At 61.6% G+C, this 57,671-nt stretch carries 52 protein-coding genes, 1 tRNA gene and 1 pseudogene (2 of these 54 only partly in view); 25 read left to right on the top strand and 29 right to left on the bottom strand.

Annotation, left to right across the window (positions count from 1 at the left end; genetic code table 11):
• A protein-coding gene (locus tag FJW03_RS28535) for an IS481 family transposase (protein WP_140613602.1) crosses the window boundary here: on the top strand, positions 1 to 899 show its 3' portion. It extends 52 nt beyond the left edge of the window; only the last 899 of its 951 coding nucleotides appear in the window; the start codon falls outside the window, past its left edge; the stop codon is at positions 897 to 899.
• 77 nt (positions 900 to 976) lie between these two features.
• Here the strand turns inward: FJW03_RS28535 and FJW03_RS28530 are convergent, their stop codons facing one another.
• Together FJW03_RS28530 and mscL are read right to left on the bottom strand one after the other, a co-directional pair.
• Positions 977 to 2,143 carry a pyridoxal phosphate-dependent aminotransferase gene (locus FJW03_RS28530; protein ID WP_140765398.1) on the bottom strand — a complete coding sequence of 389 codons (1,167 nt, stop codon included), beginning with the start codon at positions 2,141 to 2,143 and terminating at the stop codon, positions 977 to 979.
• Between the two features lie 105 nt (positions 2,144 to 2,248).
• Positions 2,249 to 2,671 (bottom strand): large conductance mechanosensitive channel protein MscL, encoded by a 423-nt coding sequence (mscL, locus tag FJW03_RS28525; RefSeq protein ID WP_140613288.1) that lies wholly within the window; start codon positions 2,669 to 2,671, stop codon positions 2,249 to 2,251.
• 242 nt (positions 2,672 to 2,913) lie between these two features.
• On the opposite strand from mscL, the gene FJW03_RS28520 reads away from it, so the two are divergent.
• Positions 2,914 to 6,399, top strand: coding sequence for a PAS domain-containing hybrid sensor histidine kinase/response regulator (locus FJW03_RS28520; protein ID WP_181173279.1), 3,486 nt, complete (start codon positions 2,914 to 2,916; stop codon positions 6,397 to 6,399).
• A 35-nt stretch (positions 6,400 to 6,434) separates the two neighbouring features.
• On the opposite strand, the gene FJW03_RS28515 is transcribed toward FJW03_RS28520, so the two are convergent.
• Both FJW03_RS28515 and FJW03_RS28510 read right to left on the bottom strand, forming a co-directional pair.
• Positions 6,435 to 7,094, bottom strand: coding sequence for a response regulator transcription factor (locus tag FJW03_RS28515; RefSeq protein ID WP_140613302.1), 660 nt, complete (start codon positions 7,092 to 7,094; stop codon positions 6,435 to 6,437).
• Positions 7,095 to 7,220: 126 nt separating this feature from the next.
• Positions 7,221 to 7,655, bottom strand: coding sequence for a hypothetical protein (locus FJW03_RS28510; protein WP_140765402.1), 435 nt, complete (start codon positions 7,653 to 7,655; stop codon positions 7,221 to 7,223).
• Between the two features lie 108 nt (positions 7,656 to 7,763).
• Here FJW03_RS28510 and FJW03_RS28505 point away from each other — a divergent pair, with 108 nt between their 5' ends.
• Together FJW03_RS28505 and FJW03_RS28500 are read left to right on the top strand one after the other, a co-directional pair.
• A complete protein-coding gene (locus tag FJW03_RS28505; RefSeq protein ID WP_140765404.1) occupies positions 7,764 to 8,114 on the top strand; it encodes a DUF952 domain-containing protein in 351 nt (116 codons plus the stop codon).
• Positions 8,111 to 9,190 carry a quinone-dependent dihydroorotate dehydrogenase gene (locus FJW03_RS28500; RefSeq protein ID WP_140765406.1) on the top strand — a complete coding sequence of 360 codons (1,080 nt, stop codon included), beginning with the start codon at positions 8,111 to 8,113 and terminating at the stop codon, positions 9,188 to 9,190. Before FJW03_RS28505 ends, FJW03_RS28500 begins: the two co-directional genes overlap by 4 nt.
• On the opposite strand, the gene FJW03_RS28495 is transcribed toward FJW03_RS28500, so the two are convergent.
• Entirely contained in the window at positions 9,183 to 10,523 is a 1,341-nt protein-coding gene (locus FJW03_RS28495) for an MATE family efflux transporter (RefSeq protein ID WP_140765408.1), read from the bottom strand. The genes FJW03_RS28500 and FJW03_RS28495 overlap by 8 nt on opposite strands.
• 132 nt (positions 10,524 to 10,655) lie before the next feature.
• Between FJW03_RS28495 and FJW03_RS28490 the strand changes: the two genes are divergently transcribed.
• Positions 10,656 to 11,558, top strand: coding sequence for a histone deacetylase (locus FJW03_RS28490; RefSeq protein WP_140765410.1), 903 nt, complete (start codon positions 10,656 to 10,658; stop codon positions 11,556 to 11,558).
• 9 nt (positions 11,559 to 11,567) lie between these two features.
• Here the strand turns inward: FJW03_RS28490 and FJW03_RS28485 are convergent, their stop codons facing one another.
• Positions 11,568 to 11,831, bottom strand: coding sequence for a DUF6460 domain-containing protein (locus FJW03_RS28485; protein ID WP_140765412.1), 264 nt, complete (start codon positions 11,829 to 11,831; stop codon positions 11,568 to 11,570).
• 546 nt (positions 11,832 to 12,377) lie between these two features.
• Here FJW03_RS28485 and FJW03_RS28480 point away from each other — a divergent pair.
• The 8 genes from FJW03_RS28480 to FJW03_RS28445 all read left to right on the top strand — a co-directional run bounded on the left by FJW03_RS28480 (position 12,378) and on the right by FJW03_RS28445 (position 18,961).
• Positions 12,378 to 12,950 (top strand): outer membrane protein, encoded by a 573-nt coding sequence (locus FJW03_RS28480; RefSeq protein ID WP_140765414.1) that lies wholly within the window; start codon positions 12,378 to 12,380, stop codon positions 12,948 to 12,950.
• Between the two features lie 188 nt (positions 12,951 to 13,138).
• Entirely contained in the window at positions 13,139 to 13,519 is a 381-nt protein-coding gene (locus tag FJW03_RS28475) for a hypothetical protein (protein WP_246678565.1), read from the top strand.
• A 46-nt stretch (positions 13,520 to 13,565) separates the two neighbouring features.
• A complete protein-coding gene (locus FJW03_RS28470) occupies positions 13,566 to 14,168 on the top strand; it encodes a response regulator transcription factor (RefSeq protein ID WP_140765416.1) in 603 nt (200 codons plus the stop codon).
• Positions 14,165 to 15,595, top strand: coding sequence for a sensor histidine kinase (locus FJW03_RS28465; RefSeq protein WP_140613299.1), 1,431 nt, complete (start codon positions 14,165 to 14,167; stop codon positions 15,593 to 15,595). The genes FJW03_RS28470 and FJW03_RS28465 overlap by 4 nt, the downstream gene beginning before the upstream one ends.
• Positions 15,596 to 15,705: 110 nt before the next feature.
• Positions 15,706 to 16,731, top strand: a complete 1,026-nt coding sequence (locus FJW03_RS28460; protein WP_210240602.1) for a glycosyltransferase family 2 protein — start codon at positions 15,706 to 15,708, stop codon at positions 16,729 to 16,731.
• 74 nt (positions 16,732 to 16,805) lie between these two features.
• On the top strand, positions 16,806 to 17,201 hold the full coding sequence (locus FJW03_RS28455) for a GtrA family protein (protein WP_226890487.1): 396 nt from the start codon (positions 16,806 to 16,808) through the stop codon (positions 17,199 to 17,201).
• Positions 17,198 to 18,691 (top strand): hypothetical protein, encoded by a 1,494-nt coding sequence (locus tag FJW03_RS28450; RefSeq protein ID WP_140691524.1) that lies wholly within the window; start codon positions 17,198 to 17,200, stop codon positions 18,689 to 18,691. The genes FJW03_RS28455 and FJW03_RS28450 overlap by 4 nt, the downstream gene beginning before the upstream one ends.
• A gap of 196 nt (positions 18,692 to 18,887) precedes the next feature.
• Positions 18,888 to 18,961 (top strand) — tRNA-Gly (locus FJW03_RS28445).
• 72 nt (positions 18,962 to 19,033) lie between these two features.
• On the opposite strand, the gene FJW03_RS30440 is transcribed toward FJW03_RS28445, so the two are convergent.
• Complete coding sequence (locus FJW03_RS30440) at positions 19,034 to 19,354, bottom strand: tyrosine-type recombinase/integrase (protein WP_246673183.1); 321 nt, start codon at positions 19,352 to 19,354, stop codon at positions 19,034 to 19,036.
• Between the two features lie 25 nt (positions 19,355 to 19,379).
• Here FJW03_RS30440 and FJW03_RS30435 point away from each other — a divergent pair, with 25 nt between their 5' ends.
• Both FJW03_RS30435 and FJW03_RS28430 read left to right on the top strand, forming a co-directional pair.
• Positions 19,380 to 19,817 (top strand): hypothetical protein, encoded by a 438-nt coding sequence (locus FJW03_RS30435; RefSeq protein ID WP_226890485.1) that lies wholly within the window; start codon positions 19,380 to 19,382, stop codon positions 19,815 to 19,817.
• A 14-nt stretch (positions 19,818 to 19,831) separates the two neighbouring features.
• The gene (locus tag FJW03_RS28430; RefSeq protein ID WP_226890484.1) at positions 19,832 to 20,155 is read left to right on the top strand and encodes a hypothetical protein; all 324 of its coding nucleotides are present in this window, start codon (positions 19,832 to 19,834) and stop codon (positions 20,153 to 20,155) included.
• Positions 20,156 to 20,485: 330 nt separating this feature from the next.
• On the opposite strand, the gene FJW03_RS28425 is transcribed toward FJW03_RS28430, so the two are convergent.
• From FJW03_RS28425 to iolG (FJW03_RS28405), 5 genes are all read right to left on the bottom strand, one after another.
• Positions 20,486 to 21,448, bottom strand: a complete 963-nt coding sequence (locus FJW03_RS28425) for an aldo/keto reductase (protein WP_140765420.1) — start codon at positions 21,446 to 21,448, stop codon at positions 20,486 to 20,488.
• Positions 21,449 to 21,546: 98 nt separating this feature from the next.
• Positions 21,547 to 22,593, bottom strand: a complete 1,047-nt coding sequence (locus tag FJW03_RS28420) for an ABC transporter permease (RefSeq protein ID WP_140691515.1) — start codon at positions 22,591 to 22,593, stop codon at positions 21,547 to 21,549.
• Positions 22,590 to 24,089 carry a sugar ABC transporter ATP-binding protein gene (locus FJW03_RS28415; protein WP_181173276.1) on the bottom strand — a complete coding sequence of 500 codons (1,500 nt, stop codon included), beginning with the start codon at positions 24,087 to 24,089 and terminating at the stop codon, positions 22,590 to 22,592. Before FJW03_RS28415 ends, FJW03_RS28420 begins: the two co-directional genes overlap by 4 nt.
• A 19-nt stretch (positions 24,090 to 24,108) precedes the next feature.
• Positions 24,109 to 25,173, bottom strand: coding sequence for a sugar ABC transporter substrate-binding protein (locus tag FJW03_RS28410; protein ID WP_140765424.1), 1,065 nt, complete (start codon positions 25,171 to 25,173; stop codon positions 24,109 to 24,111).
• Between the two features lie 379 nt (positions 25,174 to 25,552).
• On the bottom strand, positions 25,553 to 26,566 hold the full coding sequence (gene iolG / locus FJW03_RS28405) for an inositol 2-dehydrogenase (protein WP_210240603.1): 1,014 nt from the start codon (positions 26,564 to 26,566) through the stop codon (positions 25,553 to 25,555).
• A gap of 147 nt (positions 26,567 to 26,713) precedes the next feature.
• Here iolG (FJW03_RS28405) and FJW03_RS28400 point away from each other — a divergent pair.
• Positions 26,714 to 27,531: pseudogene (locus FJW03_RS28400) on the top strand (SDR family oxidoreductase).
• A gap of 78 nt (positions 27,532 to 27,609) precedes the next feature.
• On the opposite strand, the gene FJW03_RS28395 reads toward FJW03_RS28400, so the two are convergent.
• From FJW03_RS28395 to iolG (FJW03_RS28360), 8 genes are all read right to left on the bottom strand, one after another.
• Positions 27,610 to 28,773, bottom strand: coding sequence for a substrate-binding domain-containing protein (locus FJW03_RS28395; RefSeq protein WP_140607646.1), 1,164 nt, complete (start codon positions 28,771 to 28,773; stop codon positions 27,610 to 27,612).
• Between the two features lie 232 nt (positions 28,774 to 29,005).
• The gene (locus FJW03_RS28390; protein WP_140765428.1) at positions 29,006 to 29,869 is read right to left on the bottom strand and encodes a TIM barrel protein; all 864 of its coding nucleotides are present in this window, start codon (positions 29,867 to 29,869) and stop codon (positions 29,006 to 29,008) included.
• On the bottom strand, positions 29,842 to 31,029 hold the full coding sequence (locus tag FJW03_RS28385; RefSeq protein WP_140765430.1) for a Gfo/Idh/MocA family protein: 1,188 nt from the start codon (positions 31,027 to 31,029) through the stop codon (positions 29,842 to 29,844). Before FJW03_RS28385 ends, FJW03_RS28390 begins: the two co-directional genes overlap by 28 nt.
• Positions 31,030 to 31,098: 69 nt before the next feature.
• Entirely contained in the window at positions 31,099 to 31,878 is a 780-nt protein-coding gene (locus tag FJW03_RS28380; RefSeq protein ID WP_140607649.1) for an ATP-binding cassette domain-containing protein, read from the bottom strand.
• Positions 31,878 to 32,975, bottom strand: a complete 1,098-nt coding sequence (locus FJW03_RS28375) for an ABC transporter permease (RefSeq protein ID WP_140691494.1) — start codon at positions 32,973 to 32,975, stop codon at positions 31,878 to 31,880. The genes FJW03_RS28380 and FJW03_RS28375 overlap by 1 nt, the downstream gene beginning before the upstream one ends.
• 64 nt (positions 32,976 to 33,039) lie before the next feature.
• The gene (locus tag FJW03_RS28370; protein WP_140691491.1) at positions 33,040 to 33,981 is read right to left on the bottom strand and encodes a sugar ABC transporter substrate-binding protein; all 942 of its coding nucleotides are present in this window, start codon (positions 33,979 to 33,981) and stop codon (positions 33,040 to 33,042) included.
• A 64-nt stretch (positions 33,982 to 34,045) separates the two neighbouring features.
• Positions 34,046 to 35,167, bottom strand: a complete 1,122-nt coding sequence (locus tag FJW03_RS28365) for a phytanoyl-CoA dioxygenase family protein (protein ID WP_140765432.1) — start codon at positions 35,165 to 35,167, stop codon at positions 34,046 to 34,048.
• A gap of 187 nt (positions 35,168 to 35,354) precedes the next feature.
• Entirely contained in the window at positions 35,355 to 36,365 is a 1,011-nt protein-coding gene (gene iolG, locus FJW03_RS28360) for an inositol 2-dehydrogenase (protein WP_210240605.1), read from the bottom strand.
• A gap of 295 nt (positions 36,366 to 36,660) precedes the next feature.
• Here iolG (FJW03_RS28360) and iolE point away from each other — a divergent pair, with 295 nt between their 5' ends.
• Positions 36,661 to 37,560, top strand: a complete 900-nt coding sequence (iolE, locus tag FJW03_RS28355; protein WP_140765434.1) for a myo-inosose-2 dehydratase — start codon at positions 36,661 to 36,663, stop codon at positions 37,558 to 37,560.
• Between the two features lie 333 nt (positions 37,561 to 37,893).
• Here the strand turns inward: iolE and FJW03_RS28350 are convergent, their stop codons facing one another.
• From FJW03_RS28350 to FJW03_RS28330, 5 genes are all read right to left on the bottom strand, one after another.
• Complete coding sequence (locus tag FJW03_RS28350; protein ID WP_140765436.1) at positions 37,894 to 39,030, bottom strand: Gfo/Idh/MocA family protein; 1,137 nt, start codon at positions 39,028 to 39,030, stop codon at positions 37,894 to 37,896.
• Positions 39,020 to 39,985, bottom strand: coding sequence for a hydroxyacid dehydrogenase (locus tag FJW03_RS28345; protein WP_140765438.1), 966 nt, complete (start codon positions 39,983 to 39,985; stop codon positions 39,020 to 39,022). Before FJW03_RS28345 ends, FJW03_RS28350 begins: the two co-directional genes overlap by 11 nt.
• Entirely contained in the window at positions 39,985 to 40,800 is an 816-nt protein-coding gene (locus FJW03_RS28340; RefSeq protein WP_140765440.1) for an HpcH/HpaI aldolase family protein, read from the bottom strand. The genes FJW03_RS28345 and FJW03_RS28340 overlap by 1 nt, the downstream gene beginning before the upstream one ends.
• Positions 40,801 to 40,810: 10 nt before the next feature.
• Positions 40,811 to 42,247, bottom strand: coding sequence for an NAD-dependent succinate-semialdehyde dehydrogenase (locus tag FJW03_RS28335; RefSeq protein WP_140765442.1), 1,437 nt, complete (start codon positions 42,245 to 42,247; stop codon positions 40,811 to 40,813).
• Between the two features lie 340 nt (positions 42,248 to 42,587).
• Positions 42,588 to 43,463, bottom strand: coding sequence for a MurR/RpiR family transcriptional regulator (locus tag FJW03_RS28330; RefSeq protein WP_226890483.1), 876 nt, complete (start codon positions 43,461 to 43,463; stop codon positions 42,588 to 42,590).
• A gap of 198 nt (positions 43,464 to 43,661) precedes the next feature.
• Here FJW03_RS28330 and iolD point away from each other — a divergent pair, with 198 nt between their 5' ends.
• From iolD to FJW03_RS28310, 4 genes are read left to right on the top strand one after another with little or no spacing between them, the layout of a single operon-like run.
• Entirely contained in the window at positions 43,662 to 45,503 is a 1,842-nt protein-coding gene (gene iolD, locus FJW03_RS28325) for a 3D-(3,5/4)-trihydroxycyclohexane-1,2-dione acylhydrolase (decyclizing) (RefSeq protein WP_140765444.1), read from the top strand.
• 28 nt (positions 45,504 to 45,531) lie between these two features.
• On the top strand, positions 45,532 to 47,028 hold the full coding sequence (locus FJW03_RS28320; protein ID WP_140765446.1) for a sugar ABC transporter ATP-binding protein: 1,497 nt from the start codon (positions 45,532 to 45,534) through the stop codon (positions 47,026 to 47,028).
• A gap of 1 nt (position 47,029) precedes the next feature.
• Complete coding sequence (locus tag FJW03_RS28315) at positions 47,030 to 48,043, top strand: ABC transporter permease (protein ID WP_226890482.1); 1,014 nt, start codon at positions 47,030 to 47,032, stop codon at positions 48,041 to 48,043.
• A 26-nt stretch (positions 48,044 to 48,069) separates the two neighbouring features.
• Positions 48,070 to 49,029, top strand: a complete 960-nt coding sequence (locus FJW03_RS28310) for a substrate-binding domain-containing protein (RefSeq protein ID WP_210240604.1) — start codon at positions 48,070 to 48,072, stop codon at positions 49,027 to 49,029.
• A 275-nt stretch (positions 49,030 to 49,304) separates the two neighbouring features.
• Here FJW03_RS28310 and FJW03_RS28305 read toward each other — a convergent pair whose 3' ends face one another.
• From FJW03_RS28305 to FJW03_RS28295, 3 genes are all read right to left on the bottom strand, one after another.
• Entirely contained in the window at positions 49,305 to 50,063 is a 759-nt protein-coding gene (locus FJW03_RS28305; protein ID WP_140765448.1) for a Stf0 family sulfotransferase, read from the bottom strand.
• Positions 50,064 to 50,330: 267 nt separating this feature from the next.
• Positions 50,331 to 50,705, bottom strand: coding sequence for a protamine-2 (modular protein) (locus FJW03_RS28300; protein ID WP_226890481.1), 375 nt, complete (start codon positions 50,703 to 50,705; stop codon positions 50,331 to 50,333).
• An 81-nt stretch (positions 50,706 to 50,786) separates the two neighbouring features.
• A complete protein-coding gene (locus tag FJW03_RS28295; protein WP_140765450.1) occupies positions 50,787 to 51,776 on the bottom strand; it encodes a LysR family transcriptional regulator in 990 nt (329 codons plus the stop codon).
• Between the two features lie 312 nt (positions 51,777 to 52,088).
• On the opposite strand from FJW03_RS28295, the gene chvE reads away from it, so the two are divergent.
• From chvE to araD1, 4 genes are all read left to right on the top strand, one after another.
• Positions 52,089 to 53,162, top strand: coding sequence for a multiple monosaccharide ABC transporter substrate-binding protein (gene chvE, locus FJW03_RS28290; RefSeq protein ID WP_140765452.1), 1,074 nt, complete (start codon positions 52,089 to 52,091; stop codon positions 53,160 to 53,162).
• Between the two features lie 99 nt (positions 53,163 to 53,261).
• Positions 53,262 to 54,794: a multiple monosaccharide ABC transporter ATP-binding protein gene (gene mmsA, locus FJW03_RS28285; RefSeq protein ID WP_140765454.1), complete on the top strand. Its 1,533-nt coding sequence runs from the start codon at positions 53,262 to 53,264 to the stop codon at positions 54,792 to 54,794.
• Positions 54,791 to 56,083 (top strand): multiple monosaccharide ABC transporter permease, encoded by a 1,293-nt coding sequence (gene mmsB / locus FJW03_RS28280; RefSeq protein WP_140607663.1) that lies wholly within the window; start codon positions 54,791 to 54,793, stop codon positions 56,081 to 56,083. Before mmsA ends, mmsB begins: the two co-directional genes overlap by 4 nt.
• Before the next feature lie 197 nt (positions 56,084 to 56,280).
• Positions 56,281 to 57,273 carry an AraD1 family protein gene (araD1, locus tag FJW03_RS28275; protein WP_140765456.1) on the top strand — a complete coding sequence of 331 codons (993 nt, stop codon included), beginning with the start codon at positions 56,281 to 56,283 and terminating at the stop codon, positions 57,271 to 57,273.
• Positions 57,274 to 57,473: 200 nt separating this feature from the next.
• On the opposite strand, the gene FJW03_RS28270 is transcribed toward araD1, so the two are convergent.
• Positions 57,474 to 57,671 carry the end of a 2'-deoxycytidine 5'-triphosphate deaminase gene (locus FJW03_RS28270; RefSeq protein ID WP_140765458.1) on the bottom strand. Its footprint extends 897 nt past the window's final position, so the window shows 198 of its 1,095 coding nt (coding positions 898–1,095); its start codon lies beyond the right edge, outside the window; it ends in the stop codon at positions 57,474 to 57,476.

The raw sequence follows: 57,671 nt of genomic DNA, 5'->3' as shown, positions 1-57,671 counted from the left end.
CAATACAAAATAGTCAAGAGAGCCTGAGGGCGCTGGCCAGGCGCTACGGGATCGATCAGAAGACGGTTCGAAAGTGGAAGAACCGAACCTCGACCGCCGATCTTCCGACAGGCCCCAAGGACCCGAAGTCGACGGTGTTGTCTGTGGAGGAAGAGGCGGCCATCGTCGCCTTTCGCAAGCACACGCTGCTGCCACTGGATGATTGTCTCTATGCCCTTCAGCCGACGATCCCGCATCTGACACGCTCGTCCTTGCATCGTTGCCTTCAACGCCATGGTATTTCGCGATTGCCGCAGGTGGATGGTGACAAGCCGGCCAAGAAAAAGTTTCAGGCCTATCCGATCGGCTATTTCCATATCGATATCGCCGATGTGCAGACCGCCGAGGGCAAGCTGCGTCTCTTCGTTGCCGTCGACCGGACGTCCAAGTTCGCCTATGCGCAGCTACACGCGACGGCGGACAAGATGACGATGGTCCAGTTCCTGCGAGATCTGATCGCGGCCGTGCCCTATGCCATCCACACCATTTTGACCGACAACGGCATCCAGTTCACCAACCGAAGCTGCGACCGCCATGCCCCCCGGCATATCTTCGATGATGTCTGCGCCGACCATGGCATCGAGCACCGGCTCACCAAGATCAACCATCCCTGGACCAACGGCCAGGTCGAGCGGATGAACCGAACCATCAAGGACGCGACCGTCAAGTGCTTCCACTATGACGATCACGATCAGCTGCGCCGACACCTCGCCGACTTCATCTCAGCCTACAATTTCGCACGCAGGCTCAAGACCCTCAAAGGCCTCACGCCTTATGAGTTCATCTGCAAAATCTGGAAAAAAGAGCCCGAACGGTTCAGACTCGACCCGGTCCATCAAATGCCGGGACTAAACACCTAGGATCCATGCCGGGACATCAACTGGAGAATGTCACGGTCCAAGCTGCTGGCGCACGCTGACCGGCCATCCCAACCGACTCAGCCTATTTTCATCCATTTCGCCAGCCGGTGCGCCGCTTCCTCGACCTGGTCGAGGCGGCGGTGGAAGCATAGGCGCAGGAACGCTTCCCCGCCGGGACCGAAAGCCGTGCCAGGCGCCAGGCCGACATTGGCCTTGTCGACGATTTCGAAAGCCGCACTGCGCGAATCCGTGATGCCGTCGACCGTGAAGAACAGGTAGAAAGCGCCTTGCGGCACGGTAAACCGGGCTCGGCCGGTAACGCCGAGGATGCCGCAGACCAGATCGCGCGCCTTCCTCGCCCGCTCGACCTGTTCGGCAACGAAATCATCGCCCTCGTCGAGCGCGGCGATCGCGCCGCGCTGCATGAACTGGGCAACGCCCGAGTTCGAATACTGGATCAGGTTCTCGAACACTTGCTGCAGGCTCGGATGCGTCTTGATCCAGCCGACGCGCCAGCCGGTCATCGCCCAATTCTTGGAGAAGGAATTGACGAACAGGATGCGGTCCTCCGCCGTCGCGATGTCGAGGAAGGACGGCGCGCGGCCGGGGCCGTAGTGGAACAGTGAATAGATCTCGTCGGCGATGATCCACACGTTCTTCGCACGGGCGAGATCGAGGATCGCCCGCAAGGTCTCGTGATCAGCGGTCCAGCCGGTCGGGTTCGACGGCGTGTTGATGAAAAGCGCCTTGGTGCGCGGCGTGATCGCCGCTGCCACCTTCTCGACGTCGCAGGACCAGCCATTGCCGGAATGATCGAGCGTGACCGCCACCGGAACGGCTCCCGATATTGCCGCGGCGGCGTCGAAATTCGGCCAGGCCGGCGACAGATAGATCACCTCGTCGCCGGCGCCGGCGAGTGCCGCGAGCGCCAGCTGGATGGCATGCATGCCGGAGCCGGTGACGATGAATTGCTCCTCGGGGAACGTCTTGGCGAAATGCCTGGCGTAGTACCGGGCAAGCGCTTGCCTGAGATCGGGAATGCCCCTCTGCCAGGTGTAGAACGTCTCGCCGCCGGCCAGTGCCTTCGACGCGGCATCGGTGATGAAGGCCGGCGTCGGCAGGTCGCCCTCACCGGCCCAAAGCGGAATCAGGCCGTCGCGCAGCCGGCCGTAGTTGACGACGGCGACAATACCGCTTTCCGGCGCCGCACGGGCTTCGGCGCGCAAGGTCTCGATCAGGCTCATAACAGGTCCGCTTTCTCTCCGGGTCTGCCGCTCTTTACCAGATGCGAAAACAGAAAACCCCGGCCGCGAGCGACCGGGGTTTTGGTCCAGAACGAACTGACCCGTTTATCGCCTGGCGAGCAGGTCTCGGATTTCGATCAGAAGCTGCACATCGGCGGGTGGAGGCGCTGCCGCGGGCGCGGGCTTCTCGGCCTCAAGCCGCCTGCGCAGATTGTTCACCGCCTTGACCATCAGGAAGATGATGAAGGCGAGGATGATGAAGTTCAGCACCACCGTAATGAAGCTGCCATACGCAAAAACGGCGCCCTGCTTTTTGGCGTCCGCCAGTGAGGTGGCGTTGACGGCCGAGGAAAGCCCGATGAAATAGTTGTTGAAGTCCAGTCCGCCGAAAATCGCTCCGACGATCGGCATGATGATGTCGTTGACGAGAGAATCGACGATCTTGCCAAAGGCCGCGCCGATGATGACGCCGACGGCCAAGTCCATCACGTTACCCTTGGAGATGAATTCCTGGAATTCTTTCAGCATTCGACCCTCCTTGTCATGACCGGCCGCGCTGCCGCCTCACCAATGTCCTTCGGCGCCGGCCCGAGCTCACAATAACAAAAACCCCCGGTTGCAAAACCGGAAAAGGGGTGAAAGCACCGCTTTGTTTTTACCCAACGTCACCAGATACCGATGCGCCGAAAGCCGCGATGGACTCGGCTTCCAAGCTGTGGTTGCGTGCAGGAGGGCCGGGCGTCAAACCGGCCAGGGAGGAATTGCGAGCCGTGCAGGGCTTGTTCATCGTCATCATCGCGATCGCCTATGTGACGCTGCTGTTTGCCATCGCCAGCCTGGGCGACCGGCGCTCGGCCATCTCCGGGCCGGGGCGGGCGCGGCCTTTCATCTACGCGCTCAGCCTCGCCATCTACTGCACATCCTGGACCTTCTTCGGCTCGGTCGGCCTTTCCTCCGAGCGCGGCCTCGAATTCCTCGGCATCTACACCGGCCCGGTGCTGGTGTTCGTGTTCGGTTTCCCGTTGCTCAATCGCATCGTGCGGCTGGCCAAGACCGAGAAGATCACCTCGATCGCCGACTTCCTCGGCGCGCGCTACGGCAAGAGTTTTGCCGTAGCTGCGATCGCCACGCTGATCGCCACCATAGGCGCGGTGCCGTACATCGCCCTGCAGCTGAAGGCGATCTCCGGCACGGTCAGCCTGATGGTCGAGCACTATACGGGCTCGCCGCCCTCCTTCGATCCGTTCGTCAGCGACATCTCGCTGGTCGTCGCCATGCTCCTGGCGCTGTTTGCGGTGCTGTTCGGCACCCGCCATGCCGACGCCACGGAACACCAGGACGGGCTGGTGCTGGCGGTGGCGGTCGAAACCGTGGTCAAGCTCGCCGCCTTCCTGGCGATCGGCCTCATGGTCACCTTCCTGATCTTCGGCGGCCCGGGCGACATGTTCGCAAAGCTCGCTGAGAACGCACATGTCCGCCAGGCCATGGGCTACAACACCTCGCTCGCCACCTGGCTGGTGCTGACGGGGCTGAGCGGCTTCGCCATCATTCTCTTGCCACGGCAGTTCTACGTCACCATTGTCGAGAACCGCGGTGAGGCCGAATTGCGCACCGCGACCTGGGTGTTTCCGCTCTACCTCGTGGCGATCAACCTGTTCGTGCTGCCGATCGCCTTCACCGGCCTGTCGCTGGTCGGCACCGGCACCAGCAGCGATCTCTACGTGCTGTCGCTGCCCCTGTTCAGCGGCCATGACGTGCTCGCCATGGCGGCCTTTATCGGCGGGCTGTCGGCGGCAACCGCCATGGTGATCGTCGAAAGCGTGGCGCTGTCGATCATGATCTCCAACGACCTCGTCATTCCGCTGTTCGTGCGCCGCCTGCTTAAGAGCTCGACCTCGGAGAACGAAGACTGGTCGACGCTGATCCTCAACGTGCGGCGCGGAGCGATCTTCATCCTCCTGTTCATCGCCTTCCTCTACTACCGCGAGAGCACCAACAGCGCGCGCCTGTCGTCGATCGGCCTGATGTCGTTCGCGGCCATCGCGCAATTCGCGCCGGCGTTGATCGGCGGGCTGGCCTGGCGCGGCGCCAATGGCCGCGGCGCGGCGCTCGGCATGGTCGCCGGCATCCTCGTCTGGGGCTATACGCTGCTTTTGCCTTCGTTCGCCGCGCCCGATGCCGACATTATCATGCATGGGTTGTTCGGCTTCGATGCGCTGCGGCCACAGGCCCTGTTCGGCACCATCGCTGAGCCGCTGAACCATGGAGTCTTGTGGAGCCTGTCGATCAACGCGCTGTTCTTCGTGCTCGGCTCGCTGTCACGGGCGTCGGTGCCGCTGGAGCGCATCCAGGCCTCCATCTTCGTGCCGAGGGATGCCGGCCCGATGCCCAGCCTGCGCCGCTTCCGCACCGCCATAACCGTCAACGACCTCAAGGACACGATCGCGCGCTATCTCGGCGTCGAGCGCACCGAGCGCTCCTTCCAGTCGTTCGAGAAGAACACCGGCACCTCGCTGCACGGCAAGGAGCAAGCGAGCATGGACGTCATCCGCTTTTCGGAGCAGCTTTTGGCCAGTGCCGTCGGCTCCTCCTCGGCGCGGCTGATCCTGTCGCTGCTCTTCCGCCGCCACGATCGCGAATCCCGCGATGCCTTCCGCCTGCTCGACGACGCGACCGAAGCGCTGCAGCACAACCGCGACCTGTTGCAGATCGCGCTCGACCAGATGGAACAAGGCATCACCGTCTTCGACCGGGATTTCCGGCTCATCTGCTGGAATCGCCAGTACCGGGCGCTGTTCGACCTGCCCGACGAGATGGGGCAGGTCGGCGTCTCGCTCGACCAGATCCTGCGCCATTTGGCCGAGCGCGGCGATATTCCCGCCGACCAGCGTGTGACGATGCTCAACCGGCTGACCAGTTTCGTCAGCCCCTGGCAGATGGAGCTGAAGACCAGCGGCCGCATCTTGGAACTGCGGTCCAACCCGATGCCGGATGGCGGCATCGTCGCCACCTATGCCGACATTTCCGGACGCGTCGAGCAAGACCTGGCGCTGAAGCGCGCCAATGAATCGCTGGAACAGCGGGTGAAGACCCGCACCATCGAACTGACCCGCGTCAACGAGGAACTGGCGCAGGCGCAGATGCTGGCCGAGGAGGCCAATCTCGGCAAGACGCGCTTCCTCGCCGCCGCCGGTCACGACATTCTGCAGCCGCTGAACGCCGCCCGGCTCTATTGTTCATCGCTGATCGAGAAGGCCGGCAAGGGGCCGGCCGGCAAGGCGGCGGTCAACATCGAATCCTCGCTGGAATCGGTCGAGACTATTTTGGGTGCCGTGCTCGACATCTCGCGTCTCGACGCCGGCGCGATGAAGCCGGATGACACCGCCTTCAGCCTCGATGGATTGCTGCGCCAGATCGGCAATGATTTTCGGCCAATGGCGGCCGAGAAAAAGCTCGGGCTGACGATCATGCCGTCGTCTCTGACGGTGATGACCGATCGCAACCTGTTGCGCCGCCTGATCCAGAATCTCGTCTCCAATGCGATAAAGTACACGCGCCACGGCCGCATCCTGGTCGGCGTGCGGCGGCGCGGCGAGCTGGCCGAGATCCAGGTGATCGACACCGGCATCGGCATCGCCGGCGACAAGCTGAACACTGTCTTCCATGAGTTCACGCGGTTGGACGAAGGGGCGCGCGAAGCCGAAGGCCTTGGCCTCGGCCTCTCCATTGTCGACCGCATCGCCCGGGTGCTCAGGCTCGAAATCCGCATTTTCTCCAACCCGGGCAAAGGCACGCGTTTTTCCGTCATCCTGCCGGTGGCGGCTTTGGCGGCGCCCAGGCGGGAGACCGAGAAAGCACCAGCGCGCACGGCGTCCTCGCTTGCCGGGCTCGCAGTGCTTTGCATCGACAACGACGCGCGTATCCTCGACGGCATGCGGTTGCTGCTCGAAGGCTGGGGGTGCAGCGTCGATACCGCCTCCGGGTCTGGGGATCTCCTGCGGCCTGGCGCGCGCAGGCCCGACATCGTGCTTGCCGACTATCATCTGGACGGTGCGACCGGGCTCGACGCGATCAGGACCCTGCGCGCGGCTTACGGCCAGGATCTGGCGTGCGTGCTGGTCACCGCCGACCGTTCCAACGAGGTGCGCGCCGCGGCAAGCGAGCTCGACGTGCCGGTGATCAACAAGCCTCTGAAGCCGGCGGTGCTGCGCTCGATGATGGCCAGGGTCAGGCCGCTGGCGCCGGCTGCCGAATAAGGCATCGTGTCTCTTGATGCGACGACAAGAGCGGATCAGCCGCTCGCCTGCAGCGGGTCGCTGCCGATCTTGGACAGGAGGATCACCGCCTGGGTGCGGCTGTCGACACCGAGCTTCTGCAGGATGGCCGAGACATGCGCCTTGATGGTGGCCTCGGAGACGCCGAGTTCGTAGGCGATCTGCTTGTTGAGCAGGCCTTCCGCCAGCATCCCAAGCACGCGTGTCTGCTGCGGCGTCAGCGCCTGCAGCCGCTTGATCAGGTCCGATATTTCGGGATCGCGCTCGACGCCGAGATCGACGCCAACCGGCGCGGCGATGTCGCCGGCAAGCACCGTCTGCACAGCGCCGCGGATCTCCTCCATGCTGGCCGACTTGGAGATGAAACCGGACGCGCCAAGATCGAGCGCGCGCCTGATGGTCGCCGGATCGTCATGCGCCGACACCACCACCAACGGTACCCCTGGATGCACGCCGCGCAGCGAAATCAGGCCGGAGAGGCCGCTGGCGCCGGGCATCGAAAGGTCGAGCAGCACCAGATCGACATCTTCATTGGCCACGACCAGCGCCTTGGCGCTTTCGAAATCGCCAGCCTCGTGGATGGCGGCGACATTGCCGATGCCGGCAAGCGCCTCGCGCAGCGCACCGCGAAACAGCGGGTGATCGTCGGCGATGACGAACGTGTAGCCTGACGGCAAATATTCCTCCCCGAATCCCATCGATCATTTCAAGGCTTTTCGGGATCAGTCGGACGATTATGAGGGGCCGCGCGCCGTTTTCAAGCGGCAAAACCAGCGCGCCGCACTTTCTCTTGCCTTTGGCGCTCAGGTCTTCTGCGAGTTGGGCTGGACGCCGTCGCCGCTGTCCTTGTCCATATCCTTGACGATACCCATGAAGCCCTTCAGGAAGCGCTCCATGTAGCTCATCGTCTTGTTGAAATCTTCCTCGCTGGGCAATTTCGATTCGAGACGGGCGGAGAGCGAATTCTCCAGCTTGGTGACGCGCTCGTCCATTGACTTCATCGATGTTTGCAGGCGGTCGACCTCGTCCTGGAAAGCGGCGCGTTCGTCGGCCGCCATCTTGCAGACGAGCTGGCCGGAGCGCTCCTCGCAGAGCGACATCGCACCGGTCTGCGTATCCATGCGGACATAGCCGTTGTCAGACTTCTCCAGCCGGTAGCGGTCGGTTTCTTCCGAATAAGCTGAGGCCGCGACCAGTGAAGCGAGCGCGGCGGGGATCAAGATGTGCTGCAGACGCATGTTGTCCTCCATGGCCAAAGCCTGAAATATCGCATGTTTGCGCCGGAAATGGGGAAGACCCCTTGGCGTGGTCTTCCCCGCATGACTGGTTCAGACTATAGCGCAACCATGTCACAGATTATCTACAAGATAATTCCGGAAGCGCCCTGGCGCGAGGCCGAAGCCAATGGCCGCTTCACCGGAGCGCCGATCGACATCGCGGACGGCTTCATCCACTTTTCGACGGCAGCGCAAGCCAGGGAAACGGCGGCCAAGCATTTCTCGGGCCAGACCGACCTTCTGCTGGTCGCCATCGACGGCTCCAGCCTGGGCGACGCCTTGAAATACGAGGTGTCGCGCGGCGGCGCCCTGTTTCCGCATCTCTATGGCGTGCTGGAACTGAGCGCCGTGCTGTGGGTCAAGCCGCTGCCGCTTGGTGCCGACGGCACCCACCAGTTCCCGGCGCTGGAGGAGCAATGAGCGTGCTCGACCGGTTTGGCCAGAAGCTGCTGTTCACCTTCGATCCGGAAACCGCGCATGGCCTGTCGATCGCGGCGCTGCGCTGCGGCCTGCCGGTCGCCGGGCGGCCGATACAAGACGAGCGGCTGAAGGTCGGGCTTTGCGGTCTCGATTTCCCGAACCCGCTCGGTATGGCCGCCGGCTACGACAAGAACGCCGAGGTGCCCGACGCGCTGCTTGGGCTCGGCTTCGGCTTCGCCGAGGTCGGCACGGTCACGCCTTTGCCGCAGGCCGGCAACCCGAAGCCGCGCATCTTCCGGCTGACGGCGGATGAAGCCGTGATCAATCGGCTGGGCTTCAACAATGAAGGCCATGCGGCGGCCGAGAAGCGCCTTGCCGCGCGCAAGGGGCGCCCTGGCATCGTCGGCGTCAACATCGGCGCCAACAAGGACAGTAGCGACCGTATCGGCGATTATGAGCGCGGCGTTTCCCGCTTCGCTGCCTATGCCAGCTATCTCACGGTCAACATCTCGTCGCCGAACACGCCGGGCCTGCGCAACATGCAGGCGCGCGAGCAACTGGGCGAGTTGCTGTCCCGGGTCATGGCCGCGCGTGCCGCGGCATCCGCGCAGCCACCCGTTTTCCTGAAAATCGCGCCGGATCTGATCGAGGCCGAACTGGAGGATATCGCCGCCGAAGTCGCCGGGAATCGGGTCGACGGCGTCATCGTCTCCAACACCACCATTTCGCGGCCGCCGCTGCGCAGCCGCGACACTGCACGCGAGACCGGTGGGCTTTCGGGCAGGCCATTGTTCGATCGATCGACCATCGCGCTGGCAAAAATGCGCAAATTGCTCGGGCCGGACATGGCCATTATCGGCGTTGGCGGCATCGATTCCGCCGATACGGCACTGGAAAAAATCCGCGCAGGGGCCGATCTCGTCCAGCTCTACACTGGCATGATCTATGCCGGACCGGCGCTGCCGGGCCGGATCGTCGCCGGGATGGCGCGATTTGCCGAGACCGAGCGGCTGAAGTGCATTCGCGACTTGCGCGACAGCCATCTCGATCAATGGGCATCGAAGCCGCTCAGCTGAAGGCCGTCCGCACCCGGAGCCGCAGAATTGTCAGCAGGCTGAAGCCGCGCGCCAGCAGAAACACGTGCAATGCCGCCCAAAGGCCGTGATTGCCGAAGGCAGGCGCCAGCGTGAGCAGCGCGACGGCAAAAACGAGGAACGACAGCAGCATCATATTGCGCATGTCGCGTGACCAGGTCGCGCCAATGAAAACGCCGTCCATCTGGAACGCCAGCACACCGCTCAGAGCGGTGAACGCCGCCCAGGGCAGATAGATGTCGGCCACGGCGCGGACCTCCTGCGACGTCGTGACGATGGCGACCAGCTTGGTGCCGGCCAGGAGCAGCACCAGCGTCGCGGCACCGGCCAACCCAAGGCCCCAGAGCAAGGTCAGCCGCACCGCCTGCCGGAAGGGCCGTTCGGCACGCGCGCCGACGGCTCGGCCGGCGAGCTGTTCGGCGGCGGTGGCGAAGCCGTCGAGGAAATAGCCGGCGACGAGGAAGAAATTCATCAGGACCGCATTGGCGGCGAGCGTCACCGTGCCGAACTGCGCGCCCTGGCGGGTGAACAGCGCAAAAGCCGCAAGCAGAGAGAAGGAGCGGATCATGATGTCGCGGTTGAGCGACATCATGCGCAGGAAGGCGGCCATGTCGAGCAGCCGATGGCGTGGCAGGGGCGGCGTGGCGCGGAAGCGTCTGACAACGATGACAAGACCCAGCAGCATGGCCAGGAATTCGCCGGTGACGGTCGCCCAGGCGACACCGGCGACGCCCCAGCCAAGCTCCAGGCCGAGCAGGAAGCAGAGTATGATGTTGATGCCGTTCAGCACCAGTTGCAGCACCAGCCCCAGCCCGCCCTCGCCGCGCCCCAGGACATAGCCGAGGATGGCGTAGTTGATCAGCGAGAAGGGGGCGGCGAGGAGCCTGATCCTGATGTAGATGCCCATCGCCTCGCTGACGCGCGGCCCGGCATCCATGAACCGCTGACCGCCGACGGCGAGCACTGGCGAAAGTGCCGCCAGCACGATACCGGCGACGACCGCGATGAGAACGGCGCGCCAGAACACCGCCTGCTCCTCGAGCGCATCGCCACGCCCGAACGCCTGAGCGACGAGGCCGGTGGTGCCGGAGCGCAGGAAGTTGAAGGAGGTGAAGACGACGTCGAAGACCAGCGCGCCCGCCGCAAGGCCGCCGAGCAAGGCGGCGTCGCCGAACTGGCCGACCACGGCCGTGTCGACCAGGCCGAGCATTGGCGTCGTCAGGTAGGCAAGCGTCATCGGCACCGCGATGGCGAGCACGGAACGGTTGGTGACGACAAAATATCTGGCGTCGGCCGGGGTTGCACCCTTGTCCAAGGGATCGCTGCCTTGCTGATTGCTGCTTGATCGGAGAGCCGATGTGCCCCATTTTCCGGCCACCGCGCAATCATTCTTCACGCGGCGGCCAACCGAAATCCCGCTCTGGCGCGAAGCCGCCGGTTCCCGTTCATGCCCCTGCAGATCGTCCACCACCCCGACTATGACGCCGGCTTTGCCGTCAATCATCGCTTTCCGATGAGCAAGTATCCCTTGCTGATGGAGGCCTTGCGGACCCGCGGTCTGGCCGGACCCAATGCGCTCAACACGGCGGAACCCGCGCCAGCGTCATGGCTGAAGCTTGCCCACGCGGCGGATTATGTCGACCAGGTCATCACCTGCTCTGTCCCGGAGAAGATCGAGCGCGAGATCGGCTTTCCGGTCGGCCCGCGCGTTTCGCTGCGCGCACAGCTTGCCACGGGCGGCACAGCACTTGCGGCGCGACTTGCCTTGCGCCACGGCATTGCCTGCAACACCGCCGGCGGCAGCCATCACGCACGGCGCGCGCAGGGCGCCGGCTTCTGCACCTTCAACGACGTCGCGGTCGCTTCGCTGATGCTGCTCGCAGAGGGTGCGGCACACAACATATTGGTCGTCGATCTCGACGTGCATCAAGGCGACGGCACGGCGGATATTCTGAGCGACGAGCCGCGCGTGTTCACCTTTTCCATGCATGGTGAGCGCAACTACCCCGCGCGCAAGATCGCTTCCGACCTCGACATCGCACTGCCCGACGGCACGGGCGATGCCGCCTATCTTGAAAGGCTGGCCACGATCCTGCCGGAGCTGTCGGCCAGAGCGCACTGGGACATCGTTTTCTACAACGCCGGCGTCGACGTCCATGCCGAGGACCGGCTTGGCCGGCTGGCACTTTCCAATGACGGACTTCGCGCCCGCGACGAGACCGTCATCAGTCATTTCCGCGCGCGCCGCATTCCGGTCTGCGGGGTGATCGGTGGCGGCTATTCCACGGATGTGCCGGCACTTGCCGCCCGCCACGCCCTCCTGTTCGAGGTCGCGTCGGGCTACGCCTGATCAGGAAAGCTATTTCCGGTAGTTGGCGATCCTGAGCAGGACGAAGGCCGGCACGACGATCGCGGCGCCGAGCATGATGTAGCCAAGGAAACGGTCCATGGCGTGGAAACCCAGATTCCACAGATCGATGAAGAACTTCTGGATGCCATAGAAGACATCCATCGGCGACCAGCCGAAGGCATTCATGACCAGTCCGACGAGAAACGACACCACCAGCAGCTTCAGGATCACCCTGAGCGGCGAGTCGCCGAGAATGCGTGTCAGTGCCGACAAGGCCGTCTCCCGATTGAGATGCCCGGACTCACGGGCACGGCCCAGAGATACGTGCTTGGCGGCCATCCATCAAGCTAGAGCGGTCCGTACGCGGGAAACGTGCCGCGGGAAGCCGTCACCGCTCGAGCATCCGAGCGGCGAACGAGCCGGAACGGTGCGGCCCTTCATCCGGATGATCGAGACTCAGGATTCAGAGGCTCCGCATTTCTTAAACATAGGTAAACAAGATTATTTTAATTTATTGAAAATAAAGCGCAAAATCATCATTTTCGAATGTGGCGCAATGTGCGTGCAATTTTCGCCTGCGAGATATCAGGCGTCTTTCAGGTGATGGACCGCGCGGCGCCCTGCCCCCCTACAACAGCCGGCGAAAGCCGGTCCCCAGAACCGCACGACCATCCCTGAAAGACACCAATCGGAGCATGGCCGCCCAACGGGCAGGCTCCCGGGAATTAACCTGCGTATCGATTTGTCGGATGCGCGTCTGTGTTGGAGTAATGCAGTGTCCTCTCGATCAAAGATCGTCCTGACGGCGGAACCCTCGCCTTGTGCCTTCTCGGACCGGCGATAGCCGCCGACCTCTCGCCTACCTACAACGATCCCCCCGCCTTCCAGTGGAGCGGCGCCTATGTCGGTGTCCATGGCGGTACGGCATTCACCAAGATGCCCAATCCGTTCGCCGACCGAAACGGCTTCAGCGGCGGCGTTCAGGCCGGCTACAACCAGCAGATGGGCCCCGCCGTTCTCGGCGCCGAGATCGAAGGCTCTTATCTCGGCGGTGCCGAACACAACGTCCAGGGCGGCAAGATCAAGGAGAAATGGCGTGGTGCGGCCAAGGCCAAGGCCGGCCTGAGCTTCGACCAGACGCTGCTGTTCGGAACCGGAGGCGTTGCGCTGACCAAATTCGACAAGGCTGACAATCTGAGCAGCAGCGACGGATGGAAGGTCGGCTATCTCGTCGGCGCCGGTATCGAGCAGGGCTTCGCCGGCGGCCTGTCGGCCAAGGTCGAGTACGACTATGTCCGCACTCCCGGCGTCGAGACGACATCGGCCCTTGGTGCGGCCAAGACCACGATCGGCAGTCATGAGTTGAAGGCCGGCATCAATTATCGGTTCTAGGAGGGTGCACATCGGATCGCGCGAAGCCCGCCGGGCGTCGCGCGATCGCGTGTTTCGATATGCGCCCGAGCCTTTGGACGACGGCTTTTCCGCAATAGACCCCGATCCGGCACTTCGCTGCAATGTCGATGTAATCTTCGCGATCTAGGTCCCGCGCGTGAAATTCACGATGGGAATCTGTTATGTCCATGCATGGAGCCGGCTACTTCCTACGAGCCCTGAAGATAGTGTCCATCGCAATCGCGCTCGCGGGCTGCGCCTCCGACATCATGAAGAACTATGTCGGGCAACCGGTCGAATCGGTCATTCTGGACTATGGTCCGCCAATAGCGGTCGTCGACCTCGGCCAGGGCGAGCGCGCCTATCAATGGCGCAAGGTGTCGACGAACGCGGTTTCCGGGACATCGAGCGGCGAGGTTCGCCACACAAAACACGGAACCGTCTATGAAGAGACCGAAACGCCCGGCTATATCGAGCGCCAGGAATGCTTCTACACATTCTACGCACGCGCTTCGGGCGGCCGCTGGTTCGTCACCAATTTCCGCCAGCCAAAGCTGGAATGCGAATGAATTGCCGCGGCGGATCCCGACCGGCCGTGGGTGAAGGAGAATACGTATGCGCGTCCTGCTGATCGAGGACGAACCGGAAATGGCCTCCGTGCTGAAGACCGCTCTCGAGCGTCTGGATATCATCGTCGACCATGCCGCGACATTGGCCGACGGCGAGGCGGTGGCTCGTCTTGGCTATCACGATGCGGTGGTGCTGGACCGCCGGCTGCCGGATGGCGACGGTCTCGGCCTGATCCCGCGTCTGCGTGCCTTGCACCTGGACGTGCCGGTGATCGCGCTGACGGCGATGAGCGGGCTGGACGACCGCGTCGCCGGGCTCGATGCCGGTGCCGACGATTACATGGTCAAGCCCTTCGCCACGGTGGAACTCGTTGCGCGGCTCCATGCGCTGCACCGGCGCTCGTTCACTTCGCGCGCCAACCAGACGATGGTCGGCCGCCTCATCTATGATTTCCGCCATCGCGAGGCGGGCCGAACCATCATGCGCGGCGCGCTCGAAGAGGCCGTCTACGCCCTGGACGACGAGATCGGCTCCAATGCGCTGGACGCGCATATTTCCCGGCTGCGCCGCAAGCTCGACGATGTCGCCGCCGGCATCGAGATCCGGGCGATCCGCAATCTCGGCTATCTCTTGCGGGCGGCCTCGTGAAGAAGGCGCGCGCGCGTTCGCTGCAATGGATCCTGGTCCGCCGGCTGATCCTGCTGCAGGCAGCGACGCTGCTTATCTTCATCGTGCTTTGCGCGGCAGCACTGTGGATCGCCAATCCGCGCCTGCTGATCGACAACGAGGCTGCCGTCGCGGCCGTCAAGGATGCCGTCGACCGGGACAAGAACGGCAGGCTGATCGTGCGTGAAACGGAAGAACTCACAGCGTTTCGCGAGAGTTTTCCAAATGTCTGGTACATCGTTCGCGGCGGCAGCGGCGAAAGCGTCCGCTCCGGCACCATACCGGACGTCTACACCCAGAACTTGGGCGATCTGCTTGGCGAGGCCGACCACGCCACGATCGGATTCTCCGACAAGGACATGCAGCCGGAAGCCTATTTGGAAAACGCTTCGACCAAGGCCGGCACGGTGCAGATCGTCGCCGCGACGCAGTCGTCGCGCCAGCAGACAGACGGCCTCGAAATCAACATCTCGGCCACCGTCGAAGTCGCGCGCAATCCGGATGGCAGCAGGAATTGGGAGCGCGCCCTGCCGGCGCTCGCGGTCGTCATCGCAATCCTGCTGTTGCCCGTCATCCTCGTCATGGGCGCGACGACACTGGTGACGACGCCGACCGTCGTGCGCCGCTCCTTTGCCGGCCTTGTCGACACCGTGCGCCAGGCCGCGCGCATCGATATCGGCACCCGGGCCATGCAACTTCCGGTCAAGCAGGTGCCGCAGGAGATCGCGCCGCTGGTGAACGCCTTCAACGAGGCTTTGGCCCGGCTCGCGCAGGGCTATGACCGGCACAACCGTTTCCTGACCGACGCCGCGCACGAATTGCGCACGCCGATCGCCATCCTGCGCACACGCGCCGAATTGCTGAAGCAGGAACCACAAAGCGTGCGCCTGCTGCATGACATCGAGCGCTTGTCGCACCTTGCTCAGCAACTGCTCGATCATCAATCGCTGGACCGCCCGTCCGACCAGCGCCAGATCGTCGATCTCGACGATCTCGTCAGCCGGGTCGCCGCCGATTTCGCCCCGCTCGCCATCGAGGCCGGCTATGACCTCGCCTTCGAGCCGTCGCCGAACAAGGCGCACGTCGAGGTCAACGTGCTGCAGATCGAGCGGGCGCTCGCCAACCTGGTGCGCAACGCCATCGAGCATGGCGGCGGTCGAGGCACGATCACGATAGCCATCGACGGGACCGGAGGCATCGAAGTGCGCGACGAGGGCCCGGGCATTCCCGACGAAGAACGCGAGAATGTCTTCGAGCCTTTTTATCGCTTGCAGCCGCAGTCGCGTGGGGCGGGGCTGGGACTGAACCTCGCCCGGCAGATCGCGCTGCTGCATGATGGAACGATCCGGATCCTGACGGGCTCATGGCGCGGCGCCCGCATCCGCATGGAGTTACCCGTCCGTTCGTAATGGCAGCCACGGACGGCGCAAGACGCGCAGTGTCGGTGGCCCATGTCGGGCTTATCTGTTTTCTAACCAATTGCCGTTATTGCCATTGCCATAGCGGGAGCCAGGCTTTGGTGGGAACGGGAAAAATCGGCGCGCGCCGCCCAGTCATGCTGTCGGTCGTCGTGCCATGTTACAACGAGCGCGACGGCGTGGCCGAGCTTCACCGGCGCGTCAGCGCCGTGTGTCTTGAGCATAGCCCTTCCTACGAGATCGTCCTTGTCATCGACGGGGCGACCGACGGCACCCGCGAGGCCATTTTCGAACTGGCCGAAAAGGACGACCATGTGGTTGCCATCGACCTGGCCCGCAACTACGGCCACCAGATCGCGCTCAGCGCGGGGCTTGAGTTCTGCCGCGGCCAGCGCATCCTCATTCTCGACGCCGACCTCCAGGATCCGCCTGAACTGCTCGGCGCGATGATGGCGAAGATGGATGAAGGCTTCGACGTCGTCTACGGCCAAAGGGTGAAGCGCGACGGCGAAAGCTGGTTCAAACTGGCTTCCGCCTCCATGTTCTATCGCCTGCTTGGTCGGATAGTCGATGTCGACATCGCACCGGACTCCGGCGACTTCCGGCTGATGAGCCGGCGTGCGCTCGACCATCTGAACGCGATGCCCGAACGTTACAGGTTCATTCGCGGCATGGTGAGTTGGATCGGGCTGAGGCAGGTCGCCTTCCCCTACGAACGGCACCGGCGCTTTGCCGGCACCACCCACTATCCGCTCAAGAAGATGGTTCTTCTGGCGGTCGACGCGATGACCAGCTTTTCGATCCTGCCTTTGCGGTTTGCCTCGCTGCTGGGGATGATGTTCGGCCTGCTCGGCCTCGTCGTGCTTGGCTATACGCTGCTGGAATGGTCCGTCGGCAATGTGCTGCCCGGCTGGACGAGCCTTGCCGCGATCATGCTGATCCTGGGCAGCGTCCAGCTCCTGGTGCTCGGCATCTTCGGCGAGTATCTCGGCCGCATGTACATGGAGACGAAGCGGCGGCCGCTCTACTTCGTCAACGAAATCGTTTCGCGCGACCAGCCGGCCAAGAACAGCGAACTGCCCGTCCACCGCCTGCAGGAGATGGCGAAACGAGCCGCGCGTGGCTGAGGCGAAGGTTCACCGGATGCAACGGGAACGGCATGGGCAGGATGCGGTCGGCTCTTCCGTCTGATCTCTCGCGGATGCTGCGCTTTGGCGCCGTCGGGCTTCTCAACACCGCGCTTGGATATACGCTCATCCTGACCGCGTTGGCGCTGGGGCTCGGCGACATCGTCTCCAATGCCACAGGCTATGCCGCGGGCCTCACCCTTGGCTTCTTCCTCAACCGTCGATGGACGTTCGGACGTGCCGGCGGTTTTCGCTCCGGCGCGGTCGTTCGGTACGCGATCACCTTCATTGTCGCCTATGGCGCCAATCTGGGAATCGTGATCGCCGCCATGTCCGCCGGTTTCATCGAAAACCCGTTCGTCCATCTGGCTGGCAACTGCCTCTACTCGGTCATCTGCTATCTCGGCTCGGCCCGTTTCGTCTTCGTCGCCGATGACCGGGACGCCCTGGCCGGAACGAATGCGACATGAACCGGGCCGCCACAATCATCACGGCCACTCCGTCGCTCGGGGACGAGCAACGCATCAGGCTGGTATTCTGTCTTCTCTGCGCCTGTGTCGTGGCCTATGTGCTGGCGGACTTTGCCGGCGCGATCCTGCAGGATCCAGATAATTGGTGGCACGTGAAGGTCGGCCTGGACTTCCTGGCGAGCCTGACGTTTCCGGCCGTCGACCCCTATTCCTATACTTTTGCAGGCCAGCCCTGGATCGCCAAGGAATGGCTGGGGCAGGTTCTTCTGGCCCTTGCCTACAGCGCGGGCGGTTGGAACGGCGTCGTCGCACTGATCATCGCCACGGTCGGCCTGACTGTCTTCCTGATGGGATGGTTCCTCAGCGCATGGCTGAAGCCGATACTGGCGGTAGCGCTGGCCTTCGTCGCGGCCTTCCTGATCGCCCCGATCTACACGGCACGCCCACACGTCTTCACCTTGCCGATCATCGTCGTCTGGGCGGCAATGCTGTTTCGTGCCGCGCAGGAAGAGCGAGCCCCGCCCCTGTGGTTGCTCGTGCTTGTCGTGTTGTGGGCTAACCTGCATGCCACGTTCACCCTGAGCTTCGTCATCGCCGCCTTTGCCGGGCTCGATCTCCTGGCACGCTCGGGCCTGTCGAAACCCGCCCTGCTGGCGAAATGGGCGGCTTTCGGCCTGCTCTGCCCGTTGGTCAGCCTGATGCATCCCTATGGCGTGAAGGCCATCCTGGCCACACTCACCGTGGCCTATGGCAACGAGGCGGTACCACTCATCCTGGAATGGCGGCCGTTCAACGCCCAAGAACAGCTCTTCCAGGAAGCGGTAATGCTGTTGGCGTTTTTCGGACTTCTGGTATCGAGGTTCCGGATCGGCTGGGCCAGGGCGCTGTTCATTATCTTCACCCTGCACGTCTATCTCGCCCATCTGCGATTTGTATATTTGCCCTTCCTGTTAATTCCGTTGGTAATCTCGGCCGAGATCGCACGGCAATATCCTGCGCTCTCGGCCACCACATGGCTGACGGAAAAGCGTGATGGGCTGGAGAAGATCTTCGCCGGCCGGTTCTATGCAATCTGCGGCGCGATGGCTGTCCTGGCGGTCGGCATCGTCTCGGTTCTCGGCAGCACATACCAGGTCGCGCCAAGCCCGACGACAGCGGCGAACGGCGCCCTCGCATTCGCCAGAGATCATCGCCTGTCGGGCAACGTATTGAATTCGTACAATTTCGGCGGCACGCTGATCTTCCACGGCATCAAGACCTACATTGACGGCAGGACGGACCAGCTGTTCCTCAACGGGTTCACGAAAACCGACGAGGCGACGGGGCACAGCGACGGAAAACCACTGCTCGAGACCCAGCTGAAGAAATACGCCATCGGCTGGGCGCTCCTCACAGCCGACGACACCCGCATCCCCTTCTTCGCGGAGTTGGGCTGGAAGCGCGCCTATGCGGACGACTATGCCGTGATCTACCTGCCTCCCGGCGCCTGATTTTACCGCGCCCGCGCGAACCTGTCCGGCGCGACGCTCGCCATTTCGAAATACCGGCCAAGCTTTGCCGCCAGCAACAAGGTCGCGAAGATAAAATAGGAATCGCAGGCCAGCGCCGACGAAACATGGGAGCATGCGTTTTGACGGCAGCTTTGCGATTGCCCGAAGGCCGAACCTCATGGTAACGAGGGCACGCGCGGGTATGATGTAATGGTAGCTTGTCAGCTTCCCAAGCTGAACGCGCGGGTTCGATTCCCGCTACCCGCTCCACCTTGCGCACAAAGATTTGAGCCTCTTGTCTGTCCGTGATCGAGGTGGCGGTTTTACAGGTAGTTTTACAGCCTATGTTCTCGATCTGGCCTCATTGAGCCTGCGGATCTTCTCCTTGAGCGCAGCGCCATGGCCAATGTAGCGACGAATGATCCGCTCAACGGTGTTCTCCTCCCATGCCATGATCTCGGCGATCTCGCGCGCGGTGAGACCGGCAAGGTAGAACTTTGTCGCGGCAGTGCCGCGCAAATCGTGGAAGTGCAGATTGCCGCCTTTCGGCCAGGCCTCCTCCTTGGCTCTGTCGAACGCGTTGGTGAGACTGCCCGGCGCCCAAGGCTCTTTCTTGCTGTGCGTCAGGATGACGGGAGTGCGCTTCGGTATGCGCGCGAGCACGTCACGCAATGCCTGGTAAAGCGGGATGATCGCCTCGCGGCGGCGGCCGCTCTTGCCGGCGGGGAATCACAATCGCATCCTCGCCGATGTGGGACCAGGACAGGCGCAGGAGATCCCCAGCGCGCAGGCCGGTATGGGCAGCCAGGTCGACGGCGTGCGCAATCTCGACCGAGCAGGTCTTCTTCAGATGCGCAATGTCGCCATCCGTCCAGATGATCTCGGAGCGATCATTGTCCGAATGGTTGTAAATCTGCTTGATCCCTTCGCATGGGTTGGAAGCGATCTTACCCAGCGGATTGACAGCGTAGGAGAGCAAGCGGGACAATACCTGCATGCCATAGTCCGCCGTCCGCGACTTCTCGGCATATTTGGCTCGCCATTGCCGAATGATCGGCCTGATCCTCTCAGGCCGATCGAACTGCGCGATCCGCAACTCGCCGAAATGGTCGGCGATGCGGTCTAGCCAGGGTCCGTGATTTGTATGAGCATTTTGCGAGGATCCATGAGGACGACAATCCGCAGTTTGCGGGGCGCCTCCTCGAGTCCGCCTCCCACTGGCCTCATATCGATGATTGCCCTCATATGCCGTTCGAACGTGATGGGAGCGGCAATATCCTCCCTGAATTCGATGACTGGGACGAACTGACCGACGAGGAAAAGCTCGTTCGCGGCAATGGGCTTGCCGCCATTGCGATCCTGGACCGATTGAGGTTCGATCTTGAAACGATGGACGACAAGTCGGCCGATGCTGACCGCATCACGTCGATCCGTCGCCTGCTTGCAGACCTGGCATTGGGATAACGTGCTCCGGGAAGCCCGCCTCAAAGCGGGCTTCCTGCTCAAGGCATCAGATCCTTCACGGCGCGGTGAACCTGCTCACACGCTCGGCCAAACCGGCGCCGGCGGCCGGATCGTCGCGGAGCCCAACTAGGGTCGGCAGGCTTGCACTATCGCCAATGCCGTTGCGCGCGTTGAAGCTTCGACGCACTTTAGCCGTACTGTCGTCTTCTTCGGGCCGCAAGCGGAACGGCAGCTTCTAGTGCGCGAAGAGCGATAGTGGACCTTCAGTCCTTGGGAGCGACCGTCATATCGCGAGCCGCAAGGACGTTTGGACCGAGTTAGTCCACGGAGCTAGCCTGGTTTGTAAATTCGCTCAGCTTCTGGATCATTCACGGAATAGCCTACCTCCCCCAGCTCAGCCCAAGCCTGGTCCGGCACCGTCGCGGTCGCCCAGTCGAGGGTCTGAGCGACTCTTTCGGGCTTGGAAACACCTACAACGGTCGAGGTTATCCTCGGGTCATTCAGCGAGAACTGAATTGCCACCGCTCCGGGAGCCACGGCATGCTTTTTGCATACAGCCTCGACCTGACGCACAGGCGTCAGTCTAATTTCGTCAATCTCTTGATATGTAATCCGAGAAACAGCGGAACTTCCCTTTGCCAAAACGCCACCCGCATAAGGAGCCGCATTGAGCACAGCCACTCCTCTTTCGCTGGCAAGGTCAAAGAGGTCACTTGCCGACCTGTTCAAAAGCGTGAAGCGATTATGATTCAGCAGGACATCGAACGGCCAGTCTCTGACCATCGGCAGCATGATATCGAGACGGCCCATTGCCAGCCCGACGGCGGTCGCCAGACCTTCCTCCTTCATTCGAATCAATTCATCGAGCGCCCCGCCTGGCCTCGTGATCTCGTCGAGATCGGCGGAATGCTCAGGGTCGTGAAGGTGCAGTATGTGAACGCGATCGAGACCGAGCGCCAGAAGACTCTCCTCAAGCGACTGTCTGGCGCGACCGGCGTCGAAGCGGCCCGTACCCATGTCCCGGTCTAATTTCGTCGAAAGCACAAATCCCGGAGGTAAACCTCCGCGCTCTCTGATGACCGATCCAATCCGTTCCTCGCTGCGGCCAAAACCGTAGTTGCGGGACGTGTCCATGAAGGTGACCGGGCCGTCGAAAATCGCTCGGATGGTCGCAAGTGCGGTGGCTTCGTCGACGTTGTAGCCATAAGTGTCCGGCATCCCGCCGAGGGGAGCTGTTCCGAAACAGATCTCCGTAACTTCCAATCCGGTCTGTCCGATTGGATGCCGTTTCATCACCACCTCCACCCAGGGCTGGCAAAAAGAGCGAACTACGCGGCCCGTCAGCGAGCCGGAATTGACGCCGGCAGAGCCAAGTCGGCCGGAATACTACCTCAGGTTCGAGTCCGCACACCGCTTGAGCGTCGGCTGGCAATCGTCGTCAGCACCGCGGCCACTATGATGACGGCGCCGGTCGATGCTTGCACGTAAAAGGACGGAACCTGCGCCAACGTCAGCAAGTTGTTGATGACGCCGATCAACAGCACACCGCTAATAACTCCGACGATTGTCCCTCGACCGCCGCCAAGGCTTACGCCACCGATTACCGCAGCCGCGAAAGCGGAGAAAATTATCCCCTGCCCTTGGGTTGTCACCGCGGAATCGAGGCGCCCGGTCATCAGAACGCCGGCCAGGCCCGCCAAGAGAGCCGCAAAGACAAACGCCGACCAAATGACCCCGTCCACGTTGATGCCAGCTGCTCTCGCGGCGTCTTCATTGCCGCCGATCGCATATAAGGCACGGCCATAGCGGTGGTAGTGGAAGACAAGGCCGACCATAACCGCGACAACAATGAACATAACCACCGACACAGGAACACCGAACCAGCTCTCGGAACCGAGATAGGTCAGCGCCTTGCCGGGAGAGTAGATCGAACGCCCGTTGGAAACGATCAGCACTCCGCCCCGAAGCAGCACAAGCAGCCCGAGCGTCGAAATGAACGGGTTGAGACCGACCCTGACGACCATGAAACCGTTGAAAAAGCCAATTAGCCCCGCAGTGCCCAGCGCAATGAATAGGCCAGCCCAGCTCGGCAGCTCTAATCCAAGCCCGCCGGCCGCCACAGGCACCAAGGTGACGGCTGCCAACATCGGAGCGAAACCGACAATTCCCTCGAGCGAGAGATCCAGTCGCCCTATCAGAACGACGAAAGTCAGTCCGATCGTCGTCAAACCCAGAACGCTTACCTGGTCGAGGATATTTAGCAGATTGGCCGCCGTGGCGAACCGCGGAGCAATGATGGCGCCAACGATCACCAGTATGAGAAGGACCGGGTACATCGTAAATCCGCCGGCCACGAAAGCGCTTCCGAAAGAAGATAGTCGTGACGGCCCGGAATTTTCCTTCTGTGGCGATGATTTGCTCACGATATCGGTGCTCATACGACACCCTCCATCCGCAGGATTAGATCTTTGATTGTGTATCCACCCACCAGTTCATCGACGACGTGCCCCTCGAACACGATCACGACCCGGTTGGCCAGTTGATCAATTTCGTCTTCCTCGTCCGAGACAACCACCACCCCCAGCCCCTTGCCGGCAAGATCCCGCAACAGCGAGTAGAGCTGTTCCTTGGCGCCCACATCGACACCGCGGGTTGGGCTAAGGGCGACGATGACCTCGGGAGCTCGGCAAAGCGCGCGCGCGAAAACGACCTTCTGCTGATTGCCACCGCTGAGCTGGCTCACCGCTTGCTCCAGAGACGAAGCGATTACGTTCGTCTGTTGGGCAAGGTGCCCGACATGCCTGGCTTCCTTGCCTTTGTTGATAAAACCCAGTTTGCCGGACAGGACGTCAAGGCCGCCGATCGCTACATTCTCACGCACACCCAGGATGCCGACATAGCCGCTGGCATGCCTGTCGGTGGGAACCAGGCCGATGGTAGGCAGCTTTCCACGCGGGCTGATCACCTCACCTTTTTCAGGCCTTTGCTGGCCAGCAAGGACCATTGCGAGGGCTTCCTTCCCGCCACCCACCGGGCCTGCCAAGGCCACGATCTCGCCCGCCCTTACCTCAAAGTCGATATCCTTTTCCGAAAAGCTGTCGAGCCGAATTCCCTTGGCCTGAAGCAGAACAGGGGCTTCATCCGTCACGAAGTCCTGTCGCGTGCTTCGAACCGTCTTTTCACCCATCATAAGGTCGGCGATGGTCTCCACGTCGAGACGCCCCACGGGCTCGCGTTCCTTTACGACCTTGCCATCCCTCAGGATCGTCACTGTATCGGCAATCTCGAAAACCTCATCCAGGTGGTGCGAGATATAGACGAACGAGACCCCCTTGGCTTTGAGCGCCCTCACATGCTCGAACAGAATGCGTTTTTCCGCATTGCTCAGCGCCGCGGTTGGCTCGTCCAGGATCATGACGGGCACGCCCCGGCTAAGAGCCTTCATGATCTCGAGCAGCTGTCTCGTCCCGGCGCCCAGCTCCCCTGCAAGCGAGCGGGGTTGGATGTCCATATTCCATTCGCTCAGCAGGTCCGTCGCGCGCTCCAACATCAGCTTGTGGCTCACCACGCCGAAGCCTCTGCGCACGAGAGGATTCTCGACAAAAAGGTTCTCCGCCACGGTGAGCAGGTTGAACAGCTGAGGCGTTTGTTGAACGTGGGCGATCAACTTGCGAATGCTAGGCGCATAGTGTTGGCCGACCGCTTCTACCTCGACCTCTCCAATTCTGATCGATCCAGTATCGGCCGAAACGTATCCGCTCAAGGTGGAAACGAGCGTGCTCTTTCCCGCGCCATTGCGGCCCAACAGGGCGTGAACCTCACCGGGCATGACGGTGAAATTCACGCCGCGAAGAGCCCGGGTCGAGCCAAAGGTCTTGGCGATGTCACGCATCTCGACGATGGGTCGCGCCTTGTCCATGATCTTCGGCTCCACGGCTTGGTTCCTCCTGAACTTATTTGCCGACCTTGTTGGCCCACAGATCAGGGGAGTCCACATTGTCGGTTGTCACCAGCGTCGCTTTGAGCTGGTACTGCGGTCCGACGGGAGTATCGATAACCTGGCCGTCGTCACGCGGTCCGATCTCGATCTTGCCACCCTTGGAGACGAGTTCGATCAGGTCGGCCGTCTTGCTCGCATAGGCGCTCAGGGGCTGCGACACCGTCGCGTCGAGGGCCTTGCCGCGGATCAGCTGCAGTCCTTGAGGCGTTCCATCGATTGCGATGCGGATCACCGAGTTCGGGTCCCCCACCGGAGCGCCCTTGCCGGCGTTGGTGAGCTGGGCGTTCACGGCCGATGCCATGAGTTCGGATGCCATGAAGATGCCGCTCAATGAAGGATTCTGGGTGAGGACGTTCTGCGCAGCGTCGGCCGCCATGTCGGCAGTCCATTCGGTCGGGCGCTGTATCAGATTCACCTTGGGCGCGAGCTCGTGCAAGGTTTTGGAAAAACCGTCGGAGCGATCGCGGCCGTTGGGGGTGGTCAGGGCGCCCTGCAGCTCAAGCACGATGCAGCTGTTGTCGGTCCAGCACGGCTTGGCTTGCAGGCGCTTGACCATCTCCTTGGCACCCTGAACACCTGCGTCGACATTGTCCGCGCGCACCGTCGCCGTCACTTTGCCGCCCGCGGGAGCATCATCGATCGAGAAGACGAGGACGTTGGCGTCGTTCGCCTTTTTGACCGCCGGAACGATTCCCGCGGCGTCAATGGGCGCGAAGACCAGGACATTTGCGCCGTTGGCAATCATGTTCTGGAGCGCATCGACTTCGGCGGCGATATCGCCATTCGGATCAGGAGCACCGACCAGGGTGAAACCCTTTGCATCGAAGGCCTTCTTTGAGAGATCCAGCATCAGGGTCTGGAAATCATCCTTGAGAAACTTCGGGGTGAAACCGATCCTCACGTCCGCGGCTTTGTATTCGGCAAGCGCGGTCCCAGCGGCTATTGCAAGGAACAGCGCGCCGAAAGCAACCGTGCTGGCGGCTCTGCGGCGAGAAATGGGGAGAGTTGGAAATTTCATTGAATCCTCCTTTTGTTGCGCGGTCCGACCGCCCGTTGAGCCGGGCTTGACGCCGCTTGGGCCTTCTGTGCTCACCACAGAAAGGTTCGACCTTGCGATAAGACATCGTTCGCGATGTCGTCACCCGCAAATGCAATTGCAGTGCTTGCCTGGCCGCATTAAAAGAGCCCTGCGGAGAAATCGGCAGTGAGGGCACGCTTTCGCGGTTCTCCTTCGATCGTGATCGCAAGGAAGGCACAGCCAAGATGCCCGGCGCCATTGCGGGACCGGTCTCGGTCATGTCCCGACACAGCGATCCGTGCGAGCCCAGACTTCACCAAACGCCACTCCTCCCACTGCGCGGATCTTTCTTCCTCCTGCGGATCCGCCGCCGAATGCTTTATGCAGCCACCTCGGAGACACGCACCAAGCGTGCCTCTTTCATGGATTTGTAAGCCGCTTCCGCCAGGATGAGCGCACGGCGCCCATCTTCGAAACTCGCCAGCGGAACGGCGCCTTTCTCCACACAGTCCACGAACCCATCGATCTCCGCCATGAAGGCTTCCTGGTAGCGCTCGAGAAAGAAGAACTGATACGGCTGGCTCGCCTCGGCGGCCGTGCTTGTAAAGCGGCGCAATTCGTGAGGTTTGCGGTTGTCGGAAAGAAGCATGCCCGCGCTCCCGATGAGCTCAACGCGCTGATCGTAGCCGTAGACCGCCGTGCGCGAGTTGTTGATGTGGCATTGCTTGCCCGACGCGGTCCTCAGGATGAACATTGCACTGTCGACTTCATCGAGTTCCTTTCCAAGTGCCGGATCGATGAGTGCATTGGCTAGCGCGAAGACCTCGGTCGGCTCTTCGCCGAGCATGAAGCGAGCCAAATCGAAGTCGTGGATCGTCATGTCCCGGAACAGTCCGCCCGCCGCCTCCAGATAGGCTCGCGGCGGCAGCGCCGGATCGCGTGACGTGATAATGACCTGGTGCAATTCGCCTATATCGCCAGCCAGCATCGCCGTTCGCGCTGCACTATGCCCGGGATCATAACGACGGTTGAAGCCGAGCTGGATCGGGATTTTGGTATCGCCGATGTTGGCGGCGCAAGCCTCGACGCGGGCCAGGCTAAGGTCGATCGGCTTCTCGCACAGAACCGCTTTACCCGCAGCGACGGCCATTTCTATGTAGTCGGCGTGGGTGGGAGTTGCCGTGGCGATCAGAACGGCGTCCACCGTGTCCGACGCGAAAATCTCCTCTGCGCTGGCCGCGGCCTTAACGCCCTGAGCCGCCGCGACCTTTTCGGCCGCCTCTGAATTGACATCAAATACCGCCGCCAACTTGGATCGCGGATGCCGCGCGACATTGGCAGCATGCATCTGACCAATCCGGCCACAGCCGAGCACGGCGATACGCAACATCAATTTCCTCCCTGCGGCCTGTCATGCAAGCCGGGCACTATTCTTTGCGTGCATTGTGCAAAGCATCTTGCATTTTTGCATGCGTGTCAATACAAATTCCGCATTGATTTCTTCTGCAAATTTCATTGCAGATCTGAGGAGCATTGAAAAATGAACAGAGTCGATAGGAAATTCGCGGTGATCACCGGCGGGACACAGGGATTGGGTGCTGCGATCGCCATGCATTTCGCAGACGCGGGCGCCGCCGGAATTATCACCTGCGGGCGCAACGCCGACAAGGGCGGCGCCGTCGCCGAGGCGATTGAGGCTAAGACAGGCTGCGTCGTTCGCTTCGTCCAAGCCGATCTGGCGAGCGTAGCCGATTGTAGGACGGTGATTGAGGCCGCGGATACGGCCTTTGGGCGCGTCGATGTTCTAGTGAATGCCGCCGGTCTCACAGACCGAGGCGACATCCTCAATACGAGCGAAGAGCTGTTCGACCGGATGTTTGCGATCAATACGCGCGCTCCCTTCTTTTTGATGCAGGAAGCAATTCGCCGGATGATTCGGGACAACGTCGAAGGAGCGATCGTGAACATTGGCTCGACCTCGGCGCTTGCCGGGCAACCGTTCATCGCGTCCTATTGCGCTTCCAAAGGTGCTCTTGCCACGCTTACCCGCAACACCGCGTTTGCAACGATGCGGAACAAGATCCGCGTCAATCAGCTGAACATCGGCTGGATGGCTTCCGACGGCGAGGATCGCATCCAGCGCGAGTATCATGGCGCGGACGCAAACTGGCTCGAAAAGGCTGCGGCCGAACAACTTTCGAGCGCCTGCTGGCTCCCACGGAAGTGGCCAAGGCCGTCACATTTTTGGCTTCGGAGGATGCCGGGATGATGACGGGCTCTGTAATCAATTTCGACCAGTCAGTCTGGGGCGCCTACCCCTTCGCCCCTCCGACCCCGGTCTCGAAGCTGGCGATCTAGAGGGACTGACGGGCGACTGAAGCGCGGAACCATTTCAGTCGCCAATGATCCTCCCTCACCGCAGAATGCTTCAGGCAATCAGAAGATAGCGCAATTGAAGCGAGTGAATACCTGACTTTGCGTTATGCGATTGACGGGTTGAACCCCCTGCCGCGCCATCCTTATGCACTCTACCGACAGCGCGATTTCGCGATCGAAGTCATGACCGATCGTCACATCCATGATGCCCCGCTCGAGCAACGACCGCGAGTTCGTGTTTAACTCATGGCCAATAAACACGATCGAATGACTAAGACCTTCAGCTTCGAGCGCGCGCCCTACTCCCAGGTTGGCGCCTGAAACATTGTAGATAGCCGCCGGCGGGCCGTTCTTTCCCATGTATCGCCGGACAGCCTCATAGATGACCTCAATGCTCTCGTTGGAACTTACCCTTTCATCGATGGCCAAGGATGAGAATTCTGTTCGCAGGACGTGTCTGAACCCCTGCTCGCGGTCTTGCTGGCAGCGAAATGGCACGCTGCAAACAAATAGGACTTTGCCGGTTGTCCCGCGCGGAAGCATTCGCCCACAAAGCCAGGCTGCCGTAGCCCCCGAGACATATTGGTCCGAACCGACGTAAGCTGCCCTTCCCGACAAGGGAAGATCGGTGGTCAGGCAGATCACCGGGAGGCCCCGTCCCGTGGCTGCCCTCACTGCGTCGTTGACTGCCGGATGCTCTCTGGCGACCAGGATAATGCCATCGGACTTTTCGGCCGCGCTCCTAATCCGGCCCGCGAAGTCCTCAGGTTCGACAGCGTATGAGACATGGGACTCTGTTTCAATTTCGACCGACGGGTTTTGCGCGCTGAAGTTCTTCGCGGCGGCTTCCGCGGCCTCGTTGAACGATCGCCCGGAATCGGCGAGAAGATAAAGACGCAGCGGCTTCGAAATCTCGGGCAACGAAATCCCGCCGACGCCTGAGTGCCTGGCGTCGACCATCGACTTGGACAAATGTTGTTGCAGAATCGATTGGAATTCCCGGTAGCCGGAAAATCCCAAAGCCTGGACGAATCGCACAACACTGGATGCGTTCACGCCGCAGCGGGTCGCGACCTCGGAACTTGATAGAAGGGCAGTCTCTCCAAGGTTCGCGATGAAAAAATTTGCAACGCGCCGTCCGCCCTTGCCCATATTGTCCTGAGCCGAATTCAAAGTAGTCATCAGCTCGCTGGCAGAGTGAGGCTTTGATCGCGAAAACTGCATGGTCGATCCTTTTCGATGACGACCATACTGGAACTTTGCGATTACGCAATATTCCTTGCACAATCGCACGGACTCGTCGATTGTGACCTAGTGGCTATTGCTCGATGAGGTACTGGCAGGTCAAGCGGCCATCGCGCAGGCACTGCTCCGATGCCGCCCTGGTCGGTAGCCTCGGAAGGCAGCAAGCGCGCTGCCATTTAGCAACACGTTCGCTCCCCTTCTGGATATCGCGTTATTCCGACCTTGAACCACCGGCCTCCAAATTGAGGAAATCGAAGCTCTGCTTCAGGCGCCGAGCAATGGCGGGATCGTCGTGAACGCATGGGTCGAAGGGCTCCATCGATACCACGCCGTCATAGCCGTGATCTCGGAGGTCCCGGATCTGTGCGCGGTTGCGCGCCCTGTCGCCGGCAAACACGAAACCACGATCCGGCTCGCGCAGGTCGGAATGGTCCTTGGTTCCGGGCGCGATACCCGAAACATGAACCAAGCCGATGCGGTCATAGTGGATGACCGTGTCCGCCGCGCGCCAGAACTGGAATGTGTCGTGCAGGATGGCAAAGTTTTGCCAACCGTTCACGTCCTCGATTGCATCGACGGCCGCAGTTTGGCTATGGAGGGTGCTGGTCGGCATGCCGAGCGGCTCCACCAGCCCAACGACGTCATGGTCGGAAAGTATGGGGGCCAGGGATTTCAGGCCGCGCCTCAGATTGCGCGCCGCCTCCGCTTCGCTCCAGCCATGGCCTTCCAAAAAGAGTGGGCACAACACCAGGAACGGCGCGCCCAACTCAGCCGTGCTAGTGATCAACTTCTCGGCATGGCTCAAGTCAACAAGCGCATTGAAATCCTCTAGACAATTGACGGAGGCAATCGCCAAACCGCTCTGCTGCACCAAATCCCTGACCTCGCTAAGAGGGCGGTCATCGGCGATCTCGAGCCCTGGCAGATCGTTGCGAAGTTCAACGGCTTCCGCTCCGACCTCGACCGCCAGATCGAGGAACTCAGAGAGCGGTCTATGCGGCAGACACATCCGGTTGAGCCCAAAACGGATCGCGCTTTGCATGTCGATCACTCGTCGTGTTGAAGCTTGATCCATGCGCCGCCGGCCTCATAGCTGTCCGCGCAGCCGTCTATGAAGCGCATACCGGCCAATCCCTCTGCCGCTCCAGCAAGCCGCACGCCTGCAGGGGCCTGACGTCCTGCGCGACGCGCCGCGATCACGAGAGCCGCTTCAGCGTAGAGATTGGCCCAGGCGTCGGTCAGCGCCTCGCCATGGCCTCGGGGCAGATGAACAAGCCGCTCGGCTTCGCCAAGAACGCCATTGCCGACGCCGCGAACGAAGGTCTGCTCCTGCTGCTCCAAAGGCGTAAACTTCAGGTATTCGGGCCGCTCCTGATCCCATTCCACAGCTCCCCCGCTGCCCCAGACGCGAATGCGCAGGCCGCAATATTGCCCAGGCGTAGCGTTGGATAGGTGCATCAACCCCGGGGCGCTGTTGGACAGTCGCAGGTTGATGTGTGCCGTGTCGGGCTGTGGTTTCCTGCCACCACAAACGAACATGTCAGCCCTCACGTCGGAAACGTCCAGGCCGGTCATCGTCTTGAGCAGGTGATGGGCATGCGTTCCGATATCGCCAACAATCGAGGACCGCCCGACCTTCGACGGATCCTGACGCCACACAGCCGTATCGACCGGCTGGGCCCCGCAATTCCACTCCTGCAGATATTCGAGGTGGACTTGATTGATGGTCCCCAGAAGACCACTGTCGACGATCGCGCGCGCCTGTCGAACCATGGCGTGGTGCGCGTAGGGATAGGTCATCGTGAGCGACACCCCTGTCTGGCGCTGAAGCGCAACAAGCATCTTGGCGTCGGCCATCGTTGTCGTCATCGGCTTGTCGAGAATGACGTCGATTCCCGCCTTGAGGAAACACGCGGCGATCTCGGCGTGGTTCCAGTTTGGCGTGCAGATCGCAACCGCCTCGATGCCGTCGGCGCGCGCGGCTTCTACTTGCGCCATTTGGCGAAAGTCGGAATAGGAGCGTTGCGGTGGGATCATCCAGTCGCGGGCGGAAGCCACAGCGTTGTCGGGTCGCGAAGACAAGGCGCCGGCGACGACGTCCCAGTGGTTTGACAAACGCGCTCCGGCGAAATGCCAATCTCCTACAAGGCCACCCCGACCGCCTCCCACAAAGCCAAGGCGCTGACGCCGCGCAAGCGGCGGGGTTCGCAGACAACTTTTGTCGGTGAAGCTCATGCTAGTCCCTTCGCTCTGCTGGCGAGATCGAGACGCGGTACCCAAGCTGCGAGTGAAATGTTTGCGCTGTCAGATCGTACCGCCGAGTGAGGCTTCGAGCGCCGCCAGTTCCCCGCCGCCAGCCATCATCTCCTGGAGTTCCTCCGCACGGACCTTTCCGCGCTCGGCCGTTCCCAAGGTCTGTCCTCTATTCAAAACGGTAAACCTGTCACCCACGGCCAAGGCATGGCGAACGTTGTGTGTAATGAAGACAACACCGATGCCGTGCTTGCGCACCCGATCGACGGTGGAAAGCACGTTGGCCGTCTGCCGGACGCCAAGAGCCGATGTCGGCTCGTCCAGAATAAGGATCTTGGCTCCGAAATAGACGGCACGCGCGATTGCCACAGTCTGACGCTCGCCGCCCGACAACGTGCCGACCGCCTGATCCGGACCGCGTAGGTTGATGCCCATCTTACGCATCTCCTGCAGGGTGACCGTATTTGCCTTTTCGAAATCCATATTGCGAAATGGCCATATGCCTCGTTGAGGTTCGCGGCCCATCCAGAAATTGCGGGTGACGCTCATCAACGGGATCATCGCCAAGTCTTGGTAGACGGTTGCGATGCCAGCGCCCATCGCGTCACGGGGCGTGGCAAAACCGACCATCTGCCCGGCGACGCGAATTTCACCCCCGCTTGGTTTGAACACGCCCGACATGATCTTGATGAAAGTCGATTTTCCGGCGCCGTTGTCGCCGAGAAGGCAATGGCATTCGCCTGGCCTGACGTCGAAGGAAACGCCGTTCAGCGCGATGACGGAACCGAAGTGCTTCTTAATGTCGATCATCTCGACGATAGGGGCGGTCATTATCGCTCTCCTGTAATCGCACGACGGATGTAGGTGTTCATGATCACGGCCACGAGCAGTATGCCGCCCAGGAACACGCGGAAGAGAGAACTCTCGGCGTTGGCGAAGAACAGCCCCTGCTGAACCACGCCAAAGATGATCGCGCCCAGAGCAGCGCCGATGATCGAGCCATACCCACCGGTTAGCAACGCACCTCCGATAACGACGCAGATGATCGCCTCGAATTCCTTCAAGAGGCCGCGGTCGGCTGAGGCGGAGTTGAATTCAAGCACCTGCGACGTGGCAAAAAGGCATGCGCAGAAAGCGGAGAAGACGAACATCAGCAGCTTAACGCGATTGGCTGGCACGCCCATGTTGCGTGCCGCCTGCTGGTCGCCGCCCGCGGCGAAAACCCAATTGCCAAAACGCGTTCGCGTCAACAACCATTGCGCAAAGATAACCAATGCGATCGCCCAAATGATTAACATAGGTATTCCATCGACAACGGGCTGGCCCGCCCTGTTGCCGGCCGTGAAGGTTCTCAGCCAGCCCACATGGCCGAGCCAGACGAAAAAACCCGAGAGGATCTTTCCGCTGAAAAGGGGGGCGAGCCAATCGTTCTGCGTGTAGGGCTCAAGCCCCGCTATGGTTGTTTTGCGCGTGTAAAAAACGGTAGTGGCGATCGTCATTCCGCGCAGGATGTAGAGAAAAGCCAGCGTGACAATGAAGGAGGGCAACCCAGTCCTGATGACCAGCAAGCCATTCACCGCGCCGAGCGCCATCGACAACGCGAAGGTTATCAGAATCGCAGCCCAGCATGGTACGCCGCCGACCGTCATCAGCAGCGCCAGTATCATTCCGGAGAAGCCGATCATCGAGCCGACGGAAAGATCGAATTCGCCTGCGATCATGAGCATGCAGGCGCCAACGGCAATGATCATGAACTGCGCCGAAACGATCGACCAGTTTAAGATACCCTCCGGCGCGAACATGCCGCTGCCGCCCGCAATGACGAGAAAGAAACCGAGGACAAGGATTGTCCCCACCATCGCTCCAAGTTCAGGCCGGATGAGAGCCTGACGAAGTGGCGACACATTCTTGATGCGTTCGTCGGTCATGTCTGCCTTCCCATTTGATGATCCAAGGAGAGCGAGGGCGCTCACACGCCCTCGCTGACCGTGCTCAGCGATATTCGCCGGCGAGTTTCTCGACCTTCTCCACATTGTCCTTGGTCACGAAGGACGGTCCCGACTTCACCGAGTTGGCAGGCGAGATGCCGTATCGGATGAAGTTCGTCAGGACGAAGACGGGAACGGCTCCTTGGAGGTAAGGCTGCTGGTCGATGGCGTAGTTGATGGTGCCGTCTTTGATGCCGGCAGTGATTTCGGGCGACAGGTCGAATGTACCGAAGTTGATCTTGCCGGCGATGCCCATCTCCTTCACCGCCTCGACCGTGGGAGCCGCCGAGTTGGGACCCAAGGTGATAATTGCGCCGGTGTCCGCGTGCTTGGTCAGGTATGCCATTACCTTGCCCTTCACCTCGCCGGGATCAATGCCCGAATCTATCATCTGATCACCCAGCGCGACGCCCATGCCATCGGCAAACCCTTGGCAGCGCTCGACTGAAGATGGGTTCTGGATATAGTGGTTGACGCAAAGGAACGTCTTGGCGCCGGTTGCCTTCGCACGCTCGCCGGCGGCATGCCCGGCATCGTATTCCGCCTGCCCCACATGCATCAGAGCGCCGAGTTCCTTTGACTGCTCGGGCGTACCGGAGTTCGCGGTGACAACTGGGATGCCGGCCGAGATCGCCGCCTCAAGCGGCGCCTTGAGCGTCTGGTAGTCGGCCAACGCAACGATCATGCCGTCGACATGCGCGGCGGTCGCCTGTTGGATGAGGCGAACCATATCCGCAAGGTCACCCGTCGGAGGGTTCTGGTACGTGGTCTGCACCCCCATTTCGTCGCCGGTCTCCTTCAGCGCATTCTTGATCACATTCCACCAGGTGTCGCTGTCGGGCGCGAAGCTGATGAAGACGATTTTCTCGCCTTTCGCATAGGCCATTGAGATCGCCGACGTGGCGATCATCGCGCCAAGCATGATTGATTTCAGGATCTTCTTCACTTTGCTATCCTCCCTTAGGGGCGCTTCCAGTTTGCAACCGCCGGAAGCAGGCGCGGTATGCCGGTCAGGCGCGGCGTCTTTGCGCTTGTTGGTCAGCCGCAGCTTCAAAACGCGGGTAGTCCCATCCCTCGGCGATGGCCCGTGCGAGCAGCGCCTTCTGGCTTTCGGGCGCCAGGCCGCCGACCGGGGGAGTGGTGTCGAGATTGGTGGGAAAAGGGTAGGCATCCGCGGTTGCCGCGATAACCCCCGCCCTTTCCTGCGCCGAGAGACTGCCAAGATATGGGAAAATAGCCTTCACCATCGCTAGGCGGTCGATGTTCTCCATATGCTTGGCGAACGCCGAGGCAACCTGCAGCAGGTTCACCATTCGAACGAAATCGGTCGTTTTGTTCTCGCCCGCGGCGTGGAACAGCGCCGGGCTGAAGAAGATCGCATCGCCCTTGGCCATCGGGAGCTGGACGCAGTTCGCTTCGAAATAGTCGCGGAATTCTGGAAGCTGTGCAGCGACATAGCCCTGAGGATACTTTTGCGAGTGAGGAAGCAGCTTCGTGGTGCCGCTCGCAGCAGGCATGTCGACATGAGCTACCCCGCCTTGGAGGATCAGCGTTGGGCCCATGAGGTGAATGTGCGGCGGGTAAAGTGCCATCTGGTCAGGCGTCATAAAGCCCAGATGATAGTCACGGTGCGGGGCCTGCGCCTTGCCACCCGGACGCACCTGATTAACCTGCGTTGCCAGCTGGTAGTCCGGACCCAGCCAGGCGCGACAAGCCAGATCGACAATTGGGTTGCCCATGTATCGCACGTAGACTTCAGGAGCGCGCAGGCACAGCTTTTGCAGGCTGTTCCAGATGCGGTCGTTGGCCCCGGCCTTCGCGAAGTGGTCGCCGCCCGAGATACCGGCAGCTCGTTCATCCGCGATAATCTCCCGAAAGATCTCGGTCGCCGCATCGACGGCGGAAAGGTCCCTGAACGCACTGCGGACGACGAAAACACCAGGCCCCTTTCCAATTACATTGGCCCATTCCCGCTTGATGCCCTCGTCCACCTCGCGGCCGTCGTAGATCGGGATGTTGGATGTGATTTCGGCCGCTCGAGGATAGTCGGCTGTGGCCACCTCTACCTGGGATCGAAAGTCATCCAGCTGTATCGCGCCAAGGAATTCATCGGATCCATTCATCACAAACATCCCTAATCACTCCTGTTGTGGACCCCTGTGACGTCCAACTGCGCAACCGACAGGCACACAGGCGCCTAGTAATCGGGGGCGAAGACCTTTTCGCGCTCTCGATGGCGCGAACGTTTTTCTGCGGTGAGCCGCAGCCCAGACCTCGCGTGACCCCGCATCACCCGATCGGCCAGTTCGTCTGTACTCGTCAGCCGATCTCTTTGACCGCAACGACCCGGTGTTCGGTCACGGATTTTGCCGCGGCCTCGGCCAGGACGAGCGCGAGCCTCCCATCCTCGAACCCGACCTCGACAGGCTTTTTGGCCTCGATGGAATTTACAAAGGCGCTGATCTCGGCATTGAACGCTTCGGAATAGCGCTCGATGAAGAAATTCAGCAGCGGCGCGGAGACGTTCGTCGCGTCGCGGACATGCTTGGTGACATGGTTGTTGCGACGATTTTCCGAAATTAGCATGCCCTTGTTGCCAAGTAGTTCGACCCGCTGGTCGTATCCGTAGGCTGCCTGTCGCGAGTTCGTGATTATTGCCTGCTTGCCTGAAGCAGTGGATAGGACAGCCGCGATGGTGTCGTAGTCGTTGCAGCGTTCCATCAGCGGAGGATCCACCAGTCGCGATCCACTGGCCGAGACCGCAACCACCTCCTCGCCCAGGAGGTAGCGGGCGAGGTCGAAGTCGTGGATGGTCATGTCGCGGAAGATGCCGCCGGAGACTTCGATGTAAGCGGAAGATGCCATGCCGGGGTCGCGCGAGGTGATGATCACCTGGTGCAGGTCGCCGATCTCGCCAGCCAGCATCGCCTCGCGCGCGGCCCGGTGACCGGGGTCGAAGCGACGCACGAAGCCCAGCATGATCGGCACATCGCTAGCGCCGATGCGGCGCTTGCAGAGTTCGACCCGCTTCAAATCCAGATCTATCGGCTTTTCGCAGAGGATTGGCTTTCCGGCCCTGACCGCGGCTTCGATCAGATCTGAGTGGGTGCTGGTAGAAGTAGCGATCAGCACGGCATCGACGTCGTCCGCTGCAAACACGGCGTCGGAAGACTGAAATACCGGCACGCCGTACCTGGCGCCGCAGGCGGAGGCCGCGTCTAGGTTCACATCGTAGACGCCGGCCAGTCTTGCTCCTGAATGCGCCGCAACGTTTGCGGCATGCATCACTCCAATTCGGCCACAGCCGAGCACAGCGATTCGTTGCAACAATTCCTCCCAGAAATCGATCGCAACAAATTTCGTTGCAAAAGCCTGCAATGTTTGTTGCGCTTCAGCCAAATTGTCAATAGGAATTGTCGTTGCCAACGGGAGAAAGCGCCGGAGGGAGAATTGGCGACGTACGGGGGCAAGACCCGTTCACCTGCTGATACGATGCTCAAGGCCCTGTGCGATTGCAGGGGAGCAGCACGTATTTGATGCGCCATGATAGTCCAGAATGGACAGCCGGCCTCTCGCTCATTTCGGCAAACACTGAATGCTCGTCCAACGTGCTCGGGAGTTGTAGATGAAAGCAAGGCTCGGAATCGCGCCCATCGCCTGGTGGAACGACGATCTGGAAGAATTATCCGACGATGTCAGTCTCGATGAATGCCTGAGGCAAGCCTCTGTGGCAGGCTTCACTGGCATGGAGACCGGCAGACGGTTCCCGCTCGACCCCGCTGAGCTCGGTCCGATCCTGGATAAGTTTGGCATCTCGATATGCGGGGGCTGGTTTTCCGGGGCACTTCTCGACGGCGATATTGAGCGCGAGAAAGACCGGATCGCGCCGCAGATGGAGCTGTTCAAGGTTATGAACGCTCCTTGCATCGTCTATGGCGAGGTGGCGCGCTCTATCCAGGGCGACCGCGCCAAACCGTTGGCAACCAAGCCAAAGCTGAGCGAGGAGGACATTCGGACATACGGCGCGAAAATGACCGACTTTGCCGAATGGTGCGCCGAACAAGGAATGCCTATCGCCTACCACCACCACATGGCCGCCGCGATCGAGTCCGAGGCGGAAGTCGATCTCCTGATGAAGCACTCAGGCGAGGCCCTGCCGCTGTTGTTTGACGCTGGGCACATGGCTTTCGCCGGTGGCGACGCCTTGGGCGTCATCGACAGGCACAGCGCGCGCATCTCCCATGTACACACCAAGGATGTCAGGTTCGACGTGATTAAGGCGATTGATCGCGACAGGGAAAGCTTCCTCGACGCCGTCGTCAAAGGCGCCTTCACGGTGCCTGGCGACGGCGACCTCGACTTCGGGGCGATCGTTAAGCGCTTGGCGCGATATGGCTATGAAGGATGGTTCGTGGTCGAAGCCGAGCAGGATCCAAAGGTTTCTCCCCCAATAGCGATGGCGATCAAGGGACATGCTGAACTGATGAGGGTCATGGCCGCCGCCGGATATGAGGTCGTGCAATGAACCGTGTGGATGGAAGGTCTGCGTCGTAGCCGGAACACTCTCCGGCCTGGGAGCCGCGGGGTCGCTCTCCGCCTGCCCGAAGCGGGTGCATACGGCCTCGCCAGCCTCCGAATACGTGCACGGCGCGATTTTGCCGGTCGATGGCGGCTGGCTAGCGCGTCAGCCTGCAATAGTGCCGGGGCGGTCGTCCAAACGCGGCTTATAGCGCGCCGTTACCTTCGGGATAACCCAAGAGTTTAGTTGCTCGCTAAAGCATGCCTCCCGAAAGTGTGCAGCGGTTTCGGGAGGCATGCTTTAAATCAAAGACCTGAAGCAGGTTGCGTGAATCCTCTTTCACGCGACATGCTTTAGGGTGGAGACCCAGCGAGTCTCAACCGCCGACGTGTGAACGGCCTCAACGAGTTCCTGAACGCGCTGCCCGGACTTGAAGCCGAACGGCTCGGAGCGCTGGCCCGCGATGGCCTCAAGAAACAGCGCTATCTCGATCGCCTTGAGATCGTTGAAGCCAAGTTGATGGCCTGGGGCGACGCAGAACAGTCCGTAGGGCGGATGATCAGGCCCTGCTTCAATCCGACGGAAACCACGGACACGGCCAGCATCCGCCGCGACGTAGAAATGAAGCTCGTTGAAGCGCTCTTGGCTGAACGTCAACGCGCCCTTGGAACCGTAGATCTCGAAGTCATGCTGCATCTTGCGGCCGGTCGCCACCCAACTCGCCTCGATGCTGCCCGTGGCGCCGTTGGCGAAGCGCAAGAATGCGCGGCCGATGTCGTCGACCTCGACGGCGGTACGGCCGCCCTTGGCGTCCGGGCGACTGTTGATGACGGTGACCTCGTCGCCAAGAACGCGTTCGATAGGGCCGATCAGGAACTCGGCGGTCGCCAAGGCATGACTGCCGAGATCGGCCAGCGCACCGCCACCCACCGGGTCGAGGCGGAAGGTGAAGGGACCGTTCGCGTCGCCCATGTAGTCTTCGGCGTGAATCCCGCGATAGCTACGGATTTCGCCAAGCTCGCCGGATGCGATGAGTTCACGGGCCAGCGCCATCATCGGATTGCATAGATAGTTGAACCCGACCTGTGTGCTTACGCCGGCAGACACGGCAGCGTTTGCCATCTCGGCGGCCTCTGCTGCGCGCGGTGCAAGCGGCTTCTCGCAATAGACATGCTTGCCGGCGGCGATCGCGGCCAGCGCCATCTCGTGGTGGAACGCGTTTGGCGCGGTGATGTCGACAAGATCGATATCCGGATCGCTGACAAGTCGGCGCCAATCGCCGGTAGCGTTCTTGAAGCCGAGCCCACGCGCAGCTGCGCGGGCAAGTTCTTCGGTGCGGTCCGCGACGGTATGAAGCTCGAGCTCGAAAGGCAGATCGAAAACACGTTCCGCCGCGGCGAACCCGAACGAATGGGTCTTGCCCATGAAGCCGGTCCCGATCAGCCCGACCCGTAGCTTGGGTTTCTCATTTCCCATTGATTTCTGATCCATTGACGACGAGCGTAGGGTCGATCTTGCCTTCGAAGAAATCGAGGACGTTCCTGACCGAGGACACCGCCATGCGTTCCCCGCATTCGGCGGTGAGACCGGCGATGTGCGGCGTCAGGATCACCTGATTCATAGCCAGCAGCGGATTATCCGGGTCAGGGGGCTCGTAGTCGAAAACATCTAGTCCCGCGGCCGCCACCGCGCCACCGCGCAGCGCCTCGATCAGGGCGGACTCGTCGACCACGCCGCCGCGTGCGGTGTTGATCAGTATGACGCCGCGTTTCATGAGCGCGAATTCACGAGCGCCGATCAACGGCCTCTCACCCTTGGGCGCGTGCACGGAAATCGCGTCGGCACGACCGACCGCCGCGTCGAGGTCGCCGGCCGACCTTACCTGGCCATCCGGCCAGCCAACCTTCTCAAGAAAAGGATCGTAGGCTTCGACCTCCATGGAAAAGCCAGCGGCCATACGGGCCAGATGCCGGCCAATCCGGCCGTAACCCATGATGAGCAGCCGCTTGCCCGCTAGTTCCGACGCCTCGAGCTTGTTGCGCCAGTTCCAGCCTTTTTCGCGAACGGCCCGATCGGCGCGCAGCGTGCGCTTGGCGGCTGCCAGCAGCAGCATGATGGCGTGCTCGGCCACGGAGACGGAATTGACATCGCCGACGACGGCCAGCGCGATACCACGCTTGTTGAGCGCCGGCAGGTCGACCGAGTCGTAGCCGACCCCATGCCGCGAGACGATGCGGAGGTTGCGTGCATTGTCGATAGTCGGAGCCGACAGCGGCTGGGTGCGAATGACCAGCCCATCGGCCTTGCCGATCAGCGAGGCATAGCTTGGTTCGGAAACCTCCTCGACATAGTCGTAAGTTACACCCGGAGCCCGATCGAGGAGGGCGACGCCGCTAGGATGCAGTTTACCTGCGACAAGCACGTGCGGCATCAGTAGCCTCCCCTGGCGTCGGCACTCTTGGCGGGCGCTGCTGCCGTTAGCGCTCGGAACCGCCTCACGGCGGCGTCAGCTGCGCCGGCGAGCAGGCGCACGTCGTTGGAGACGGTGGTCATGTCGAAGCCCCACCCCACGGCGCGGCCGGCATATTCCGGAGTGCCGCAATGCAGCGCGGCGCGAATGCCATGATTGCGGCATGCCCGCACAATCGTTTGCAACGCCTCGATCATTTCCGGCTCTTCGCGGTCGAAGGCCGGAGGCAGGCGACCGCCGTGCAGGCTGAAGGTCAGGTCGGCCGGCCCGACATAGATGCCGTCGAGCCCTGGCGTGGCCGCGATCGCATCGAGATTAGCCATCGCGTCGGCGGTCTCGACCATCGCGAAGGCGAGGATTTCGCCATTGGCTTCCGCCGCATAGTTGGCGCCGACCGCGAAATTGGCGCGGGTTGGCCCGAAGGAGCGCTGACCCACCGGCGGATAGCGCACACAGGAGACAAATCTTGCGGCTTCCTCCGCGGTGTTGATCATCGGGCAGATGATCCCGTAGGCGCCGGCGTCCAGTGCCTTCATGATGATGCCCGGCTCGAGCCAGGGGACACGCACCAGCGGGGTGACGCCCGAGGCGCGCATGGCCTGCAGCATGGGCAGCATGGCGTTGTAGTCGAGCGCGCCGTGCTGCAGGTCGATGCCGATGCTGTCATAGCCCTGCGCGGCCATGATCTCGGCGGTGAACGAATTGCCTATCGAGAGCCAGCCATTGATGGTCGGACGGCCATCGGCCCAGAGCTTCCTGAGGATGTTGGGGATCATGGCGGCAGCCCTAGAACACGACTTGGGCAAGCTTGGTGTCGAGGTAGTCCCTGATCGACTCGATACCCCCTTCCCTGCCCATACCCGAAAAATTGGTGCCGCCGAACGGCGCCTCCGAGGCTGCAAGAGCGAAGCTGTTGATGCCGACCATTCCAGCCTTCAGTTCGGCAACCGCCCGGCGTGCACGCTTCGGGCTTTGTGTGAACGCGTAGGCCGAAAGCCCCATGTCGGAGGTGTTGGCGCGTTGCAGCGCCTCGTCGTCGCTGGAGAACGAGCCGATCGCCGCCACCGGCCCAAAATTCTCCTCGGCGAAGACCGCCATGTCGTCGCTGACATTGGTCAGCACCGTGGGCTCGAAGAAATGCCCGGCATTGAACGCCGCCGCACGGCGGCCGCCGGCGGCGACCGTGGCTCCTTGCCGTTCGGCCTCCGCGACCACGGCCTCGATGTCTGAGAGCCGCTTGCCGTTGATCAGCGGCCCCATCTGCACCGAGGGGTCGAGACCATCGCCAAGCTTTAGCGACTTCGCCCGGGAGACGAAGCCCTCGACGAATTTGTCATGCAGGCTTTCATGGATGAAGAAGCGGTCGGGCGTAACGCAGACCTGGCCGGCGTTGGCATATTTGGTCGGCACCGCCACACCGAGCGCGGTCTCGAGATCGGCATCATCGAAGACGATCAGCGGCGCGTTGCCGCCCAGTTCCATCGAGACCTTCTTGACCGTATCGGCGGCATCGCGGATCATCTGCTGACCGACCCGCGTTGAGCCGGTCAGGGACACTTTCCGGACTACTTTCGACGCCATGATCGGCGTGTAGGTGGCTTCCGTGGGGCCGACCAGCAGGCTGACCGCGCCCGCAGGCAACAGGCCCGCTCGCATGCAGTCAATCATGACCATGGCCGTGCCCGGGGTCTGGCTCGAGGGACGCACCACGATCGAACAGCCGGCGGCCAGCGCTGGCGCGACCTTGCGGGCCACCAGTGCTGCGGGGAAATTCCAGGCCGTGAAGGCCGCGGCGACGCCGACAGGCTCATGCAGGACCTCGAAACGCCCGCCCGGGACACGGCTCTCGATGACACGTCCGTAGATGCGACGCGCCTCCTCGGCATGCCAGCGGAATTGATCGACCGCGAGAGCCCATTCCCGCTCCGACTGCGCCAGCGGCTTGCCGGTCTCGCTGGAGATCATCCGTGCCCCTTCGTCCTTGCGGCGCAGCATTTCGTCGGCTATCCGATGCAGGGCGTCGGCCCGCTCGAAGGCGGACTTGGCTCTCCAGGAACGAAATCCGCGATCAGCGCTCTCAAGCGCGGCGCGAGTGTCCTCCCCACTCGCGTTCGGTACCTCGCCAAGCGCCCGTTCGGTGACCGGACTGAGGACCGGCGTGAAGCCTCCTCCGCCCGTTGAGTGCCAGGCTCCATCAATGAAAAGTCCGTAGTCGCTATACATCTGAGCACCCCAAATGCAGTACGAGACACGCCACGCGGCAGCGCAACGGTCACAAGATTCCGGCATGGTGGGATGAGCGTTCCGCTCCCTGCGGAGCAACCTCCGGCTGCGCTGATCCTCGGCATGGCCGATGGATCGCGAGCCCTGCGCAGGCTGGCGCAATCCTCCCTAAAACCGTATTGCAACAATCATTGCAAGATCTATTGGTTTGTCAATAGACATTTCATGGCAGATCGCAACCATTCGATTTTCGCTTCAATACGGAGCAGCACAAGACTGCGCCGCTCCCCCCTTCATCGCCACCCGCAGCATGGTGCTCACCGCCCGCGGCACAGAAGAGCTATTGCCCTGTGACTGTCGGGATGCGCGGGTCAACGCCATTGTTCTGCAAGCGCGCTGCCAGCGCTACTGTTAGCGCCTGCGCAAGACACATCGGGGCCGCAAGCGATCTTGAGAACGTGTATTCGTGCTCGGGCACCGCAAAAAGCACGCGTGCGCTCTTGGTCAGCGGCGACAAGGTGCTGTCCGAAATCGCCACGATGGGGACGCCCCTGCTGGCAACCTCTTCCACGACATTCACGACCTCGTTTGCATAGAACCGGAACGATACCGCGAAAAGCACATCCTGTGGGCGGATCACGCGAGCCATATGCGTGGCGAGCCCGCCGCCAGGGTCCAGCAACGTGCATCGCTTGCCCAGCATCGTCAGTATGTAACGCAGGAGTTCGACCACTGGCGCCGAGCGCAATTGCCCGATCAGATAGATGACGTCGGCCTTCTCGAGCAGGTTGACGGCTTCGGCCAAATCTGCCGGCGGGATAGCTGTGAGCATCTCCTGCAGCGAGGCGATATCACGAACGACCAGATCGTGCATCAGGCCGAACTCGCTGCGGTCAGTTCGCGCCCCCAGTTCCGTCTCCAGCGCCTTGACGCGCGCTTCAAAGCCGGGCGCCGCGGTGGACAATCGCTTCTGGAAAAGGGTCTGAAGATCCTTGAACCCCTCATAGCCTAGTGCCTGGGCAAAGCGCACGAAGCTCGATGCGTGAACACCGCTGCTTTCCCCGATCGCGTTCACGGATCGCACCGCAACATCATTTGGGTTCTGCGTGAGATATACGGCTATCTTCTGGTATGACTTGCTCATCTGCTCATACCGATCGTGGATCACGCGGATGAGTTCCTCGTAGTCCTTTGGGGCTTTCACTTTCTCATCCACGGCCAACATCCTTGCAATTTTTGTTGCATGATGGCTTCTTTGCACTTGGTTTACCAGCGGAGAATTCCGGCTCGAAAACCGGTGATCCGGATTTGTCGTTGCATTCTGCTGCAATGCCACTTGCAAAAAAGTCAGTTCCGCAATAGGAATTGAATTCATCATTCGGCATGATGTTGCCGCGATGCCCGGAGGAGTCAAATGTCAGTGGTCCGTCTGACCATGGCGCAAGCCCTGGTCCGCTATCTTTGCAATCAGTTCACGATCGTCGACGGAGAGCGGGTACTGCTTTTTCCGGGCGTCTTCGCCATCTTCGGGCACGGCAATGTGACCTGCCTGTCGGAAGCGCTGGAAGCGGTCCAGGATAGGTTGCCAACATGGCGCGGGCAAAACGAGCAGTCGATGGCACTCGCGGCAATCGGTTTCGCCAAAGCCAAGCGCCGCCGCCAGATTATGGTGGCCGCAACCTCGATCGGCCCCGGCGCCCTCAACATGGTCACCGCCGCCGGGGTGGCCCATTCGAACCGTCTGCCGGTGCTGCTGCTCTCCGGCGATACTTTCATCAATCGCCGCCCCGACCCGGTCATGCAGCAGGTCGAGCACTTCGGCAATCCGACCATTAACGTCAATGACGCCTTCAGGCCGGTAACCCGCTATTGGGACCGCATCGTTCATCCCGAAGGCATAATCTCCTCCCTCCCCCAGGCAGTCGCCACCATGCTCGATCCGGCTGATTGCGGCCCGGCATTCATCGCACTGCCGCAGGATGTCCAGGAGATGGCTTGGGACTACCCAGAGGAATTCTTCGCCGAGACGGTGCACGCGATCCCGCGGCCACGGCCTGATGCCGACCGGCTTGCAGAAGCGGTGAAGCTGCTGAAGGCTGCCAAGCGCCCGCTTATCATTTCTGGTGGCGGCACACGCTACTCAGGCGCCGAGCAGGTGTTGGCCGACCTTGCCCTCATCCACGGCATTCCGTTGTGTGAGACGATCGCCGGCAAAGGCACGGTCAGCCACAATCATCCGGCCTATGTCGGCCCGATCGGCATCGTTGGCTCGACTTCGGCCAACGCGCTTGCCGCGTCAGCGGATGTGATCGTTGCCGTCGGCACGCGCTTGATGGATTTCACCACCGGCTCCTGGAGCGCTTTCGCGCAGGACGCCAAGTTCATTTCCATCAACGCGGCCCGTTGGGACGCGACCAAGCATCGAGCTCTGGCGGTGGTGGGCGACGCCCTGGCCTCGCTCAACGAGATGGGAGCGGCGCTGGAGGAGTGGCAGGCGCCAAGGGAATGGACCGAGAAGGGCCGTGTCGAGTTCGCCAAGTGGAACAAAGCGCTGGATGGGTACCAGCAGCCGACCAATCAGCCCGTTCCCACCTACGCCCAAGTCATCGGCATCGTGAATGCGCGCGCAGGCGAGCGTGACCTGGTCATCACGGCTGCGGGCGGACTGCCGGGTGAGGTCATGAAGAACTGGCGCGTCAAGGCTCCCAATACGTTCGACTGCGAATTCGGCTTCTCATGCATGGGCTACGAGATTGCCGCCGGCTGGGGTGCCGCCATGGCCGACCCGACGAGAACGCCGATCGTGATGATCGGCGATGGCACCTACATGATGATGAACTCGGACATTTATTCCACGGTCCTGTCGGGCCATAAGATGGTGGTGATCGTCTGCGATAACGGCGGCTACGCCGTCATCAATCGTCTCCAGAATGCCAAGGGCGCTGCCTCCTTCAACAACCTGATCAAGGATTGCCGCGTGAAGGAGCCGTTCAGCGTCGATTTTGTGAAGCACGCCGAATCGATGGGCGCGCTCACTCGGCGCGTCGACAGTCTGGCGGACCTCGCGCAAGCCGTCGATTGGGCCCTCGGAACGGACCGGACAACGGTCATCACGCTGGTGTCCGATGGTTTCACCTGGACGCCTGGTGATGCCTGGTGGGATGTGGGTGTGCCCGAGGTTAGCGCCAGGCCGCAGGTGCAGGAAGCGCATATGGAACAGGCTCAAGCTCGCAGGAAGCAGCGCGTAGGCGTCTGACTTCATCACAATCCGAAGGTCAAATCTCATGACGGCGTTTGTCGAGTTGCGCGACGTCGCGAAGACGTATGGGGTGAATCCTGTTCTCGGGGATCTCACCTTGTCGGTCGATCGTGGGGAAATTCTTGCCCTCGTGGGCGAGAATGGCGCCGGGAAATCTACCTTGATGCGCATCGTTGGCGGCTATGTGCCGCCGACGGCCGGCACGGCCTTGATCGGCGGACGTCCCCTCCCCGCGACCGTTCAAAGTGCCGAGAATGCTGGGATCGTCCTTATCCACCAAGAGTTCTGCCTCGCGCCGGACCTGACCGTCGGCGAGAATATTTTCATCGGCCGCGAACCTCGTCGCCACCTTCTCGTCGACTATCCGAAAATACACAGAGATTCCCGCCTGCTTCTGGACGCATTGGGCTCGTCAGCCGATCCCCGCGCCAAGCTTTCCGGCCTGCCCAACACCGAATGGCAGATGGTGGAAGTGGCAAAGGCATTCGCGAGGAACCCGAAACTTCTGCTCATGGATGAACCGACCGCCGTGCTGGGCGCTCGCGAAGTGGAAGCCCTATTCCGGCGGATGCGGCAATTCGTGTCGGACGGAGGTTCCATCATCTTCACTTCTCATCGTCTCGACGAGGTGAAGGCGATCGCCTCCAGAGTGGCTGTTCTTCGGGACGGGCGCATCCGGCATGTTGGACCGGCGTCGGAACTGACGGAAGACGAGATGGCGGCGCTGATGGTCGGCCGCGAACTCAGCCAACTCTATCCAGTAAAGAGTGCAATGCCCGCGGGCGACGTCGTGCTCAGCGTCGACGATCTGCAAAGCCCGCCTCATGTCAGTGGAGTCAGCTTCCGACTGCGCCGCGGCGAGATCCTTGGAATTGCCGGACTGGTCGGTTCCGGCCGGACCGAAGCATTTGAAGCGCTCGCCGGCCTGAGACCCGCGCAATGCCGGAACTTCGCTTTTGCCAAAGCCGCAAGCGGACACCTGCCCAAGGCGCGCGAGGCATGGGCCGCCGGCTTGGCCTACCTGACCGAGGATCGCAAGGGTAAAGGGCTTCTCCTGGATGCCGGCCTCGATGAGAACGTTTCCCTTACCGTCGGTGCGCTAAGAGGTCGGGCCTGGATCAACAGAGCGGAAGAACGCGGACGGCTGGACCAGGCTGTTCGCGAGTTCGACATACGAAGGGGCGCCCCCAACGCAATCGCGCGCTCGCTCAGCGGCGGCAACCAGCAGAAGGTCCTGATCGCCAAGACCCTAGCGAGCCGCCCGGATGTGGTCATCTTCGACGAACCGACCCGCGGCGTCGACATAGGCTCCAAGCAGCAGATCTACCGGGTCATCGCCGGGCTTGCCGCGCAAGGCGCCGCTTGCGTGGTGATCTCTTCCGAGATGCAGGAAGTCATCGGTCTGGCGCATCGCGTGCTGGTGATGCGCAAAGGCAGCGTCGCCGGCGAATTGACCGGCAACGACATCAACGAGGGCACCATCGTTCGCCTCGCTATGGGTCTGACCAAGGAGGCCGCATAAAATGAACACCGCCGCCAACCCCGCCGATGCCATGCCACACCGTTCGTGGTTTGGCGCCACCAAGCGACTTAGCGCGTTGGGACCTATCATGGCCCTGCTGGCGCTGATCTTCATCGGCAGCATGCTGAGCGACAGTTTCCTGTCTGCTGGCAACCTATCCAATCTGCTGACCCGCTCGGCAATCGTCGGCATCATCGCCATTGGCGCCACCTACGTTATCACCGCTGGTGGCCTCGACCTTTCCGTCGGATCAATGTCGGCGCTGATCGCTGGCCTAGTCATCATGGGCATGAACGCTGCAGGCTCGTCGCTCGGGGACAGTTGGCTGGTCGTGCTGATCGGCATAGTCCTGGCATTGGCGCTGGGCGTGGTCGCGGGCTCGCTTAACGGCGTCCTCGTTGTCAAGGGCGGCATCGACGCCTTCATCGTCACCTTGGGCACGATGGGCATTTTCCGCTCCGTCATCACCTGGCTTTCGGACGGTGGTTCGATCTCGCTTTCAAGCAGCCTCAAGGGGATCGCGCGACCACTCTACTATGGCTCAGTCGCCGGCGTAAGCTATCCGTTGATCGCGATGATCGTTCTAGCGATAGGGGCGGAATTGGTCCTGCGCCGCGCCCGGCTTGGCCGCCACATCACCGCCATCGGGTCAAATCCGGAAGTAGCCAGATATTCGGCCATCCGCGTCCACCGCGTGCGGATCCTGACTTACGTGTTCCAAGGGGTCTGCGTTGCCCTGGCCACGATGATCTATGTTCCGCGGCTCGGCGCCGCGACGCCATCAACCGGTCTCCTGTGGGAGCTTGAAGCTATCGCCGCCGTGATCATCGGCGGGACCGCGCTCAAAGGCGGCTTCGGCCGCATTTGGGGGTCGATCGTGGGGGTCCTTATTCTCGGCCTGATCGACAACATCCTAAACCTCACGGCGCTCGCCAGCCCATATCTCAACGGCGCGTTCCAGGGGGTCATCATCATCATCGCCGTTTATCTGCAGAAGGGTCGCCGAGAGGTCTGACCCGCTATCCTAGAGAGGAGCACACCGTGGAGAAGAGAACTTTCCTAAAGGGCGGAGCGATCGCGCTCGCGCTCGGCGCCGTAGGCATGCCGAAAACTTCCTTGGCAGCGGGCGGTAAGACGATCGGCATTTCCATTCCGGCGGCAACCCATGGCTGGACCGGCGGTCTCAACTTCCAGACCAAGCGTACCGTCGAACAGATGAAAAAGGCCTTCCCTGACATCGAGTTCGTGGTCGCTGCCGCCAACGACGCTTCCAAGCAGGTCAACGACGTCGAGGATCTCGTCGCGCGAGGCATCGACGCGCTGGTGATCCTGCCGTTTGAATCCGAGCCCCTGACCGAACCGGTGAAGCAGGCCAAGGCCAAAGGCGTGTTCATAACGACCGTCGATCGCGGCTTGTCGGAGGAAGGCATCGAGGACCTCTATGTCGGCGGCAACAACCCGCAATACGGCGTGATCGCGGGGCATTACTTCAAGAAGAAGTTTCCCGATGGTGCCAAGATCGTCGTCATGAGGGGCATTCCAACCACGATCGACAATGTCCGCATCGATGCCTTCAAAAAGGAGTTGGGGGGCTCGAAGGTCCAGATTCTCGACATGCAGTTCGCCAACTGGAATCCGGACAAGGGTTTCGAGGTGATGCAGGACTTCCTGCAGAAATATGACGCCATCGACGGCGTGTGGGCGGGCGACGACGATGCCGCGCTCGGCGCCATGGAGGCAATCAAGCAGGCCAATAGGCCGAAACAGATCGTAGTTTTGGGCGGTTCCGGCATGAACAAAGTTGTCAAGATGGTCAAGGACGGCGGCGGCGCCGTCGACGCCGACATTTTCTATCCGCCAACCCTGATCATCCCGGCGATCGAGCTTACTACCATGCGCACCGCGACGCAGGCGCCGATTCGGGGGCGCTACATCCTGGACAGCCCCTTGATCACCAAGGACAACGCGGAAGAATTCTATTTTCCCGATTCGCCGTACTGAAGGATCGTAGGTCAGACCTTCAGACATTCAGGTGCTGGCGCGGCAGTAGCGGCGCCAGTTCTACACACTGTCGCGAGGCAGCCCGTCGGATAATGACTTCTAGAGCGTCGGGCCGACAATGCATTGCGGGCAGTGACGTCTGCCTTTAGGCAATCACAACAGTCCAGAACGTCCGGTATGCTGAGCAATGCGGCCATCACGATTATGTGCTGTTGCCAACCGCACTGAGCGACGAACCCCGCCCACGTGATGGGACCGACATGACATTAGTCAAGTCAGGCCTGGCCAATTCGCATCTGCTTCTTGAGAAGGAACCGGGCGAGGTTGTTGATATTTCGCGGCGCCACCCTTTTGGGGAGATGTGCCAGCAGGCCCTGGGATTTGACGTCGTTTTGAAATCGCTCTGCCCAGTCCTCGGTGTGATTGTCCCGCTGCAGCCGCAAATTCGTCTTGAACTCGCGGTTCGGCATTTCAATCGACAATTGCCGGGCCACCGATGCCACATAAGGGCGGGGGTCGTCCAACAGGTCTTCGTAAAAGAAATGATCGTAGGGCAGGTCCGTCATGCGCAGGTAGGCTTCCCAGAAGGCATAGCTCTGTTCGATCAGGAAATAGGCCTGGCAGATACCGGCGAAGTCATATTGCGGAACCAAATCCGCGCCGTCCGTGCTTCTCCAACGGCCTGAGGCCTTTGCCCGGCAATAGGAAATCGCTTGGCGAAGGCGATCCCGCCGCTCCAGCAGGACCAAACCCATGGCATGGCGTCGGAGGCATTCCGCAAGGAAGTCGGCTCCATATTTCGCCTGCGACCAGTGAAGGTGCCGGGGAAACAGCTTTACGGCGAACCTGCCATTTGCCGTCCCGCCGCGATCGATCACCGCGGACATGAGTTCGTCGAAGGATTTCGGCTTGCATCCCAGATTGGCCGTATCAAGCCATTCTGCCGACTTGCCGAACAATCCCGTGCTGTTTGCCAGGCTGCCAAGCCATTCGGAGCCGCTACGGGCCTCCGTCAGTATCGCCACGCCTTTCATGCGTGCTGATTGCCCGCTGCCTGCAAACGCATGATCCTCATTGCGGAATATGGTTCTTCCTGATCGCCCCTCGGCATGCTTACAACTCCACCTAAACAGCGCTGCAACGGCCAGACGCTGATATCGTTCCGTCGATTCTACCTTAGGCTAAGCTAAAATAAGTGCGAAATCCGCCACGTTGAGGCGATCGACGCCAGGCTGCACAAGATCTGTTGTGAAGAGACCGGCCAGCAACGTGGCCGGTCCTTTGGGTCAGGCAGAAGCCGGTTACAGCCAGACCCTGGCCCATACGCGCTCGCGCCAGCAGCGCACGTGGCGCCGGCCGTGACGCCAGGTCCGGCGGCAAACCCTGCGCCAGACACGGCGGCGCCCATGGCGGCGGCGCCAGCGGCGATCATGACGCCATTCGCCGTAGCGATGCCAGCGACGATGCGAGACCTGCTCCAGTTCGACCTCGTCATCCCCTTCGAAGACAGCCGGATCCGGCTTGTCGAGCTCATCGAGAATCCCGTTGCCCTGCGGGATACCGGCAATCGCGCGGCCGGGTCCGGCCACACTCGCAAAGGCCACCACCCCCGCGGCGCCAAGCATTCCAGTAAGAAACAACCGACGTTCCATCGAACCCTCTTCCAAGTTGATCATCGGCATCTCCTTCCCTCGGCGAAATGGGCTTCAGCGGGCATGCCGATCGTGCCTGAACGCGCGGTCGCGATTGTTGTTCCCTCATCCCACTTCGCGCAGGATGAAATCGTGCAGCATCTTGGCGGCCGGCGACAACACCCGGTTCTTGACCGTGATCAGGCTGTAAGGCCTCACCTCGATGTCGAATTCGGTCTGGACAACGTCGATGGCACCGGCCAGTCCGTCGGGATTCTGGATGAATTTCGCCACCTGGACCGAAACCGGTGCGATGGCGTCGGATTGGGCGACCATGACCAGCGTCAGAAGCAGAGAACTGGTGTTGAGGATCCTGTCCGGCAGCGCGATGTTGCGGTTCAGGAAATTACTCTCCATCGCCTGGCGCAAGGGCGAGCCGCCCGATTGGAAGACCCAGTCATAGGCGGCGGTATCTTCCAGCCGCACCACGCTGCCCCGGGTGAGCGGATGCCCGCGGCGCACGATCAGGCAAGCTTTCTCGACGCCGATGACACGGGATTCGAACAGTCTCGGGTTAAGGTCGTCGGGAATGCGCGCGATGATGAAATCATGGCGCGTGGCAATCAGCTCGCGCGCCAGCACATTGGAGGTTTCCACCTGCATGGTGATCTCTATGCGTGGATAGATGCGGCGGATTTCGCGGATCGCCGGGACCGCCAGTTCGATAGCCGGCGCTGTCACGGCACCCAGGAACACCGAACCGCCCTTGCCCGCCTTGAGCTCGGCGATCTCGCGATCGACCTCGCGCATTTCCAGCAGGATCGAACGCGCACGCCGTGCCAGCGCCTTGCCGTAGGGCGTCAGCGTGATGCCGCGCGGCAGCCTTTCGCACAACTTGACCTCCAGCACCGCCTCCATCTCGCCGATCATGCGTGACGCCGCCGGCTGCGAAATGTTCATCACCTGCGCGGCGGCACTCACCCGGCCATGATCGTCGAGCGCGACGATCATGCGCATGTGACGCAGGCTGAGCCCACTGCGCAGCAAGGTTTCGCCATCGCCTGGCTTTTCACTGTGACCGTTTGAAACCGCAGCCGGATTTCGCAGCGCCGCCATGCTTTCCCCGCTTTCTCTCCTGGCGGCCGGCATTCGTGCCGACCTGCCGCGTTCCAAAATAATTCATACCAATCACGATATAGCAAACATCAAAGATCGCATTTGACAGTTATGGCAAAAGGGTCGCAACGTCAGTGCGTTCCGAAATGCGACGATCGGCGACGATGGAAATCGTATCGATTGAAATCAGCGTCTCGGGACCATGGGAGGATACCGGAGATCGATATGACGGCAGCAGTGCCTCGGCGCTTCTGCACGATTGCGCGGCCCGCGACCCCCGGGGTGCCGCGTCCATCAACCAGGGAGAGTTAAGTGAAAATCATCAAGACGTTAGTCGCCGCCTTGGCGGTCAGCATAGCGGCCATGTCGGCCACCGCCTACGCAGCCGACAAGGGCCTCGTGGGCGTGCTGATGCCCACCAAGACCTCGCAGCGCTGGATCAATGACGGCGACGCCGTCAAGTCCCAGCTCGAGGCCCTGGGCTATACGGTCGACCTGCAGTATGCGCAGGACGATATCCCCAACCAGCTCAGCCAGCTTGAAAACGAGATCACCAAGGGTCCGAAGGCGCTGATCATCGCTTCGATCGACGGTACGACGATGTCGGCCGCGCTGCAGAAGGCCAATGACGCAGGCGTCGTCGTCGTCGCCTACGACCGCCTGATCAAGAAGACGGCCAATGTCGATTATTACACTACCTTCGACAATTTCGGCGTCGGCGTTATCCAGGCCAATTCCCTGGTCAAGGGCCTCAAGGAGCGTTTTCCGAACACCAAGCCGTGGAATGTCGAGCTGTTCGGCGGCTCGCCCGACGACAACAACGCCTTCTTCTTCTACAACGGCGCGATGTCCGTCCTGCAGCCGATGATCGACGACGGCTCGATCAAGATCAAGTCCGGCCAGATGGGCATGGACAAGGTCGGCACGCTGCGCTGGCTGGCCGCGACCGCACAGGCCCGCATGGACAATCTGCTCTCGGCCAACTACTCGAGCGGCGGCGCCCGCGTCGATGGCGTTCTGTCGCCCTATGACGGCCTGTCGCGCGGCATCATCGCCTCGCTGCGCGCCGTCGGTTACGGCACCGCCGACCAGCCGTGGCCTGTGGTGACCGGCCAGGATGCCGAGACCGCTTCGGTCAAGGCGATCATCGCCGGCGAACAGTATTCGACCGTGTTCAAGGATACGCGCGACCTCGCCAAGGCGACCGTCGAACTGGTCGACAAGGTGCTGTCGGGCGGCAAGCCGGACGGTCTCGACACCAAGACCTACAACAACGACGTCAAGGTCGTGCCCTCGATCCTCTTGACGCCGCACGAAGTCGACAAGTCGAACTACCAGAAGCTGGTCGTCGACTCCGGCTACATCAAAGCCGAAGACCTGAAGTAATTCCGGTTGCAAAGCGAGGGGTCCTGCGCAACGCAGGGCCCCTTTTCGTTCACCAGCGACCCCGGTATTGTTGCGGACCTCGCAGGAGCATCATTGCCCATGGCCTCGACGATTTTGGAGATGCAGGACATCACGAAGACGTTTCCCGGCGTGAAGGCGCTGTCGAACGTCAACCTGCGTGTCGAGGAAGGCGAGATCCACGCCGTGGTCGGTGAGAATGGCGCCGGCAAGTCGACGCTGATGAAAGTCCTGTCGGGCGTCTACCCCTCAGGCAGCTATGACGGCAAGATCATCTTTCGCGGCGAGGAGTGCCATTTCAAGGGCATTCACGACAGCGAGCACAAGGGTATCGTTATCATCCACCAGGAGCTTGCGCTGGTGCCGATGCTGTCGATCACCGAGAACATATTTCTTGGCAATGAACATGCCAGGCGCGGGATCATCGATTGGGATGCCAACGAGGCGCGCACGACCGGATTGCTGAAGAAGGTCGGCCTCAAGGAAGACCCCAATACGCTGATCACCAATATCGGCGTCGGCAAGCAGCAACTGGTCGAGATCGCCAAGGCGCTGAGCAAGGACGTGAAGCTCTTGATCCTCGACGAGCCGACGGCGAGCCTGTCGGAAAAGGACAGCCAGGCCCTGCTCGACCTGCTGCTCGAATTCAAGCGGCAAGGCATGACCTCGATCCTGATTTCACACAAGCTCAACGAGGTGAACCGGGTCGCCGACAAGGTGACCATCATCCGCGACGGGCGCACCATCGAGACGCTTGCCAGGAAGGACATTTCGGAAGACCGCATCATCACTTCGATGGTGGGTCGTTCGCTCGACGACCGCTATCCGCCGCGCGAGCCCAGGATCGGCGATGTCGTGCTGCAGATCCGCGACTGGTCGGTCTATCACCCGCTCCATGCCGACCGACAGGTGATCAAGGGCATCGATATCGATGTGCGCAAAGGCGAAGTGGTGGGCATTGCCGGGCTGATGGGCGCCGGACGCACCGAATTCGCCATGAGCCTGTTCGGCCGCTCCTATGGCCGCCGTATCACCGGCGAGGTGCTGCTCAACGGCAAGTCTGTCGACCTGTCCTCGGTCAGCAAGGCGGTGAAGCAAGGCATCGCCTACGTCACCGAGGACCGCAAGACCTACGGGCTGAACCTGATCGACCATATCAAGCACAACATCACGCTCGCCAATCTTGGCGGCGTGTCGCGCCACGGCGTGATCGACGACCTGCGCGAGCTCGACATCGCCAATGATTATCGCAAGAAGACCAATATCCGCGCGTCGAGCGTCTACCAGATGACCGGCAACCTTTCGGGCGGCAACCAGCAGAAGGTGGTGCTGTCGAAATGGCTGTTCGCCAACCCGGAAGTGCTGATCCTCGATGAGCCGACGCGCGGCATCGATGTCGGCGCCAAATATGAAATCTACACGATCATCGCGCGCCTGGCCGCCGAAGGTAAGGCGATCATCGTCATCTCGTCGGAAATGCCCGAACTGCTCGGCATCACCGACCGAATCTATGTGATGAACGAAGGGCGCATCGTCGGTGAAATGGCGGCGAGCGACGCCAGCCAGGAAAAGATCATGCGCGCCATCGTTCGGGGAGAAGGAAAAGCATCATGAGCACAGAGAGCGCTCCCGTACCGCAATCCGCCACTGCCGATGGCGGGACGGACACGCCACGCTTCGCGGTCTCGGCACTGGTCACCAATCTGCGCGACTACGGATTGGTGCTGGCGCTGATCGCCATCATGGTGTTCTTCCAGTTCACCACGTCGGGCACACTGTTCAAGCCGCTGAACCTCAGCAACCTCGTGCAGCAGAACTCCTTCATCATCGTGATGGCGCTCGGCATGCTGCTGGTCATCGTTTCCGGCTACATCGACCTCAGCGTCGGTTCGGTCGCCGGCTTTATCGGTGCGCTCGCGGCCAACATGATGGTGACGTGGAACCTGGGCCCGCTCAGCAATCCGCTGGTCGTGTCGATCGTCTGCCTGATTATCGGCGGTGCCATCGGCGCGGCACAGGGCTATTGGATCGCCTACCATCGAATACCGAGCTTCATCGTCACGCTGGCCGGCATGCTGATCTTCCGCGGCATGTGCCAGGCGCTGCTCGGCGGTGGCTCCTCGGTCGGCCCGCTGCCGGATGGCTTCAACAAGCTGAGTTCCGGCTTCATTCCCGACCTGATCGGCCCGCTGACGCTGATTGCACCAACCGTGAACGCGGCGGGCAAGACCATCGTCGGCAGTGGCCTGACGCTGCATATGACGACGATGGTGATCGGGGTCATCGGCGTGGCGGCTTATATTTTCTTTGGCCTCAAGGCACGACGCACGCGTGAGCGGCACGGCTACCAGGCCGAACCGTTCTCGCTCTTCACCGTCAAGACGCTGGTGATCAGTGCGCTTGTCCTGTTCCTCGTCTATCAGTTCGCCACCTACAAGGGCTTTCCGGTCGTGCTGACGGTGATGGCTGCGCTGATCGCGCTGTTCGTCTTCGTCACCAAGCGCATGACGATCGGCCGCCGCATCTACGCGATGGGCGGCAATCCCAAGGCCGCACTCCTGTCGGGCATCAACACCGAGCGGCTGACCCTCTACGTGTTCATCAACATGGGCGTGCTGTCGGCGCTTGGCGGTCTGATCATCGCGGCGCGCCTTGGACAGGCGGTGCCGGCGGCGGGCCTCGGCAGCGAACTCGACGTCATCGCCGCCGTGTTCATTGGCGGCGCCTCGGCGATGGGCGGCGTCGGTCAGGTCATCGGTTCGGTGGTCGGCGGCTTCATCATGGGCGTGATGAACAACGGCATGTCGATCATGGGTGTGAATGTCGACTGGCAGCAGGTCGTCAAGGGCCTGGTGCTGCTAGGTGCCGTGGTGTTCGACGTCTACAACAAGAACAAGGGCTGAGGGCACCAGGAAGGCATACGGGTCACACCGCGGCGCTGCCGGCAACCGACTGGCACGAAGAAGTTCCCTCAACGGACAGGCCCGCGAGCGCAATCCGAACGGAGAATTTCACCCGCGGCATGGACAACGTTCCAGCCGCGCTTGGGAAGGTTTGCCCAGCTGGGAGCCATGCCAAGGCACATGAGAGAGGACTGATCATGCTGATCTCGCAAATTCTCGACGACGCCGAGACCATCCGTGTCGTTGCCCGCAGCGGCGGCAAGACCCGGATCATCAACGGCGCCCGCAGCGTCTATTCGCTGGCAATGGAGGCCGCCCGCACCGGCGTCGGCCTCGCCACCCTGATCGATCGCAAGGGGCTCGGCGAGACGGTCGATCTCGACGCCGCCTACAAGAAGGGGCGGCTGTTGTCGCCGATCAATCATCCCGATCCCGCGCATCTGCATGTGACCGGGACAGGGCTGACGCATCTCGGCTCGGCGGCGACGCGCGATTCCATGCACAAGAAGCTCAGCAGCGATGGCGAGGAGCAGCTCACCGATTCCATGAAGATGTTCCGCATGGGCCTGGAAGGCGGCAAACCGGCGAAAGGCCAGGTCGGCGTGCAGCCGGAATGGTTCTACAAGGGAAACGGCACGATGGCGGTGGCGCCGGGTGCCGCGCTCCAGTCACCGGCGTTCGCCAAGGACGCCGGCGAAGAACCCGAGATCGCCGGCATCTATGTCATCGGCGACGACGGCGCGCCGTTCCGCGTCGGCTTCACGCTGTCGAACGAGTTTTCCGACCATGTGACCGAGCGCGTGAACTATCTCTTCCTCGCCCATTCCAAGCTGCGCAACGCCTCATTCGGGCCGGAGATCCTGATCGGCGAGCTGCCTTCCGACATCCGCGGCACATCGCGCATCGTGCGCGACGGCAAGACGCTGTGGGAAAAGCCGTTCCTGTCGGGCGAAGCCAACATGTCGCACACCATCGCCAATCTCGAACACCATCATTTCAAATATTCGGCGTTCCGCCAGCCGGGCGATGTGCATGTGCATATGTTCGGCACGGCGACATTGTCCTTCGCCGATGGCATCAAGACCGAGGCCGGCGACGTGTTCGAGATCGAGGCCGGGGATTTCGGACTGCCGCTGCGCAATCCGCTGGAGATCGAGCAGCCGGTGAGTGTGGTCGTGAAGGCGCTTTGAGAGTGTGATCTCCCCCCTCGTGGGGGAGATGGCCGGCAGGCCAGAGGGGGGCGCTGTCCCGCCGACCTATCAATTTTATCAAAGTTCAGACTTCGGAAGTCTTCATTTGTGTATCAAAACACGAAGGCAGCGTTCCTTCGCGCCCCCCTCTGCCCTGCCGGGCATCTCCCCCACGAGGGGGGAGATTGGCAGTGCAAACCTCAGCGCGCGGCGCGGAAATGCTTTGAGAGCTTGAGGCCCTGCGCCTGGTAGTTGGAGCCGAGATCGGTGCCGTAGAGCGCCTGCGGCCGCTTCAGCATGTGCTCGTAGACCAGCCGGCCGACGATCTGGCCATGGTCGAGGATGAACGGCACTTCGTGGCTGCGCACTTCGAGCACGGCCCGGCTGCCGGTGCCGCC

This window comes from Mesorhizobium sp. B4-1-4 (assembly GCF_006439395.2).
GTDB lineage: Bacteria > Pseudomonadota > Alphaproteobacteria > Rhizobiales > Rhizobiaceae > Mesorhizobium.
This window is presented reverse-complemented; position numbering and strand designations above follow the sequence as displayed.

Coding starts and splice junctions, on each gene's coding strand:
- araD1 (WP_140765456.1), top strand. CDS start 56,281: ATGCTGATCTCGCAAATTCTCGACGACGCCGAGACCATCCGTGTCGTT.
- FJW03_RS28320 (WP_140765446.1), top strand. CDS start 45,532: ATGACGGCGTTTGTCGAGTTGCGCGACGTCGCGAAGACGTATGGGGTG.
- FJW03_RS28335 (WP_140765442.1), bottom strand. CDS start 42,247: ATGTATAGCGACTACGGACTTTTCATTGATGGAGCCTGGCACTCAACG.
- FJW03_RS28315 (WP_226890482.1), top strand. CDS start 47,030: ATGAACACCGCCGCCAACCCCGCCGATGCCATGCCACACCGTTCGTGG.
- FJW03_RS28455 (WP_226890487.1), top strand. CDS start 16,806: ATGCTGCGCTTTGGCGCCGTCGGGCTTCTCAACACCGCGCTTGGATAT.
- FJW03_RS28395 (WP_140607646.1), bottom strand. CDS start 28,773: ATGCAGTTTTCGCGATCAAAGCCTCACTCTGCCAGCGAGCTGATGACT.
- mmsA (WP_140765454.1), top strand. CDS start 53,262: ATGGCCTCGACGATTTTGGAGATGCAGGACATCACGAAGACGTTTCCC.
- FJW03_RS28345 (WP_140765438.1), bottom strand. CDS start 39,985: ATGCCGCACGTGCTTGTCGCAGGTAAACTGCATCCTAGCGGCGTCGCC.
- FJW03_RS28470 (WP_140765416.1), top strand. CDS start 13,566: ATGCGCGTCCTGCTGATCGAGGACGAACCGGAAATGGCCTCCGTGCTG.
- FJW03_RS28295 (WP_140765450.1), bottom strand. CDS start 51,776: ATGGCGGCGCTGCGAAATCCGGCTGCGGTTTCAAACGGTCACAGTGAA.
- FJW03_RS28375 (WP_140691494.1), bottom strand. CDS start 32,975: ATGACCGACGAACGCATCAAGAATGTGTCGCCACTTCGTCAGGCTCTC.
- FJW03_RS28420 (WP_140691515.1), bottom strand. CDS start 22,593: ATGAGCACCGATATCGTGAGCAAATCATCGCCACAGAAGGAAAATTCC.
- FJW03_RS28385 (WP_140765430.1), bottom strand. CDS start 31,029: ATGAGCTTCACCGACAAAAGTTGTCTGCGAACCCCGCCGCTTGCGCGG.
- FJW03_RS28500 (WP_140765406.1), top strand. CDS start 8,111: ATGAGCGTGCTCGACCGGTTTGGCCAGAAGCTGCTGTTCACCTTCGAT.
- FJW03_RS30435 (WP_226890485.1), top strand. CDS start 19,380: ATGATCGCCTCGCGGCGGCGGCCGCTCTTGCCGGCGGGGAATCACAAT.
- FJW03_RS28510 (WP_140765402.1), bottom strand. CDS start 7,655: ATGCGTCTGCAGCACATCTTGATCCCCGCCGCGCTCGCTTCACTGGTC.
- mmsB (WP_140607663.1), top strand. CDS start 54,791: ATGAGCACAGAGAGCGCTCCCGTACCGCAATCCGCCACTGCCGATGGC.
- iolE (WP_140765434.1), top strand. CDS start 36,661: ATGAAAGCAAGGCTCGGAATCGCGCCCATCGCCTGGTGGAACGACGAT.
- FJW03_RS28365 (WP_140765432.1), bottom strand. CDS start 35,167: ATGTTTGTGATGAATGGATCCGATGAATTCCTTGGCGCGATACAGCTG.
- FJW03_RS28410 (WP_140765424.1), bottom strand. CDS start 25,173: ATGAAATTTCCAACTCTCCCCATTTCTCGCCGCAGAGCCGCCAGCACG.
- iolD (WP_140765444.1), top strand. CDS start 43,662: ATGTCAGTGGTCCGTCTGACCATGGCGCAAGCCCTGGTCCGCTATCTT.
- FJW03_RS28530 (WP_140765398.1), bottom strand. CDS start 2,143: ATGAGCCTGATCGAGACCTTGCGCGCCGAAGCCCGTGCGGCGCCGGAA.
- FJW03_RS28300 (WP_226890481.1), bottom strand. CDS start 50,705: ATGATCAACTTGGAAGAGGGTTCGATGGAACGTCGGTTGTTTCTTACT.
- FJW03_RS28490 (WP_140765410.1), top strand. CDS start 10,656: ATGCCCCTGCAGATCGTCCACCACCCCGACTATGACGCCGGCTTTGCC.
- FJW03_RS28350 (WP_140765436.1), bottom strand. CDS start 39,030: ATGGGAAATGAGAAACCCAAGCTACGGGTCGGGCTGATCGGGACCGGC.
- mscL (WP_140613288.1), bottom strand. CDS start 2,671: ATGCTGAAAGAATTCCAGGAATTCATCTCCAAGGGTAACGTGATGGAC.
- FJW03_RS28475 (WP_246678565.1), top strand. CDS start 13,139: ATGCATGGAGCCGGCTACTTCCTACGAGCCCTGAAGATAGTGTCCATC.
- FJW03_RS28450 (WP_140691524.1), top strand. CDS start 17,198: ATGAACCGGGCCGCCACAATCATCACGGCCACTCCGTCGCTCGGGGAC.
- FJW03_RS28505 (WP_140765404.1), top strand. CDS start 7,764: ATGTCACAGATTATCTACAAGATAATTCCGGAAGCGCCCTGGCGCGAG.
- FJW03_RS28390 (WP_140765428.1), bottom strand. CDS start 29,869: ATGGATCAAGCTTCAACACGACGAGTGATCGACATGCAAAGCGCGATC.
- FJW03_RS28305 (WP_140765448.1), bottom strand. CDS start 50,063: ATGAAAGGCGTGGCGATACTGACGGAGGCCCGTAGCGGCTCCGAATGG.
- FJW03_RS28380 (WP_140607649.1), bottom strand. CDS start 31,878: ATGACCGCCCCTATCGTCGAGATGATCGACATTAAGAAGCACTTCGGT.
- FJW03_RS28340 (WP_140765440.1), bottom strand. CDS start 40,800: ATGATCCCCAACATCCTCAGGAAGCTCTGGGCCGATGGCCGTCCGACC.
- FJW03_RS28425 (WP_140765420.1), bottom strand. CDS start 21,448: ATGAAACGGCATCCAATCGGACAGACCGGATTGGAAGTTACGGAGATC.